The 42,817-nt window shown below is 65.5% G+C and carries 34 protein-coding genes; 13 read left to right on the top strand and 21 right to left on the bottom strand.

What is annotated here, in order from left to right; translation table 11 throughout:
- Positions 1-393 precede the first annotated feature (393 nt).
- From trpD to G3446_RS15660, 6 genes are all read right to left on the bottom strand, one after another.
- Positions 394-1,422 carry an anthranilate phosphoribosyltransferase gene (gene trpD / locus G3446_RS15635; RefSeq protein WP_164453765.1) on the bottom strand — a complete coding sequence of 343 codons (1,029 nt, stop codon included), beginning with the start codon at positions 1,420-1,422 and terminating at the stop codon, positions 394-396.
- A gap of 1 nt (position 1,423) precedes the next feature.
- Positions 1,424-2,005, bottom strand: coding sequence for an anthranilate synthase component II (locus tag G3446_RS15640; RefSeq protein WP_164453766.1), 582 nt, complete (start codon positions 2,003-2,005; stop codon positions 1,424-1,426).
- Between the two features lie 2 nt (positions 2,006-2,007).
- Positions 2,008-3,507, bottom strand: a complete 1,500-nt coding sequence (gene trpE / locus G3446_RS15645; protein ID WP_164453767.1) for an anthranilate synthase component I — start codon at positions 3,505-3,507, stop codon at positions 2,008-2,010.
- A gap of 142 nt (positions 3,508-3,649) precedes the next feature.
- A complete protein-coding gene (locus G3446_RS15650) occupies positions 3,650-4,324 on the bottom strand; it encodes a phosphoglycolate phosphatase (RefSeq protein ID WP_164453768.1) in 675 nt (224 codons plus the stop codon).
- 29 nt (positions 4,325-4,353) lie between these two features.
- On the bottom strand, positions 4,354-5,046 hold the full coding sequence (rpe, locus tag G3446_RS15655; RefSeq protein WP_164453769.1) for a ribulose-phosphate 3-epimerase: 693 nt from the start codon (positions 5,044-5,046) through the stop codon (positions 4,354-4,356).
- Between the two features lie 203 nt (positions 5,047-5,249).
- On the bottom strand, positions 5,250-5,915 hold the full coding sequence (locus tag G3446_RS15660; RefSeq protein WP_164453770.1) for an energy-coupling factor ABC transporter permease: 666 nt from the start codon (positions 5,913-5,915) through the stop codon (positions 5,250-5,252).
- Between the two features lie 196 nt (positions 5,916-6,111).
- Here G3446_RS15660 and G3446_RS15665 point away from each other — a divergent pair, with 196 nt between their 5' ends.
- Positions 6,112-7,152, top strand: a complete 1,041-nt coding sequence (locus tag G3446_RS15665; protein WP_164453771.1) for an NADP(H)-dependent aldo-keto reductase — start codon at positions 6,112-6,114, stop codon at positions 7,150-7,152.
- A 79-nt stretch (positions 7,153-7,231) separates the two neighbouring features.
- On the opposite strand, the gene G3446_RS15670 is transcribed toward G3446_RS15665, so the two are convergent.
- Both G3446_RS15670 and G3446_RS15675 read right to left on the bottom strand, forming a co-directional pair.
- Entirely contained in the window at positions 7,232-8,170 is a 939-nt protein-coding gene (locus G3446_RS15670; RefSeq protein ID WP_209262456.1) for a PfkB family carbohydrate kinase, read from the bottom strand.
- Positions 8,154-9,584: a formylglycine-generating enzyme family protein gene (locus G3446_RS15675; RefSeq protein WP_164453772.1), complete on the bottom strand. Its 1,431-nt coding sequence runs from the start codon at positions 9,582-9,584 to the stop codon at positions 8,154-8,156. The genes G3446_RS15670 and G3446_RS15675 overlap by 17 nt, the downstream gene beginning before the upstream one ends.
- Before the next feature lie 511 nt (positions 9,585-10,095).
- Here G3446_RS15675 and G3446_RS15680 point away from each other — a divergent pair.
- Positions 10,096-11,394, top strand: a complete 1,299-nt coding sequence (locus G3446_RS15680) for a DUF3422 family protein (RefSeq protein ID WP_164453773.1) — start codon at positions 10,096-10,098, stop codon at positions 11,392-11,394.
- A 72-nt stretch (positions 11,395-11,466) separates the two neighbouring features.
- Here G3446_RS15680 and G3446_RS15685 read toward each other — a convergent pair whose 3' ends face one another.
- The 3 genes from G3446_RS15685 to G3446_RS15695 form a co-directional block, all read right to left on the bottom strand.
- Positions 11,467-11,973, bottom strand: coding sequence for a retropepsin-like aspartic protease family protein (locus G3446_RS15685; protein WP_164453774.1), 507 nt, complete (start codon positions 11,971-11,973; stop codon positions 11,467-11,469).
- A gap of 153 nt (positions 11,974-12,126) precedes the next feature.
- The gene (locus G3446_RS15690) at positions 12,127-12,681 is read right to left on the bottom strand and encodes a retropepsin-like aspartic protease family protein (RefSeq protein ID WP_164453775.1); all 555 of its coding nucleotides are present in this window, start codon (positions 12,679-12,681) and stop codon (positions 12,127-12,129) included.
- A gap of 141 nt (positions 12,682-12,822) precedes the next feature.
- Positions 12,823-13,491, bottom strand: a complete 669-nt coding sequence (locus tag G3446_RS15695; RefSeq protein WP_164453776.1) for an MlaC/ttg2D family ABC transporter substrate-binding protein — start codon at positions 13,489-13,491, stop codon at positions 12,823-12,825.
- Positions 13,492-13,575: 84 nt separating this feature from the next.
- Here G3446_RS15695 and G3446_RS15700 point away from each other — a divergent pair, with 84 nt between their 5' ends.
- Positions 13,576-13,845, top strand: coding sequence for a hypothetical protein (locus tag G3446_RS15700; RefSeq protein ID WP_164453777.1), 270 nt, complete (start codon positions 13,576-13,578; stop codon positions 13,843-13,845).
- A 738-nt stretch (positions 13,846-14,583) separates the two neighbouring features.
- Here the strand turns inward: G3446_RS15700 and G3446_RS15705 are convergent.
- From G3446_RS15705 to G3446_RS15720, 4 genes are all read right to left on the bottom strand, one after another.
- Positions 14,584-19,149, bottom strand: coding sequence for an EAL domain-containing protein (locus G3446_RS15705; protein WP_164453778.1), 4,566 nt, complete (start codon positions 19,147-19,149; stop codon positions 14,584-14,586).
- Positions 19,150-19,277: 128 nt separating this feature from the next.
- Positions 19,278-21,680: an ATP-binding protein gene (locus tag G3446_RS15710; protein ID WP_164453779.1), complete on the bottom strand. Its 2,403-nt coding sequence runs from the start codon at positions 21,678-21,680 to the stop codon at positions 19,278-19,280.
- Positions 21,681-21,686: 6 nt separating this feature from the next.
- Entirely contained in the window at positions 21,687-22,223 is a 537-nt protein-coding gene (locus G3446_RS15715; RefSeq protein ID WP_164453780.1) for a YfiR family protein, read from the bottom strand.
- Positions 22,224-22,544: 321 nt separating this feature from the next.
- On the bottom strand, positions 22,545-24,551 hold the full coding sequence (locus G3446_RS15720) for a TOL_0244 family TonB-dependent receptor (RefSeq protein WP_164453781.1): 2,007 nt from the start codon (positions 24,549-24,551) through the stop codon (positions 22,545-22,547).
- A 385-nt stretch (positions 24,552-24,936) separates the two neighbouring features.
- Between G3446_RS15720 and G3446_RS15725 the strand changes: the two genes are divergently transcribed.
- A complete protein-coding gene (locus G3446_RS15725) occupies positions 24,937-25,551 on the top strand; it encodes a GNAT family N-acetyltransferase (protein ID WP_164453782.1) in 615 nt (204 codons plus the stop codon).
- A 116-nt stretch (positions 25,552-25,667) separates the two neighbouring features.
- Positions 25,668-26,039, top strand: a complete 372-nt coding sequence (locus G3446_RS27650) for a hypothetical protein (RefSeq protein WP_209262457.1) — start codon at positions 25,668-25,670, stop codon at positions 26,037-26,039.
- A gap of 109 nt (positions 26,040-26,148) precedes the next feature.
- On the opposite strand, the gene G3446_RS15735 is transcribed toward G3446_RS27650, so the two are convergent.
- Positions 26,149-27,678, bottom strand: a complete 1,530-nt coding sequence (locus G3446_RS15735; protein ID WP_164453783.1) for a helicase HerA-like domain-containing protein — start codon at positions 27,676-27,678, stop codon at positions 26,149-26,151.
- Positions 27,679-27,824: 146 nt separating this feature from the next.
- Here G3446_RS15735 and G3446_RS15740 point away from each other — a divergent pair, with 146 nt between their 5' ends.
- The 4 genes from G3446_RS15740 (at position 27,825) to G3446_RS15755 (ending at position 30,035) form a co-directional block, all read left to right on the top strand.
- Positions 27,825-28,271: a rhodanese-like domain-containing protein gene (locus tag G3446_RS15740; protein ID WP_164453784.1), complete on the top strand. Its 447-nt coding sequence runs from the start codon at positions 27,825-27,827 to the stop codon at positions 28,269-28,271.
- A 21-nt stretch (positions 28,272-28,292) separates the two neighbouring features.
- A complete protein-coding gene (locus tag G3446_RS15745) occupies positions 28,293-28,907 on the top strand; it encodes a hypothetical protein (RefSeq protein WP_164453785.1) in 615 nt (204 codons plus the stop codon).
- 107 nt (positions 28,908-29,014) lie between these two features.
- Positions 29,015-29,578 carry a peptidylprolyl isomerase gene (locus G3446_RS15750; protein ID WP_164453786.1) on the top strand — a complete coding sequence of 188 codons (564 nt, stop codon included), beginning with the start codon at positions 29,015-29,017 and terminating at the stop codon, positions 29,576-29,578.
- A 253-nt stretch (positions 29,579-29,831) separates the two neighbouring features.
- On the top strand, positions 29,832-30,035 hold the full coding sequence (locus G3446_RS15755) for a hypothetical protein (protein ID WP_164453787.1): 204 nt from the start codon (positions 29,832-29,834) through the stop codon (positions 30,033-30,035).
- A 150-nt stretch (positions 30,036-30,185) separates the two neighbouring features.
- Here the strand turns inward: G3446_RS15755 and G3446_RS15760 are convergent, their stop codons facing one another.
- Both G3446_RS15760 and G3446_RS15765 read right to left on the bottom strand, forming a co-directional pair.
- Complete coding sequence (locus tag G3446_RS15760; protein ID WP_342450133.1) at positions 30,186-31,148, bottom strand: DNA ligase; 963 nt, start codon at positions 31,146-31,148, stop codon at positions 30,186-30,188.
- A gap of 283 nt (positions 31,149-31,431) precedes the next feature.
- Positions 31,432-33,675, bottom strand: a complete 2,244-nt coding sequence (locus tag G3446_RS15765) for a 2OG-Fe(II) oxygenase (protein WP_209262458.1) — start codon at positions 33,673-33,675, stop codon at positions 31,432-31,434.
- A gap of 994 nt (positions 33,676-34,669) precedes the next feature.
- Between G3446_RS15765 and G3446_RS15770 the strand changes: the two genes are divergently transcribed.
- The 4 genes from G3446_RS15770 (at position 34,670) to G3446_RS15785 (ending at position 38,950) form a co-directional block, all read left to right on the top strand.
- Positions 34,670-34,915, top strand: a complete 246-nt coding sequence (locus G3446_RS15770; protein WP_164453789.1) for an OadG family protein — start codon at positions 34,670-34,672, stop codon at positions 34,913-34,915.
- A 93-nt stretch (positions 34,916-35,008) separates the two neighbouring features.
- Entirely contained in the window at positions 35,009-36,805 is a 1,797-nt protein-coding gene (gene oadA, locus G3446_RS15775; protein ID WP_164453790.1) for a sodium-extruding oxaloacetate decarboxylase subunit alpha, read from the top strand.
- Positions 36,806-36,809: 4 nt separating this feature from the next.
- On the top strand, positions 36,810-37,943 hold the full coding sequence (locus G3446_RS15780) for a sodium ion-translocating decarboxylase subunit beta (protein WP_164453791.1): 1,134 nt from the start codon (positions 36,810-36,812) through the stop codon (positions 37,941-37,943).
- Positions 37,944-38,158: 215 nt separating this feature from the next.
- Entirely contained in the window at positions 38,159-38,950 is a 792-nt protein-coding gene (locus G3446_RS15785) for a CAP domain-containing protein (RefSeq protein ID WP_164453792.1), read from the top strand.
- A 913-nt stretch (positions 38,951-39,863) separates the two neighbouring features.
- Here G3446_RS15785 and G3446_RS15790 read toward each other — a convergent pair.
- The 3 genes from G3446_RS15790 to G3446_RS15800 all read right to left on the bottom strand — a co-directional run.
- Positions 39,864-41,588, bottom strand: coding sequence for a DUF2326 domain-containing protein (locus G3446_RS15790; protein ID WP_164453793.1), 1,725 nt, complete (start codon positions 41,586-41,588; stop codon positions 39,864-39,866).
- Complete coding sequence (locus G3446_RS15795) at positions 41,570-41,824, bottom strand: ABC-three component system middle component 6 (protein WP_164453794.1); 255 nt, start codon at positions 41,822-41,824, stop codon at positions 41,570-41,572. The genes G3446_RS15790 and G3446_RS15795 overlap by 19 nt, the downstream gene beginning before the upstream one ends.
- Position 41,825: 1 nt before the next feature.
- On the bottom strand, positions 41,826-42,817 hold a 992-nt coding region (locus G3446_RS15800), incomplete at its 5' end, for an ABC-three component system protein (protein WP_209262459.1).

Consider the following 42,817-nt stretch of genomic DNA (forward strand, 5'->3'; position numbering starts at 1 on the left):
CGCAGCTACATGTCTCATCAGCAGTTCACATGGCAGCCACCTCGCAGGCTGCTAGACTGGCCAGGTTTCTCCTGGCACACCAAAGGCGCGAAGGACACGAAGAAAAACAGAGGCTTGCATTGCCGCGTCGCTTCACCCTCTGGGTGAGCATGGCTTCGCAGACAAGATGTTGAAACCCTTTGCGCTCTTTGCGCCCTTTGCGGTTCAACTGCTCTTTTTGGGATGAAATCATGCCCTAGGTTGAGGGGGTGGGAGTCGTGATGCACACCGGACCCACAAGCGAAAACCGGGGAGCTCGCGCCGCGAAGCGACGGCGCAGGGGGCGTCAAGAAACATCAGCCGTCACTCGGGGCAGCCACAGCAGGAGTCGCGCCCCCGCAAAGTCTCGGATCCTCAGGATGACGGAAAGCTGGCGGTCAAGGCCACCAGGCTCTCCAAGCGCACCAGCGCCTCGCCATTGGCGATCGCCTGCTCCGCAAGCACAATGCCATCCGCAAGTGACTCGGCGCGGCCCGCCGCGTAAATGGCGGCGCCCGCGTTGAGCTGCACGATGTCCCGCGCCGGACCGGACCGCCCCTCCAGCACGCCGCGCAGCATCGCCAGACTCTCGGACGGGTCCTTGACGCGGATCTTATCCAGAGCGTCACGCTTCAGACCGAAATCCTCCGGCTGAATGCTGTAGCGGCGGATCTCGCCATCCTTGAGCTCAGCGACATCTGTCGTGTCCGCAATGCTGATCTCGTCCAAGCCATCGCGCGAGTGGACGACCAGGACATGCCGGCTGCCCAGACGCTGCAGCACCTCGGCCAGAGGCTCAAGCAGCTCGGCGCCGAAGACGCCCAGGAGCTGATTCGGGACACCCGCGGGATTGGTCAGCGGCCCCAAGACGTTGAAGACCGTTCGCACACCCAGCTCCCGGCGCGGGCCGATGGCGTGCTTCATCGCGCTGTGATGCCCGGGCGCGAACATGAAGCCGACACCGACCTCGCGCACGCACTGAGCGACCTGCTCTGCCGATAGATCCAGCCGCACGCCGGCCGCCTCCAGCACGTCGGCAGCACCGGACTTGCTGGAGACCGAGCGATTGCCATGCTTGGCGACGTGACAGCCCGCGGCGGCCGCGACGAACATGCTGGTGGTCGAGACATTGAAGGTGCCGGAGGCGTCTCCGCCCGTGCCCACGATGTCGACCGCCTGGTCCAGCCCGGAAATATCGACCCCGGTCGCCAGCTCGCGCATCACGGATGCCGCCGCGGCGATCTCGGCGACCGTCTCGCCCTTCATCCGCAGCGCGACCAGAAACCCCGCGATCTGCGCGGGCGTGGCGCCGCCGGTCATGATGGTCCGCATGACCGCGGTCATCTCCTCGCCGGTCAGGTGCTGGCCCTGGATACAGCGCGCAATGGCGTCTTTCATCTCCATGTCAGCGATCCTCCAGGAAGTTCTTCAGCAGGTCGTGTCCATGCTGCGTCAGGATGGACTCGGGGTGGAATTGCACGCCCTGGATCGGCATCTCGCGATGCCGCACGCCCATGATGGCCTCGCGCTCACCATCCGGCGTCTGCGTCCAGGCGGTGACCTCCAGACAGTCCGGCAGGCTCTCTTGAGAGATCACCAAGGAGTGGTAGCGCGTCGCCTCGAAGGGGTTGCTCAACCCCGAAAAGACACCTTGATCCAGATGGTAGACGGGCGATGTCTTGCCGTGCATGACCTCGGGCGCCTTGACGATCTCACCGCCGAAGGCCTGCCCGATGGATTGATGGCCGAGACAGACGCCGAGGATCGGCACCTGGCCCGCCAGCTCACGGATCAGCGGGACCGAGATGCCCGCCTCGGTGGGCGTGCAGGGTCCGGGCGAGATGACGACCCGATCCGCGCCGAGCGCCGCGGCTTGCTCCACGCTCAGCCCGTCGTTGCGAACGACCCTGACATCCGCGCCCAGCTCGCCGAAATACTGGACCAGGTTGTAGGTGAAGGAATCATAGTTGTCGATCATGAGCAGCATGGTCAGACCCCCTTCAGCCCACAGCCATAGCGATCGATGCCGACTTCCGCCGCGGTCACGGCCCGGAAGATGGCCCGGCCCTTGTTCATGGTCTCCTTCCATTCCAGATCGGGCTGCGAGTCGGCGACGATCCCGGCACCCGCCTGGATATGCAGGGTGCCGTCCTGGATGACCGCCGTGCGGATGGCGATCGCGGTATCCATGTTGCCGTTCCAGGAGAGGTAGCCGACGGCACCCGAGTAGATACCCCGCTTGACCGGCTCGAGCTCGTCGATAATCTCCATGGCGCGGATCTTGGGCGCCCCGGAGACGGTGCCGGCCGGAAAGGTCGCGCGCAGCACGTCGATGGCACTCATCCCCTCCTTGAGCCGGCCCACGACGTTGGAGACGATGTGCATGACATGCGAGTAGCGCTCGACGATCATGCGGTCCGTGAGCCGCACGCTGCCGATCTCGGCAACCCGGCCGGCATCGTTGCGCCCCAGGTCGATCAGCATCAGGTGCTCGGCAAGCTCCTTCGGATCCGCCAGCAGCTCCGCCTCCAGGGCGCGGTCCTCCTCCTCCGTGTAGCCGCGTCGCCGCGTGCCCGCAATGGGCCGAACCGTGACGACTCCGTCCTCCAGACGCGTGAGGATCTCGGGCGAGGAGCCGACGATCTGGAAATCGTCCAGATCCAGGAAGTACATGTAGGGCGACGGATTCAGACCACGCAAGGCGCGGTAGAGGTCCAGCGGCGACGCCTGGAAGGGAATCGACAGCCGCTGCGAGAGCACCACCTGCATGCAGTCGCCGTCGAGGATGTACTCCTTGATGCGCTCGACCGCCGATTTGTAGCCGTCCTCGGTGAAGCCCGAGACGAAATCGGCCTCGCTGACCTCGCGCTGCGAGCCATTGCTGCCGTTCGGCGTGCCATGCCGCATACGCTCGTTGAGCTCGGCGATGCGCGCCTCGCCGGCCTCCAGCGTGTCACCCGCGGTCGGATCCAGGTGCAGGATGATGTACATGCGCCCGCTAAGGTTGTCGAAGACGACGACCTCGTCGGATTCCATCAGCAGGATGTCGGGCGTCCCCAAGAGGTCCGGATTCGGGCACTGCGCCAGCTTGGGCTCGATATAGCGAATGGTGTCATAGCCGAAGTAGCCGACCAGCCCGCCCGTGAAGCGCGGCAGATCGCCCAGCTCGGCGACGCGGAAGCGCGCCTGATAGGACTCGATCCAAGCGAGCGGATCGGCGCTCTCGATCTCCTCGACCACGCGACCGTCGCGCTCGACACGGACCTGCTGCCCAGTGATCTTGATAAGCGTCCGGCACGGCAGGCCGATGATGGAGTAGCGCCCCCATTTCTCGCCGCCGTGGACGGACTCGAAGAGGTAGGAATAAGGTCCCTTCGCCAGCTTGAGATAGACGCTGAGCGGCGTCTCGAGGTCGGCCAGCACCTCGCAAGCGACAGGGATGCGGTTATAGCCCTGGTCTGCCAGGGCACGGAAGGTCTTGGGAGTCATGAGGATCTCCGAGCAGAAATCGGTAACAAGGGTTTCAACGGGCGCGCGCTAGCGTCGCCATCGCCACCCTCTGATTGCTCGCATGCTGATTGCTCGCATGGGATGCCTCTGCATCTCGGCGCGTCCTCAACTCGTCCCTAGACTAGGCTTGCGGGGCCAGCAGGCTCGGCAGCTCGGCCAGTGAATCGACGACCGCATCGGGCTGCGAGTCGCGGATGTCCTGCCCGTGGTTATAGCCGTAGGTCGTACAGATGATCTTGAAGCCGGCCGCCCGCGCGGCCGAGACATCGCTCACCGAGTCGCCGATCATGAGCGCATCCTCGGGCGCCACACCAAAATGCCCGGCCGCGTGCATCAAGGGCAAGGGATCCGGCTTCTTGCGCGGCAGCGTATCGCCACTCACCACGATGCCGAAGTCATCGCGCAGCCCGACATGCTCGAGCAGCGGCTCCGTGAAGCGCGCGGCCTTATTGGTGATGCAACCGAGCCCGTAGCCGGCCGACTTCATGAAGTCGACCCCTTCGCGAACCCCGGGATAGACCACCGAGCGGTTGTAGGTATTGGCCGAGTAGAGCTCGAGGAAGATCGGATAGGCGCGCTGATAGAGCACCTCATCCGGCTCGCCGTCCAACTGACCGATCAGGGCGCGCCGCACCAGACGCTCGACGCCGTTGCCGACCCAGTTGCGCACCGCCGCCTCGCTGCGCACAGGGAGACCGAGCCGCGCCATCATGGCGTCGACGCAGTAGGCGAGGTCCGGGACGCTATCCACGAGCGTCCCATCCAGGTCACAGAGGATCATCTTCGGTCGAAACATCTGGGACTGCTCCTTAGGGATCCGCGCGCTCAGCGGCTGACGCTGCCGAGGGCCTCGCGCATCTGACCGATGATGCTGTCGTAGCAATGGGGATCCGAGTCCTTGCCCTTGCCGAAGATGCCCGAGCCGGAAACGAAGGTGTCCGCGCCAGCGGCCTTGATCTCGGCGATGTTGTCGACCTTGACGCCGCCGTCGATCTCGAGGCGGATATCGAGACCAGAGTCGTCGATCATCTTGCGCACCGCGCGCAGCTTGTCCAGCGCGCCTGGGATGAAGCTCTGCCCGCCGAAGCCAGGGTTCACCGACATCAGCAGGATCATGTCCACCTTGTCCAGCACATAGTCCAGGTGACTCAGGGGCGTGGCCGGGTTGAAGACCAGTCCGGACTTGCAGCCCTCGCCGCGGATGAGCTGCAGGGTGCGGTCGATGTGCTCGCTCGCCTCCGGGTGGAAGGTGATATAGGTCGCGCCGGCCTTGGCGAAGTCCGGAATGATGCGGTCCACCGGCTTCACCATGAGGTGAACGTCGATGGGCGCGGTCACGCCATGCTTGCGCAGCGCCTCGCAGACCAGCGGCCCGATCGTCAGGTTGGGCACATAATGGTTGTCCATGACGTCGAAATGGACGATGTCGGCGCCGGCGGCCAGAACATTGTCGACCTCTTGCCCGAGCTTGGCAAAATCGGCCGAGAGTATCGAGGGAGCGATGAGATCAACCGCCATGAGTCTGTCCTCCGCAGGCCAGGTCACGCATCAAGCCGCGCCCAAGGCCGGGGTTTAATTGGAATTGGGTAGGTCAAAGGCCGCAACTCTACCCCAAGCGGGCGAACTTTTCACTCTACGCCTGGCGGCGCTCCAGGACCCGACCAGAGGCACCTCGGCTTCGGGAGGAGGCCAGGTCGATGCACGCAGCGCCGCTGCCGGCCTCACTTCCCTTTCAGATACTGCTCGTCACTGAAGGAGTAGACCCACTGGGGCTTGAAGGCGACCAGCACGACCATGGCCCAGCCGTTGAGAAAGGCCTCCGGCATGAACATCAAGGGGAAGAAGGGGATCACCTGCTCGCCCATCTCGGCATAGCTGTAGGCGCCGCTCATGACGAGCAAGGCGATGGCGACATAGGCGGCAAAGGCAGCTGCCAGACCCGCGGTGACGAAGCCGTTGATCAGCACGTAGACGAAGAATTGCTTGGGCAGGTACCACCGGATGAGGATGAGCGCGACCTGCGTCAGGCTGATCGGCACAATGGCGGTCACGAAGACATTCACGCCGAAGCCGCTCCAACTCCCCCCGGTATTCAAGGTCACCCCCACCAAGGCAAGCGCCGCGGCGATGACCGCGAACGACCAGCCGAACATGAGGGTGATCGCCGTCACGCCGAGCAGGTGATAGTCGAGGCCCGGCTGGACCTGGGTATCCAGATGCCAAAGCAGCAGCAGGGCCACCGTCGCCCCGAAAAAGACGTTGGCCTGCTCCTGATCCCAGAGCTTTCGCCAAGGCGCCAAGCGCAGTGCCAGCAGGAGCGACAGCACGGACAGCAGGATGACGACCCAGCGCAACAGCGGAGAGAGGAGGTCGGGATCGATCGTCATTCTTAGCCCCTGGCTGAGCGTGATGGATTCCGGCTGGAGCGAGCCGCAGCACTCAACCGCACCGATCGAGCCCGCGGGGCGGCTCCACAGGCTCTCAATGCGGCCGAGTCTGCCGTTATCATCCCTCTGACCACAGGCAGGCCGAGCGCTTGCCCGGATCGAGCCCAATCGACGAGACCGACTCGGGAGAACCTGCATGCACTACCGACAGCTAGGCCGCACCGGCATTCAAGTCAGCGCCCTGTGCCTGGGCACCATGACCTTTGGCGAGCAGAACACCGAGACGGAGGCGCACGCGCAGCTCGATCGCGCGCTCGACGCCGGCATCAACTTCATCGACACGGCCGAGATGTATCCGGTTCCGCCACTGGCGGAGACGCAGGGACGCACCGAGCGTTATATCGGCACCTGGCTCAGGGCGCGCGGCTGCCGCGACAAGGTCGTGCTCGCCACCAAGGTCGCCGGTCCGGCCGATTGGCTGCCCCACATCCGCGGTGTCGAGGCCAGGCTCGACCGCAAGAATATCCAGGCGGCCGTCGACGACAGCCTGCGCCGGCTGCAGACGGACTGGATCGACCTCTACCAACTGCATTGGCCGGACCGCGAGACCAATTTCTTCGGCAAGCTCGGCTTCACGCCGAGCGAGCAAGACGAGAGCGTGCCACTGCTCGAGACGCTCCAGGTCCTGGATGATCTGGTGAAGGCCGGCAAGATCCGGCACGTCGGCGTCTCGAACGAGACACCCTGGGGACTGATGCGTTTCCTGAGCCTCGCCGAAGCCCAGGAGCTGCCCAGAATGGTGAGCATCCAGAACCCTTATAGCCTGCTCAATCGCACCCTCGAGATCGGACTTGCCGAGATCGCGCTGCGCGAGGACTGCGGACTCCTCGCCTACTCGCCGCTCGCCTTCGGCGTTCTCTCCGGGAAGTACCTGAACGGCCAGCGGCCGGCGGGCGCGCGCATCACGCTGTTCGACCGGTTCAGCCGCTATTCCAGCCCCGAGGCCGAGAGGGCGACCGCGGACTACGTCGACCTCGCGCGGCGTCATGGGCTAGACCCGGCGCAGATGGCGCTCGCCTGGGTGACCAGCCGCCCCTTCACCACCTCCAACATCATCGGGGCGACCACCATGGAGCAGCTGGAAAGCAATCTCGCAAGCATCGACCTGACGCTGGAGCAGGAGGTGATCGACGCGCTCGAGGCCATCCACACCAAACAGCCAAACCCCGCCCCTTGATGCGATCGTCCGTGGGAAGTCCTGAAGCGCCACGGCCGACGACGCGGCGCCTGGATCTCCCATGCCCGACACGACCGGCTCAGGACCAGCCGGCGCGCCTCGCCTCGGCGATCAGGCCATCGAGCCCGCTGAAACCGCACTTCAAGCCCGCGAGATGAACCGCACGGCTCACGGCCTCTCGGGGCGCCAGACCACGCATCAGCCCGTCGATCACGCCGGCATTGAGGCAGTCGCCCGCACCCAAGGTATCGACGACCCGGCCGGGCGCATGCGCCTCGGCATGCTCGACCCGCCCTCCTCGCACGAGCCAGTAGGCGCCCTCGGCACCCCAGCCGAGAACGCAGAGGCCGGCGGTCGTGCCTTGCGCCAAGTCGCGAAGAAAGGCGGCGGGATCCTCGAAGCCCTGCGCCTGAGCATAGGCCCGACCAGCGAGGATCAGGTGCGGCCCAGCCAGCAGCGCTGCGATGCCGGGGCGCGGCTTCTCCAGCTCGAGGGAGACGACGGCATGCGGCGCGCGGCGGCGGGCGCTGCCGATCATGGACGCCGTCTCGGCGGGATTGCGGCCCTCGAAGTGAATCCAGTGCAGGCCTGCGAGCGATAGGGCGGCGAAGGCCTTCGAATCCAGCTCCGGCAGGTCGCGAAAGTGGACGATGGTTCGGCTGCCAGTCGCCCGGCTGAGCGCGATGTAGGACGTGGGCGTCGTCGCCCCGGGAACGCGGACCGCGGTGGTCGCATCGATTCCATGCCGCTCGAGATCCAGCAGCACCTGCTGGCTGGCGGCGTCATCCGCAAGGGTACCGGCCCAAGCGCATCCATGGCCGAGCTGAGCCAAGATCGAGAGACTGTTGGTGACATTGCCGCCGCGGACCCGGCGCTGGGCAAGGGCGCGTACCTCGACGTCTTCTGAAGGGTAGCACTCGACCTCGTTGACCAGGTCCAGTGTAGCGATGCCGACGCCGAGGACGCGGCAAGCGGAAGAGGGACGAAAAGCGGACGGGAGATCAGGAATCCCTGGCAACACGGAACCCCAGCATGTTCAGCTGTGTTTGTGGGGCGAAGCGCGCGCGCATGTAGGAGCGCATCGAGGACGAGGGCTTGTTGAAGGCACCGCCGCGGGCGACGCGGGTCATGCACTCCCCGGCGATCCGTGCGGAGCCATCTGCCGGCGCCCCCTCGTACCCGGCGACATAGCAATCGGCAGCCCATTCCATGACGTTCCCAGCCGTATCGTAGAGCCCGAAGGGATTCGGCGCGAAACGCTTCACGGGGGCCGTGGAGCGATTGTCCCACTGGCTGCCGCAATCGAAGCAGACCGCACGATCAGGCTCCAGAGCGTAGCCCCACCAGAAGGAGCTTTGGGTGCCGGCCCGCGCGGCGTACTCCCACTCGGCCTCGGTCGGAAGCCGGTAGCGACGTCCCGTCTGTTGCGAGAGCCAAGCGGTGTAGGCGCGCGCGTCGTCCCAGCTGACACCGACGACAGGTCGCGTGCCACGTCCCCAGCCGTAGTCGTCCGGCGGCGCCCTCCCGGTGGCGCGCGCGAATCGGTCGTACTCCTGAAAGGTCACTTCGTGGAGGCCGATCATGAAGGGCAGCAGCCGAACCTCGTGGGCCGGGCTGAAGTCCTGACCGGCAAGGCTGTTGTATCCCATCTGGAAGACGCCGCCATCCAAGGCGACCAGCGCCGGCCCAGTGCCGCCGCTGCCGAGCCGATCCTGATGCAACCGCGGCGGCGCAGCCGGCACGCGCCGCGCCTGGTCCAGGGGCACCTCGACGATCTCCTCGCCCGCCGCGATCGCCGACGGCTCGGGCACCGTCGGCAAGCCGGGATCGGGCGTCAGCTCGGCGCGCGGCTGCAGGTCCGGCAGGGGGATCTCGAGCTTGCCCCACAGCGAATAGAGCAGCGTCACCATCGCCAAGGAGAGCAGCAGGAAGACGACGACGGCCCCCGCGATCACCAGGTGCCTCGGCGTCTTGGGCTTCTCCGAGAGGGCTGGAGCAGGCTCCACGGGTGCGGTAGTGGGCTGCTCTTGCTGGACGCGCTTCGCCTCGACCAGCTCGAGCCTCAGGCGCTCGACCTCGGCGAGGGCATCCTTCAGCGCCTTGTCCTTGCGCTCGACCTCCTGCTTGAGGCTATCGTAGGCGATATTCTGATCCTCCAGCTCGTCCTCGAGCCGGCGGCATTCCTCGGTGATGTGATCGAGCGCCTGCTCCTTGGCTTCGAGGGTCTGCTGCAGCATCGTCATTTCTTGCTGCATCGCAAGCCGCTCGGTCGCCGTCGCGATCGAGCTGTCCGGGGCATAATCCCGCTCGGCGAGCCTGTCGTTCAGGCGCATTACCTCTTCTTCCGCCTCCTTACGCATCTGGTCCAGCGTCTTGCGCAAAGACTCGGACTCGTCGTCGAATTGTGCTTGCGAGTCGATTTTTTCGGCCATGCTTCGGCATCACTTTATTGATTTGGACGGCGACTCGAACGCCCGGGCTGCAAAACACCGCCCGCGCCTCGACCGTGGAGCAGCGCACAATCCCGCGAGCACCAATAGATCGTCGGCCGTCTTGGTCTCCGGAGTTGGAAATACCCGGCTCCGTCCCAGGCTAGCCCACCGCCTCGGGCAGGTCCTTAGCGCACCAGTGCCTATTTACACGAATTTCCGAGATCACAACGAGACACCCTCCGCAAAGAGCAGTGGGCCGAGACACCACGCGGCCACATCCATCGATGGCTGGGCGCACGCCAACGCGCGAGAACGCGCGAGAACGCGCGAGAACGCGCCAATTAAACACGCAGCGCAGACCCCGTCCATAGCAGCAAGCTCGCGCGGCCAAGAGCCGGGCGCGCCAAGCCCCCTGGGAGGCCGCGCACGATCGTCTTTCGAGGGTCACGGTTTGGGGCTAACCTTAGCAGCTTGCCCCGTCCTGGCTTCCCGCATCGAGGAGTATCGCCGAATGCCATTGCCCTTCAAGGAGCACCCGCTACGCCACCAGACGATCGCCGAGCTGCACGCCCGCACCTACGAGCCGTTGCGTGCACCCGAGCGCATCTCGCACATCACGACGGTCTGCGGCGAGCGCGGCACGGGGCGCAACCTACGCTATCTGCTCAAGCTGCTCGAGCATTACGGCCTGCCGCTCCCCGACTCCGTGGACCAGCACTACCGGGCCGAGCTCGGCGACATCCGTATGCTGTGGGAGCGTCACACCGAATTCGTGACCTATACCTTCATCAAGCACGGCAGCTTCGATCACCCCTTCGCCTCCCCCGTGCTCAACGAGCTCCCGGCAGAATGGCTCAAGCACCTTCCGGGCGAAGTGGTGGCCGCGGTCTCGCTGGCATTGGAGCCGCAAGACGCGCCCGAGCTGAGCACAGAGGAGCTCAGCCAGCTCTTCGCCGACAATGTGGTGATCGGCTCACAGGTGGTTGGTGGCGCAGCGCGCGCCTGGTCGGACCTACGCATCCATGGCGATGGGCTCTCGCGCATCCTCCTGCGCGATCAAGGCCTGTCCAAGAACCAGGCCGGCCGGCTGGCCAAACGCATCCTGGAAGTCAGCTCCTATCGCGCCATGGCGCTGCTCGGCCTGCCTCCGGCGCGCGAGGCCAATCGGCTCCTCAGCAAGGCAGACGGCCGCTTGGTCCAGGTCGCGACCCGAATGTCCAGCGACGAGCGCGCCGAGACCGGCTCGCAGAAGGCCCTGTTGGCCGAGCTCACGGCGCTCGCCGTCGATATCGAGACCATCGCCGCCAAGACCAGCTATCGCTTCGAGGCGTCCAAGGCCTACTATGGCGTCGTGGCGCAGCGGCTCGAGCAGCTGCGTCAGCGCCGCATCGAGGGTCTACAGACCTTCACCGAGTTCCTCGATGCCCGTCTGGCACCCGCCATTGCGACCTGTGATTCGACATCGCAACGGCAGCACGACCTTGCCGAGCGCGCGGCCCGCCTGACCAGCCTGCTACGCGCCCGGGTCGAGGTCGAGCTGCAGCGCCAGAACCGCACGCTCTTAGAGTCCATGGACAGGCGCGCTCAGGTCCAGCTCCGCCTCCAAGAGACCGTGGAAGGTCTCTCGGTGATCGCGATCGGCTACTACGGCGTCGGCCTAGTTGGCTATCTGCTGAAGGGGCTGGAGGGGCACGGCTTTGCGATCGATGCCAGCTATTTGACCGGCCTTTCGGCGCCGGTCGTCGTCCTGCTCGCCTGGCTCGGCATTCGCCGCATGAAGGCGCGGCTACTGAAATCCGCCGACGCCTGATAAACAAAGCCGCGCCCTCTCGGCCATGGCCCGGCGCTGCGCCCGCGGGCTCCGAACGGCCGGATCCAGCCCTCAAGAGGAGGGCACGGGGCGCAGGGTCAGCCGGCCGTCGGAGAGAACGACCTCCATGAGTCTGAGGTAGGACATGCCCAAGAGCACCTGATCGCCGTGCATGTTCGGCAGCACCGTCGCCTTGACCCGCTCGGCGACGAGACCGCCGACATCGACCCTGTCCAGCCAAGCCGACCAGCTGCGGACATTGCCGTTCCCCGTCTTGCTGATCCCGCCCGGCGTCAGTTTCAGGTCGAGGGCCTGCGCAACGCGGTAGGGCATGGCGACATCCACGGAGCCCGTGTCGACCAGCATCTCCACCCGCGCCCCATTGATGCGGCCAGTCGTCACATATTGATTGACCTGATTCTCCTCGAGCACGACTTCCGGAGTCCCGGCAGGCCCTAGGTAGGCGACCGGGTGCGGATTCGGATTGCCGCGCGTGCCGGTCTGAGCCAGCGCCCAAGCCACGCCCAGCCCGACGACAGTCAGCACCAGGAGACCTCGGTACTGACCCAGCCATAGCATCTTCAAAGCTCGATTCCTCGATTATCGATTGCTCCCCCCGCGATCACGCGGATTCCGGGTGCAGAGTAGCGCGAAACCGCGAGACTGACGAGGTTGCGCCAAGCGCGCCAAGCAGGCCACCGGCGCAGGGTCGATGCGCCCAGTCCCTTGAGGTCAGTCGCCCAAGTGGGGACGAAGAATCAGCCGATCCCCGCGCTGAATCATCTCCAGATGACGCAGGTAGCTCATGCCGAGCAGGACGTCATCGCCCGGCATGCTCGGCAGCACACTGGCACGGACGTTTTCGGCCACCAGCCCACCCAGCTCGACACGGTCCAGCCGCGTCAGCCAGGTCCGCACGGTCCCGTTGGCTGTCACCGACATGCCACCGGGACGCATCTGCAGATCCAGGCGGCGCGCGAGCGGCAGTGGCAGCGCCACGTCCGTCGCACCCGTGTCGACGAGGAAACGGACCGGCATGCCATTGATGGCACCACTGGCCACGAAGTGCCCCGCACGGTTGCGCTCGAGCACGACTTGCGGCGCTCCCTCGACGCTCCGCGTCAGGACCGGGCTCGGATTGGGGTTCTCCTGGCGCTCGAAGAGCTGATTGAAGAGCATGAAGAGGAGCGCCAGCCCGGCGATCCAAGCGCCGAAGAGCATGGCGCGCCCGACGCGTGAGGGGAAATCGTCGCGAGACGGACCGTCGCCAGGCGGAAGGGGGTCCATCAGCCGCGCTCCGGAGCCGGGAAGCGACGGCTCACTGCCGCCCTAAGCGGCCTGCTGCGGGCAGGCGGGCGAGCGGCTCGGGATCGGCAATGCGTCCGCGCGGCAGGCCGCGGATGGGGCCTGCTGCGCGGAGGAGCCAAGTCAGCGTGGCACATAGCCCAGCTGCTGACGCGCCGTGCGCTGGAACCGAACACGATAGTAGGATGCCGCGCTCTGCCCGTTCGCGACGACGTCATAGACCTTCCAGCCGTCATCCGACTCCGACATCCGGAACTCCAGGCGCGACGGGTAGCCACCGGCCTGCATGATGGCCACGTTGACGCTCACGGATCCGCGCGCCCCCCGCCTCGGGCGCAGCATGCGCACCTTCTGCCCGTCGTAGCCGATTAGATTGCGCGCCAGGGTCGAGAGGAAATCAGATTCGATCTGGGCCGCAAGCGCCTTCTTCTCCTCCGGCGCCATCCCCTGATAGGCCGGGCCAGCGACCCATTGCGCCATGTAGTCGAAGTCGAAATAAGGCGCGATCTCGCGGTCCAGGAAGGCGGCGACCTGCAAATTGTTCGGAGCCGTCCCCTTCGCGAGGAAATCGAGCAGCTTATCCATCCCCTCCTTGAGCGCGGCGACGGCCTGCATCTCGGAGCTTGCGGCCATGGACTTGGCGCCACCGCGCACGGGCATTCCCGAATAGGGAGCGGGCGCACGCGCCGAATAGCCGGGCGCTGCCGAGAGGCCATAGCCCTGAGGCTGGGCCGCCAGCGGGGCCGAGGCGAGGACGAGCAGGGCAGCAGAGCAGAGCACACGAGACTTCATCGGTTTCCTCCTGACTTATTGTATTGACTGATCGAATCGTCTTGACCGATCGAAGCATTGACCGATCGAAACGGTGTGGCGAGGTTGCCAACCACCCCCAAGAAAAGCAAGCACGAAGCACCACCGGCCCTGCCCGCCACCGCCCCGGACCAAACATTGATCCAGACACTCGGGGAGCCGTGCGAGCACCCGGCACCCGGCACCCGGCACCCGGCACCCGAGGGGGCGACCGCCTTCATGGCCGAGCTGCACTTGGGCTCGCCGCCAAGCCTCGACAGCTGCCGCTCCTGGGAGGGCGTCCTCGACGAAGAGCCCGACTTCCGTAACCTGGCTCGAGCACTCGAGGTCATTTGAGCCTGAGCGCGAGCGGCCTGAATCTGAGAGACCTCGGGCGGCAGGCTGGCGACAGCCAGGGCCAAGGTGGCGTTGGACGGGCCATGTGGAGGCAAGGGAGAGCGTCGGCGCCTGATCGCGGCGAAGGCGCCGGGACCAGGCGGTCATTGCCGAATGATGCGGAACCAGGGCTCGAGCGCGTGGGCGCTGAGGTAATCCTAATCGGAGCAGTCAGCCGCCAGCGGAGGAACATCATGCAGTTGCCGAATTCTCTGGCCGGCCAGCCGCTCACCCGTTGGGTGACGCGGAGAAGACCTGAAAGCAGCTCCAAGACAAAGCTCGGCGTCGGTCATCGATTGGCCCGGCGTCCCGCAGTCGGGTGGACAGGCGCAGCGCAGTCCACCAACGCCGGCGCGGGATTCGGCGGACTTCGCTCTCGAGACTGTGAGAGTCATCCAAGCGCACCGCGAAGAGCGCAGATTGGTGTAGGTTGGGCCGACGCAGGGGGGCCAACAATCAAAGCGTTAGGCTCGCCGCCATGTTGGGCTTCGTACCTCAGCCCAACCTACGCAGAATCTCTTCACAGTCTCTCTCGCTCGTCCACCCGACCTGTCCAACTGACGATCAAGGCCCAAAGCTCTAAGCTGGCTGCTGGCGGCTCTTTCTAGGATGGTGGACCCGAAATCGGCAACTCGAGCCGCAGCGGCGTAAAGGGGCGAAGACGGCGCTCGCCCCGAGACCCCGCAGCTCCCGGCCGAGCTACCCGAGCGCGCGCAGACGGCTTCTATCCAGCTCCGCCGCTTCGGCGGGCATGGCGAAGAAAAACCCTTGCGCCGCGTCACAGCCCGCGCGGCGCAGGAAATCCAGCTGCGCCTGTGTTTCGACACCTTGGGCCACCACGCGCATCCCCAGGCCACGGCCGAGGTCGATGATGGTGCTGACGAGGAGATCGCTCGCCTCCTCGCAGCCGATCTCCTCGACGAAGGTTCGGTCCAGCTTCAAGGTGTCGATCGGCAGGTGCTTCAGTAGACCCAGGGAGGAATAGCCGGTACCGAAGTGATCGATGGCGACACCCAGCCCATGTCGCCTCAGGGTGTTGAGCGTGTCGATCAAACGCGGATCGCGAGCGAGCAGCAGGCTCTCCGTGATCTCCAGCTCGACGCTGCGTGGCGGCAGGGCGGCAGCCAGGTCTCGCAAGCGCTCGACGAGGCCGTGGTCGCTGAATTGACAATCGGCGAGGTTCAAGGACACGGACGGCGTCCAGCCCTCGGCCGACCAGAGGGCGATCTGGCGCTCGAGCGCTTCGATCACCCAGGTGCCGATCGGCAAGATGAGTCCGGATTCCTCGGCCACCGGAATGAAGGCGGCGGGCTCGAGCAGTCCGCGCTCGGGGTGCTCCCAGCGCAACAGGGCCTCGAGCGACTGAGCCGCGCCGGACGCGATATCCACGATCGGCTGGAAATGGAGCCTGAGCTCGTCGCGCTCCAGCGCCTGGCGCAGACCCGCCTCGATGTCCAGGCGGCGCGAGGCGAGCTCGCCCATCGACGCGGTGAAGAAGCAGAAGGTGTTGCGGCCCGCGAGCTTGGCCGCATAGAGGGCGGTGTCGGCATGCTTGAGCAAGGCCTCCGGCACATCGCCGTCCTGAGGACTGAGCGCGATCCCGATCGAGACCGTGCACACGATGATGCGCTCCGAGCAATGGAAGGGCGCGCGGAAGCGCTCGACGATATGCTCGGCGACCCGCTCCGCCAGCCGCTCCGCGCCCCGTCCCTTGAGGATCACGGTCAGCTCGTCGCCGCCCAGGCGCGCCACGGTATTCGCAATCGTACCGCCGCGCCCATTGGAGCCAGAGGTCGCATCATCCACCGCCAGCTGCAGCCGTCGCGCGGCCTGGCGCAGCAGCTCGTCGCCCACGCCGTGCCCCAGGGAGTCGTTGATGCGCTTGAACTGATCGAGATCCAGATAGAGCAGCGCGACCCTGTCCTCGCGGCGCCGAGCCGTCTTCAGGGCTGCGGCAAGGTCCTGATTGAATTGCTGGCGATTCGCCAGTCCGGTGAGACTGTCCTGATAGGCCAGCTGATGGATGACGCGCTGCCGGCGTCGGCGCTCGGTCATGTCGCGCAGCAGCAGGATCACCTGCTCGGCATCGACGGCGATCAGCCTTGCGTCGAACGTCAGCGGCTCGCCCTGAGCGTCCGACAGCTCAAGCTCGAGCTCGCGCACGCCGTGCTCTGACACCGTGGTCTCGAGCTCGCGCTGGATGAGCGAGCAAATCGCCTCGGGCAGCAGATCGCAGAGCTTCCCGACCTGGGCGTCGGCCCGCACGCCCAGCTTCTCGAGGGCGCCGCCGAGCTTGTGCTGCAGCACCTTGCCCTCGGCGTCCAGCCGCATCAGCGCATCCGGGATGGCGGCAATTAGGGCACTGTTGCGCGCCTCGCTGCGGTGCAGTGCATCGAGCGTCGCATGTCCCCGCAGCATATAGCGAATCCGATGGGTCAAGAGGCCCCAATTGACGGGCTTGGCGTAGAAGTCGGTGGCACCCGACGCATAGGCGCACTCGATGGCCGTGGTGTCCTCCAGGCCGGTCATCATCAAGATCGGCGTCAGCTCCAGGCCGGGGAGCCTACGCAGGCGGCGGCAGGTCTCATAGCCGTTCATGTCGGGCATCATGACGTCGAGCAGCACCAGGTCTGGGCGCTGAAAACGCGATGTTTCGATGGCGCCGTGGCCGTCACGCGCGCCCGCGAAGCGCAGCCCGGCCCGCTCGAGCGCGGCCTGCGCCACCGAGAGGATGGTCGGATTGTCGTCGACGACCAGGATCAAGGGACGCTGGCGCGCATCGCCACCGCTGTCCGCCTCGCCGCTCAGGGCGAGGCCGGCGCTCAGGGCATTGGCGCCCCCCTGCTCGACGGCCGCGGCGATTGGCCGGCCTTCCGCCCCATCCGCGCGCTCCGCCTCGTCGAGCAGCGCCTGCACGGCCCGGCGCGTCTCGCCGTCGATCGCGTCCAGGCGATCGACGACATGGCTCGGCGGAAAATAGGTGCAGCCTGCGCTCGAGAACTGCTCGAGGCGCCCGCACAGCGTGCTCAGACGTGCCGCGCCCAGGATGCGGGCGGCGGAGCGGAGCGAATGCGCGGATTCGGTAACGCCTTGCGGCCGCCCCTCTTCCAGACCCTCGCGGATCTTGGCGACCAAGCCGGCCGAGGAATCGAGGAAACTGCGGGCCAGGCGCGCGATGAGCGCATCCTCGCCCGAGGGATTGAGGTCCCTCACCTCATTCAAGGCGGAGGGCTCGAGCACGGCGAAGCTGTCCAGATCATCGAGCCTCAGCGTCTCGACCGGGGGCGGCCTGCCCAGATCGGACAAGCGGTCCAGCTCGGCCTCGACGGGCGTGGTCATGCGTGCCAGATGCCCCAGCGCGCGCTCCCGGGACCAGCGCAGCAAGGTGGCCCGCAGCGCGGTCAAGGAGACCGGCTTCGTCAGATAGTCGTCCATACCCGCGGCCTGGCAGCGCTCCCGGTCGCCCTCCATGGCATGCGCCGTCAGGGCGATGATGGGCAGTGGCCGCCGCGACCTGCCGGACTCATTCAGCCGGATTCGGCGCGTCGCCTCGTAGCCATCCATCACGGGCATCTTGCAATCCATGAGGATCAGGTCGAATGACTCCGCGGCCAAGGCCTCGGTCGCGGCCTGGCCGTCGTAGACCGCCCGGGATTTACAGCCCAAGACCTCAAGCATGGCGCCGACCGTGTCCTGGTTCGCGGCGTTGTCGTCGGCCACCAGCACGCACAGCCCCAGGGCCTGCCGATCCTCGTCCCCGGCCGGCATTCCGGATTCCGCGTCGAGCGCATCCGGCACCTGCCGGCCGCTCAGCCGCAGCAGAGCGGCGAGGAGCTGCGCCTGACGCACCGGCTTGGTCAGCGAGACGTCGACACCGAGCGCGGCGACTTCTTCCATCGCCCAGCCGGGCCGCGCGGGCGCGAGGTAGAGAAGCGATGGTCGCTGGGTCTTCGAGCCCATCGCCGAGCTCACCGACTGGATGCCAGGGAGCTCCGAATCCAGGATGACGGCGTCCAGAACGGACCCATCGCCGCCAGGGGCTTCCATGGTCGCGAGCACAGCATCCGCGTCAGCACAGACGGCGACTTGCGCGCCGGCGCGGCCGAGACGATCCGCCATGATCTGGCTGGAAAGCGGCTGCGGCGCCGCCAGCAGCACCCGCAGCCCCGCGAGCGAGCGCTTTCCCTCCCCCGAGGGCGGAGGCCACTGGGAGACTGCGACGGGGAGCGATACCCAAAGGCTCATGCCGCGCTCTCCGCGCATGTCGAGCCCGGCCTCCCCTCCCATCAGGCCAACAATCGCCTTGGCGATTCCCAGCCCGGGCGCCGTACCGTCCGCGAGCGGCTCCGCCGCCTCGGGCTTGCGCGCAAAGCACTCGAGCGCTTCGTCGCGAATCGCCGCCAGCACGTCGACTTGGGTCGCGAGGGTCTCCAGGCGGATCCGCGCGCGCTCGCCCTCGCGCGACTGCGCCACAGCGCGCACCACCAGCTCACCGCCTTGGACCCGCTGCAGCATGGCCCCGAGCAGACTGGCCAGCGCATGGCCAAGCCGTGCGCGATCGACGCGCACGCGCACCGGGAGATCCGAGGCCAAGTCCGCGGTCAAGGCGACGCCCTTGGCATGGGCACGCCGCGCGAAGAGATCCAGGACCTCCTCGATACGCTCGCGCAGGTCGATCTCGGAGTCCTCGAGCTGCAAGTCGCCGGAATCCATACGCGCCATATCGAGCATTTCGCTCAGCACCGTCTGCAGCGCGTGTCCGGAGCGCTCCAAGGTGTCGACGAAGCGGCGCTGCTCGGCGGTCAGCTCCGAGCCCAGCAGCACCTCGCTCGTGCCCAGCATGCTATTGAGCTGCGTATGGATCTCATGGCTGAAATCGGCGAGGAGGCTCACCTGAGTGGAGTGCGTCTGACGCCCTGACGGCGCGGATGCCGCAGCGCCTCCTTCATGCCCCGGCGCATCGCCTTCAGGCGTCTCGGCAGGCGGGGCAGGTGCGTCGGGCGCGGCGGCAGGCGCATCGCCGGCCTCGACCGCTTGCCGCACGCGCTCGACGAGGCGCCGCTGCAGAACCCTGGCAAGCAGCCAGCCGGAGCCGACGGCGAGCAGCAGCGCGCCGAGCCCAAGCATCGAGCGGAGGAGCGGCGTCAGACCGGGCAGAAAGACCATAATCAGTGACGACGCAGCGACCAGAAGCGTCGCCAGTGCGCTCAAGCGTCTGATTCGACTCAGCTCAGCGTCGACGATGGCAGGTGAAAAGCTTTTCATCTTGAGCGGCACCAAGGATTTTCCCTAATTCCATCGGGTGATCCCACCCGATCTCATGCCGGACGCACGCCTCCGGTCGGGAAGCCGCACCGACCCCCATCCGCGGACCTGGGCAAACCGGGGCAGACTCATGAGTCCAAGCCCCGCTGGAAGACAGGCGGAGCAGTGAGCTGACGGGAGCCATCCCCTGCAGCGGCACGCGGCGCCCAACGCCGCAGGGCATCGACCAGCTCCACCAGCTTGAGCGGCTTGCTGAGGTAGTCGTCCATGCCCGCGGCCAGGGCGCGCTCCCGATCTCCCCGCATGGCATGCGCGGTCAAGGCGATGATGGGGAGATGGCCGCCCTCGCGGCGCTCCCGCGCACGCACCTGCCGAGTGGTCTCATAGCCATCCATCGCGGGCATCTGACAATCCATGAGAATCACGTCCGGCGTCCGTGTCTCCAGGATGTCCAGCAAGGCCGTGCCGTCAGCACACAGGACCGCACGACACCCGAGCGCGGTCAGCATGCTCTCGACCACCTCTTGGTTGACCGCGTTGTCTTCGGCAACAAAGACATCCAGCCCCAAACGGGGGAGCTGATGGGGCTGAGCGCCCGCCTCCCCCATGGCCGTGCCGGACACTCTTCGACGGCTTTCGGAGATCATAGCACCCAGGCAGCCTGACAGCTCGCGCGACCCGATGGGCGTCCTCAGCACGCGAAGATGACCCCAAGCCTGATCCACCCCGTTGCCGCCATCCTGTGGCCCCAGGACGAGCGCCACCCAGGATTCCGCGATGAGGTCGGCGAGCACTCGGCCCGCAGGCCCTTCGAGCGGAGGCAGCTGCGCCGCGTCCACGATGATGATCTCGAAGCCCTGCCCCGCCGAGCCCCGCGTCAAGGCAACCGTCAAGGCGTCGCGCAGGTCGCGCTCGCAGACGACATCGGCCCCCCAGGCCCCGAGCGAGCGTCTCAGATCCTCCCGCGCCCGGTCGTCGTCCGTGATCGCAAGCGCCCTGAGATCCGCCAGATAGAGATCGGGCTCGAGCACCGACTCGGCCTGCTTGTCGAGCAGGAGCTCGAAGCGGAACACCGAGCCCTGGCCAAGCGTGCTCTCGACCTCGATGCTCCCGCCCATCAGCTCGACCAGCTGCCGGCAGATACTCAGCCCGAGACCGGTTCCTCCGTAGCGCCGCGAGGTCGAGGAATCCGCTTGGTTGAAGCGATCGAAGATGCGGTCGCGAGCTTCGGGCGTGAGCCCAATGCCTGTGTCCGCAACCTCGATCCGCGCCCGCATGGTGGTCGCGGTCTCGGCAAGCCAGGAGAGACGTAGCTGAACGCTGCCGCGCTCGGTGAACTTGACGGCGTTCGAGAGGAGGTTGGTCAGCACTTGCTGGAGCCGGCCTGGGTCCCCGCGCACGCGACTCGGGAAGCCAGCCGGAATCAGCGTCCGAAAGCTCAGCCGTTTCGCGCGCGCACTCTCCGCAAGCAAGTCCATGGTCCGCTCGACCACCTCGCAGAGATCGAAATCCAGCTGCTCGAGCTCCAGACGCCCCGCCTCGATCTTGGAGAAATCCAAGATGTCGTTGATGATCGCGAGCAGAGACTCGGCCGACACCTGAATGGTCTGGGTGAAGTGTCGCTGCCGATCGTCGAGATGGGTGCCTTGCAGCAGCTCGGCCATGCCGAGGATGCCATTCATCGGGGTCCGAATCTCATGACTCATGGACGCGAGGAATTGCGACTTGGCTTGGCTACCCGCCTCCGCGGCATCGCGCGCCTTGCGCAGCTCCACGTCCCGCAGCTCGACCTGCTCGAGCATGGTGTCGAACGCGCACATCAAGGCGCCGAGCTCGTCGCGCTGCCGCGCGTCGAGACGAAACGAGAAATCCTGCTGCGCGGCGGTGCGCTCCATCACCTCGGCGATGTCGCGGATCGGCCCTGAAATGAGGCGATGCAGACGCGCGGCGAGGAGCAGCGCGATGCCCGCGCCGACGATGAAGACCAGCACGGCGAGGAGTACCTGGTAGAGGACGCGCCGGCCGAGCTCCGTGGTGTCGTACTGGATGTCGAGGTAGCCGAGCCTCTTGTCGTCGACGACGACGCTCATGGCGAGATCCAGATAGCCGTCCCTGAAGGTCAGCCTGCCGGAGCGCTCCGCCAGCTCGCCGCTCAGCAAGTCCTCCCACTCGGCGCGCTCGTCATCGGCGACGCGCGCGATCCAGGGGCGGTGCTGGGGGCGAGGACTTTCGTAGTCGGCGAACAAGACCCTTTCCGACGTGCGCAGCTGAATACTGATCACGTCCTCCTCACTGCCCAGCGCCGCCAGGATCTCCTCGGCCGCCTCGGGATCCTTGAAGGCCAGAGGCGCCGCGACATTGATGCTGGCAACCCTGGAGAGGGCGCCCACACGCTCGACCAGCGCGGCATGCATGGCGCGGATGTCGAGGAAGGCCACCAGCGCAACAGAAATACCCAGGACGACGCCGGTCACCAGCATCACTACGCCGATGACCTTCCAGCGGATCGACAGATCCCGAAAATGCGGCATCGACCTCTACCGTCCCGAGCCGCTAGAGACCAGAATCGCGAGCCGCAGCAGCTTCGAGCTGATGCAGATTCCCTCGCGCTCCGCCATCGCGCGGTTGATGACCGCGCGCAGCTTCCCACCCTTGCGTACGAGCGCGATCATGCCGCCAGCTCTCGCAAAGGCCTCGGAGTCACCGATCGTCAGCACCGGCGCCCCCTTGACCGCACTCAGGACCTGATGGCCTTTGTAAGCAAAGGAGCCGTCCAGGTAGAGGATGTGACAGCGGCGCCAAGCGGCGGGATCGTCGGCGGCGACCAGACGCGGCCGACGCTGGTCCACGGTCTCGTCAGCAAGCACGTCCGCTAGACTATCGCTCAGCACCTGGCTTCCCACCACGCAGTAGCGGAACTGGCTCGAAACGGACTCGAACGCCTCATCAGGCCACTTGATGAACATGGGAAAATTGAGGAGGAAAACGGCACGCAGGTCGGCCTCGGAATAGGTCTGGGCGCAGACAGCGCACAATGGATGGAAAACGGCGAAAAGCAACAGACCGACGAGCATCGAGCGCCGCCGACCGACGCCCCCCCTGAGCCAGGCGCAGGGCAGGAGCGCGGCTTCCCGCCGGCAAAGGCTTGGTAGAATCGACCTCATCATCCTGAAGAGACCCGCTCGCTCCCTGTCTCCCACCATGGCCGCCCACCGGACCGCGCTCCCGATTGATCCAAAGCGCCGACACACGGCTGCCGGTGCGCCGCTCGCCAGCAGGCTCGAAAGACCAGGCCCCCGGCCCTAGCCGGAATCGGCCATCAGCGCGTCACGCAGTCCGGCTCGACCAGGGGAGTCGATCTCCCCGAGCGCCTCTGCCCGCGAGCGCCAGCGGCCTCAAAACTCCCATTTTGCCTGAACCATGAGGCTACGCTCGACCTGCGTATAGACCAGCCCTTCCGGCTCCGAATTGCCACCGAACTTGGAGAATTCCGGATGGGCGTCGTCGAGCAAATTCTTGCCGACCAAGCTGAGCTCGAAATCCGGCCGCACCTGCCAGCCGAGTCTGATGTCGAGCCGCAGGTAGGCTGGCGTATTGAAGTTCACCAGCTCATCGACGTAATAGAGATTGGCGTCCAGCTCCAAGTCTGGGCGCAGATCCAGCCAAGAGCGCAAGCTCGCTTGATGACGCGGGGCTGAGTCATCGCTGGCCAAACTGAGAATCGAAGTTCCTGAAACAGGGTCATCCGTGCCCAGCTCCATACGCAGCCAGCTGTAGGCGAGCTTCAACCGCCAGATCGAGGTCACATGCCAATTGCTGGCGAGCTCGGCCCCATAGCCTTCGCCATGGCCCACGTTTGCCGAGACGGTCAACCGACCATTCTGACTCGTCTCATAGCCCTGGAGCTGATCATAGTCGTTGAAGAAGAGGGTGAGATCGAACGAGAAGCGCTCGGTCGGGCGCATCCGCAGCCCGACTTCGTAGGCGGTCAGCCGCTCCGATTCGAGATCCGGATTGCCGGAGACCAGGATCACGCCGGCATCGATGTAGGAATCGCTGTTGAATCGCGAGGTAATGCGCACCGCACGCGAGACGCCCGCCCAGAGCGTCGTGCTCGGCGTGGCATTCCAAAGCATCCGGATGTTCGGCTGCACCTCCCAGCCCGTATAGTCGTTGTGCTCGACCTTGGCCCCGAGGATGAGGTGAAAGTCGTCCCCCAGCGGGCTGAAATCGTCTTGGATGAAGGCGCTCCAGGTGGAATCGTCGCGGCTCCGGGGGTCGAATTCCAGCGCGGAGCCGGAGGTGACGGAGAGATCGTCCCGCGTCAGGCGATAGCCGGCGCCCCAGACCAGGAGATGTTTCTCGGCAAAAGGGAAATACTGCTGAAAATCCACATCGAAGATGTCACGCACTTCGGTCAAGGTCCAATTGGCACGGTGCGTCTGGTCGTAATAGACCTTGAGCTCCGTGGCCGCGTCCAGGCCCTGCTGGCGGATCCACCGCGCGAGCAGGCTCCCGCCCGAGCTATCGGTCTCCGTTTCGGTCGTGGCTCCGCGGCGGCTGACGGTGGCGCCGGCATTGCCCCAATAGCCATTGCCCTGCAGGGTGAGACCGTCCCTCGCCGTGAGCTCGAGGTCGGCACGAAAGCCCAGGCGTCCGTCGCGCCAGTCGTCCGCGGCGTCCTCGCCGGTCATGGTCAGGCTAGAGTCGCGATCGAAGCCCTTGGCATAGAGTCGCAAGGACTTGCCCTCGCCCAGACTGCGACCATAGCGCACAGCGCCCAGGATCCGCTCTTCCGTGCCAACGACCAGCTTGGCCAGACCGCCCTCGGTCTCATGGGACGAGCGAGTAATGATGTTGACGACGCCATTGACCGCGTTGGAGCCCCAGAGCGTCGCGCCTGACCCGCGGATGACCTCGATACGCTCGATGTCATCCAGCACCGTGTCCTGAGCATCCCAATAGACGCCCGAATAGAGCGGCGTATAGAGCGTTCGCCCGTCCATTTGCACCAGCAGCTTGGAGGCATGGCGCCCGTTGAAGCCGCGCGCCGAGATCGCCCACTTATTGGCATCGAGCTGAGCCACCTGCAGGCCAGGCACCATGCGCAGCAGCTCGGGAATCTTGGTCGCGCCAGAGCGACGGATGTCCTCGCGGGAGATCACGAACAGGGCCGCAGCGGCATCGGCATATTTCTCAGGCCGGCGCGCCGCGGAGGTCACGGGCACCTCCATGAGCTCCTGAATGCTCATCTCCTTGAGGTCCGACACCGCTGGAGCGGACGACCCGGCCTCGGCCCAATTCGAGGCGCAGGGAAACAACGCGGCCAGCACGAGCGCATTGGCTCGAGCGCGCGAGGCAGGGGCCACATGGACGTCAAGACGTCCCAGGCGTCCGATCACCACAGCCGCCTCCTCAAAGCGGCGCACGCGCGAGCCCCGTCATTCGTTGTCATTCGCCAGGACTGGATGCAATCGACATTCGCAGTCCAGGCATCCGTTGCAGCCAGAGCCGCACGGCACGAAGCTAGATCGAAGGAGGGTATCGCTCTCTGCATCTAGTCTCTCCCGGGTAGCCTTCTGACAATTAAAACACCGCTCGATATCGGGTTAAATTACGCCGGCAAGGTGAATAAGTCGAACACCACTGGCGGAAGACGCTGTTGGGCGGATAGCATGGCGGCTCGCGGAGACGACTGCTGTGGCAATGTCGCCGGGCACGAGGCTCGGACGTGCCGCCAGCCATCCAAGGCTTCATGCGCAGACAAGGCTTTGGAGGAGCCCACAGATGACGGATACCTGCATTCGGCGTTTGACCGGGCGTGCCATGACCCCCTTCCTGGAGGACCTGGCACGGCTCCGCATCGCCGTGTTCCGCGAGTGGCCCTATCTCTACGACGGGGACATGGATTACGAGAAGACCTACCTCGAGACCTATAGCCGGTCCCCGGATAGCCTCTTCGTCCTGGCCTTCGGCGGCGACCGCGTCATCGGGGCCTCCACAGGCGTGCCCATGGTCGACGAGACGGACGACTTCAAGAGACCCTTCGAGAAGCAAGGCTACGACCCCCAACGGATCTTCTATTTCGGCGAGTCCGTTCTGCTGCCCGAGTACCGCGGATGCGGGCTCGGGGTCCGCTTCTTCGCGGAGCGCGAGACCTTTGCGCGCGCCCTCGACCGCTTCGACTGGACCTGCTTCTGCGCCGTCGAGCGGCCCGCGAATCATCCGCGCCGCCCGCCGGAATACGTCCCGCTCGACAGCTTCTGGAGACGGCGCGGATATGAGAAGCACCCCGAGCTGACAACCACCTACACTTGGAAGGACCTCGACGAGGCCGACCAGAGCCCGAAGCCGATGACCTTCTGGCTCAAGGCTCTGGCCACGGCGGACGCCAAGACCTGAGCCCAGGCTCGCGTCGGGGAGACGGATCACCCCGCGACCAGACCGGCCCCAAGAAGCCAGCGCGCAGGCCGCGCCCCCTGCCCTTACAGCCCCTGACCAACACGGAGAGAAGCGCCATGCACCATCACGAATCCCGCACGCTCGAGCATTGGACGGCCGTCGCCCTGAGCGGCCTACTCGCCATCGCACTCGCGGGCTGCGGCGAGGACCAGCCACCCAGCCCGGAGCAGACGGAAGGACCGGCCGAGCGGATGGGTAAACAGCTCGATGCGGCGATGGAGAAGGCCGGCGAGCAAGCCGAGGCCGCGATGAGCCAGGCGAGCGAGCGGATCGATGCCTCGATGCAGCAGGCCGGCGAGAACATCGACACGACCCTGCAGGACGCCAAGGCAGGACTCGCAACAGCCGCCGACGAGGCCGCGCGGCGCCTGGAGGCGACGAGTCAAAGCCTGGAAGAGACGACCGAGGAGCAGCCGGCGGGAGATTGACGGCATCGCCTGGGGGCGCCGCCCCCAGGGATCGAGCGCCTGAGCCGAGCTGCAAGCGCAGCGGGCAGCCCGCGAAATCCAGCGACTTCAGACCCCTGACCGCATCCACTCAGCGCCGCCGCGTCCCGCCTCCCAGGAGCGACCCCATGATGCCACGCACGAGCTGGCGCCCGATCTGGGTCCCGAGCGAGCGCATGGCGCTGGTCGCGAAGGCCTCGATGGGGCTCTGGCGGCTGCTGGAGCGCCCCCTGCTCTGGCGCCGCGGCTTGGGCTGAGGCGGCGAGCTGTTGGGGCCGCCCAGGTCATCGGAGATGTCAGGAATCTCGGGCGCGGCGCTGGCCGCTGCCGCCTGCTTGGCGCGCTCTTCCAGGATCTCGTAAGCGGAGACACGGTCCACCGCGTCATCATAGACACCGCTGACGAGCGACTGCTGCATGACCGCCGCGCGCTCCGCGGCTGTGATGGGGCCGAGGCGGCTTCCGGGCGGGGCGACCAGGACGCGCTGGACCATGCCCGGGATGCCGTCCTCGTCCAGGGTCGAGACCAGCGCCTCGCCAACCCCCAAGGCCGTAATCACCGTCTCGGTGTCGAGCCCCGGATTCTGCCGGAAGGTCTCGGCCGCCACGCGCACCGCCTTTTGGTCTCTTGGCGTATAGGCCCTGAGCGCGTGCTGAACGCGGTTCCCGAGCTGCCCCAGCACCTCCTCCGGAACATCGAGCGGGTTTTGGGTAACGAAGTAGACGCCGACGCCCTTGGAGCGGATGAGGCGCACCACCTTTTCGATCTTGTCGAGCAAGACCTTGGGCGCGTCGTCGAACAGCAGATGGGCCTCGTCGAAGAAGAGCACCATCTTGGGCTTGTCCGGGTCGCCGACCTCGGGCAGCTCCTCGAACAGCTCGGAGAGCAGCCAAAGTAGGAAGGTGGAATAGAGCGCCGGGGTGTGGATCAGCTTGTCGGCGGCCAGCACATTGATGTAGCCGTGCCCCCGCTCGTCCGTCTGCATCATGTCTTGCAGCGCCAGCGCGGGCTCGCCGAAGAGACGCTCGCCGCCCTGCTGCTCCAGCGCCAGCAGCCGGCGCAGGATGGCGCCGACGCTCGCCCTGGAGACATTGCCGTAACGGGTCTGCAGACTGCTGGCGTTGTCGGCGACGTACGAGAGCAAGGCCCGCAGATCCTTGAGATCCAGCAGCAGCCAGCCATTTTCGTCCGCCACGTGGAAGACGATGTTGATGACCCCCTCTTGCACCTCGTTGAGATTCAGCAGGCGCGACAGCAACATGGGACCTAGCTCGCTCAAGGTGGTGCGCACCGGATGGCCCTGCTCGGCGAGGATGTCCCAGAACATGACGGGACTGGCCGCGTAGCCGAAGCCTTCCGCCTGCTCGAGCCCCATCTGGGCGGCGCGCTCGGCGACGCGCGCATTGCCGCCGCCGGGCTGGCTGATGCCCGAGAGGTCGCCCTTGATGTCGGCGAGAAAGACGGGCACGCCCATGCGGCTGAATTGCTCGGTCAGACGCTGCAGGGTCACCGTTTTGCCCGTCCCGGTCGCCCCGGCGACCAGGCCATGACGGTTGGCCATGCGCCCGAGGATGGAGACGGCCAGGTCAGCCTGCTTGCCGACGAGGATGGAAGTTGTCATTGACAGCACTCCGTGTAGATCTGGTAACTCGTATCCGGCCGCGAGTATACCCGTCGCCCTTCGCACTCGGCCCGTGAAGCGCGCGCCGGTTCGCGCGGCGCTAACCGAGTCCCCTATTCCGATTCCAAACACCAAGAGAGACGACGATGCTGTACAAGAGATTTCCTTGGCTGACACTCCTGCTCGCTGCAGTCCTGCTCTCCATTGGCTGCTCCGAGGCGGCCGGTCCGAACCTGACACCTGAGGAGGCCTTGACCAAGGCGCAGGCGGGCGAGATCACCCTGATCGACATCCGCACGCCCGGCGAGTGGCGCCAGACCGGCGTCGCGTCCCTGGCCAAACGGGTGGACATGGCCGATCCCAAGGGCCCTTCGGCCTTCCTGACCAAATTGCTCGAGGAGATGGGCGGCGATAAGTCGGCCCCCATCGCGCTGATCTGCCGAACCGGCAACCGCAGCACCTATCTGCAGGAGCAGCTACAATCCATCGGCTTCACCGACGTCTACAACGTGCCCGAGGGCATGGCCGGCAGCAAATCGGGACCGGGCTGGATCCGACGCGGCTTGCCGATCGAATCCTGCTCCAACTGCTGATCCAAAGGACGACCTGAATCCATGCTGATCCACGTCGACGAGGCGACGCGCAAGGCGGCCAAGACGCCGCATGAGCTGGCGATGATCAACCTCATCGTCTTCAATCTGTTGGTCGGCGCGGCCTTGCTGGCCGGCTCCATGGCGCAGCCGGATTCAGTGATCGGACGTTTCAAGTGGGCGGCGGTGGCAGCCCCTTTGCTACTGTCCCTTCTGGTCATCGGCCTGACCTGGCTGCGTGCGTCACGCCCGGGCCAGCGGCCCTGGTTCGTCGCCGCTCATTGGCGGCTCTCCGCGGCGCGCTACAGGCTGCTGCTCGCTGCCTATGTCCTGTCCGGCGCCTTGCTGAGCCTCGGCTGGCTGGGCGGAGCAAGCGAGGCAGAGATCGCGGCACAGGTCCGCGATCTGTCCCCGGCGATGCAAGAGATGCAGCGGCACAAGCTGGAGTCGCAGCACCTCGGCGAGGCGGTTTGGGCGCGCATCGGCGTGGTCCCGCTGCTGATCGCCGTCATGGTGAGCATCATGCTGGAGTCGGGCGCCATCTACCAGGCGGGCCGGGGCGAGATCCCGGACGCCCTAGCCCGGCGCTTCCCTCCGCCGTCCGACCTCGAGCCCATTGAGGAGACCGCGCCTTACTAGCCCAGCTTCAAGCGTCGCGACGGACCGCCTGCACCCAGCTCGCCCAGGCGGCTGATCGCCCCGCTGTTCCCACACCCCAAACAAAACCAACCTGAAGAGGAGTCACCATGTCAAAGCTATCCGCCATGACCGCCGCACTCGTGCTTGCGACGAGCGCAGCTCCGGCCTTCGCCGAGAACCCCAAGGTCGCCATGGACGTCAGTATCGCCGGCGAGCCCGCAGGCACCATCACGCTCGAGCTCTTCGCGGATGTCACGCCCAAGACCGCAGACAACTTCCGGGCGCTCTGCACAGGCGAGAAGGGGGAGGATCTGAGCTATGCCGGCAGCCCCTTCCACCGCATCATCCCAGGCTTCATGATCCAGGGCGGCGACTTCACCAACGGCAATGGCACCGGCGGCAAGTCCATCTATGGCGAGAAATTCGCGGACGAGAACTTCGAGCTCGGGTTCACCGGCCCAGGTCAGCTGGCGATGGCCAACGCGGGCCCCAACACCAACGGCTCGCAGTTCTTCATCACCGTCGCCAAGACCCCTTGGCTGAGCGGCAAGCACGTCGTCTTCGGCAAGGTGGTGGACGGCATGGATGTGGTGAAGACCATGGAGCAGCAGGGCTCGCGGTCCGGCCGCACCCGTTCTGATGTCGTCCTCGAGTCCTGTCGCCAGCTCTAAGCCAGCAGGCTCGCCCGGTGACCGTCGCATGCACCTCGAGCGTGCATGCGGCGCACCGAGAGCGGGCGGCTCGCCGGCTGGCCTGGGCTCACCTGCAAGTTGGGAAGTGGTCCGCAGACGGCATGGGCGATGGGAGCGATGATTCAGTCTGGACACGACCCCTGGCGCGCGCCGCCGGGTCTTGAATTGGCCAACTCCCGGCATGACGTTTGCTGCAACGAGCATGCGTTTCGCCAAAACGAGGACCTCAATCATGCCCTATCGTGACCAAGACCCGACGCAACGCCGCATCGAGCAGCAGACCGCCGGCGCTGACTGGGCCTGCGAGCAGACCGAGCTGCAGCTCCAGCCCTGGGCCGAGCCGAGCCAAGGCGCACATGTCGCCAACCGGTTTGGAAAGTTCGAGCGGCAGATCGAGGCCGACGTGCTGAGAAACCTCAATCCCTTTCTCGGCTGAAGCAATCTCGCACATCCAGCGCGCGCCGGCCTCGAGCGTCGGCGCCCTCTCCAAGCCTGTCGCATCTCCGCGACAGCCGAGCACCCATCTTCCGTCACCGACTCGACCGCGTGACGCGCGGGCAAGACCGCTTACAGCGCAGCGGCCGAGCTAATCAGCCGACTTGACCCGCAAAAAGCGGGCAAAGCGCGGGATGCCGCGCCCGGTACGCCCTTGATAGCGGAAGGTGATCCAGCTACCGAGCGCTGGCGGCGAGCGCCGCTCGGCGTCGCTGAAGCCTGTCCCGATGCGGAAACGAAACCCTTGCTCGTCTTCCACGATCAGCGACCCCAGCATGCCTTGCAACCGGCCCCGACCAGGCACATGACCGACGACGCGCGCCTCGGCATCCAGGTACGACTTGACCTTGAGGAGGTGCGCCGAGCGGCCCGGGCGATAGCTCGCGTCGCCCAGGTGGAGCATGAGCCCCTCTCCCCCGACCTGCTCGATCTCCCGCAGCCGCCTCATGAGGCCGGCATGATCGCGAGCGACCTGCTGCTCGACGGCCGCGAGATAGGCGCTATCGGAGACGGCAATGACACCTTGGAGGGCGGCAAGCCGCGCGGTGAAAGGCGCCCCGAGCACCGGCAGATCGAACACCATGAAGCGGACCTCCCGCCAGTCCTCGGGATCCGGCTCCGAGCGCCTCGCCACACCCGAGACCCGCTCGAAGGACCCTCGGCCCATCCAAAGCTCGCCATCCAGGGGGATGCTAGGGAAACCCGCCGTGAACCAGGCCGGCGCCTGAATGACCTTGCCTCCTCGACTGATGAGGCGCCTGCCGTCCCAGTAGGCGCGCACCCCGTCCAGCTTCTCGCTCATCCAGTAGCCCCTGAGGTCCATCCCCTGCTGATAGACCTCGGCCAGCATGAGGTCAGGCGGCCGAAGGGAATCGCCAGCCCCACTCGTGCTGCCGGAAAGGCTGACGGTCGGGCCGGTCGAGCCCGCCTGCTCGGGACCAGAGGAAACCGCGTCCGCGCCCCCATCCGGCTGGCCATGGGCAAAAGCGCAGGGGCCAGAGAGTGAAGCCAGGACCGCAAGCCAGGAGCACGAAGAGGTTGAGAGGAGTCGCACGCATCGCCTCCGTTCGGTGCATTCGCCAATGCGAAGCCTAGCGGCTGCCACCCAGACCGGCAACCTCGCGTGTACTACCGGATCGGCGCCTGCGGATTCCTTGCGCGCATGCGGCAACCAAGGTCCCGGCGAGCAGCTTGCAGCGAATTGCGCAGATCGGGCCACGGCCCTTGCCTGCCAAGCTGAGAGCCCGCTAAGGCGAATCCTAATCGCCCCTTGATGACAGAGATCCAGATCTGATCCGCACGCCGAGGGCATCGCCCACCTTTGGCCTACCTCTCAATCAGCGCAACGCCTCCCGGTGGGCGAGATCCTCCTCGCGCTGACGCGCCCGCCGCTTGTAGCTCGCCCGGTTCTTGGTACAGACCAGACTGTAGGGCCGCCCGCGCTTGTCCGTCGCAAGATCGAGATCGCAGTCACTCCGACGCACCGTGTGGGCCAGGTGATCGCGCTGCGCCTGGGCCGCCTTGAGCCGCCAGACGGACTCGGTCGGCGACGCGAGAAAGGTGTTGACCATCTGGCAATGCGAGCAGCCGCAGGAGATGTCGGCGGCGCGTCGCCAATCGGCCGGCGGCTCCAAGGGCTCGGCGATGCGGCGCTCCAGATGGCCGAGCACGCGTTGGCGCAGCGCGGCAAAGACGGCGGGCTCCTCGCCCGAGACCGCAGCACGCAGGAGGAGCGCCGCCGGCAGGAGCAAGTCGTCGACGGGATAGACCTGGGGATGCGCGAGCATCTTCGTCAGGGCCTCGCCAGCCAAGGCCGCATCAATGCGCTGGAGCGCCGTCAGCGCATAGACCACCAGCTCAGGCTTAGGCGAATCGACCCGAACGCCATCGACGCGCCAGGCCGCCGGAGGCTCCTTGGGCAAGGCCTCGATCAGCGCCTTCCCCGTGGGCGGGAGCCTGGCGCCGGGCGCTTCCATCTGCTCGCTGCAGCGGGCGAGCAGCTCGGCGCAAGCGGTCGGCCAAAGCGGCCCGTTGTGTCGGACCAGCGCCTCCAGCAGTTGGTCCGCCTCATCGGCCGGCAGCCGGGTGAGGGCCTCGGCAATGGCCGGATTGTCTGCAGGACCATAGGCGCCCCGAGCGCATCGCTCCGCGATGAAGGTTGCGCTGCCGCGAGCATCGCCAAGGCGCCTCAGGGCACCGAGCAGCCCGGCACCCTGGCCGGCGTCGCTGGCATGCCGACGCGTCCAGGCATCGCTCGGCCAGAGGTCGCGAATGCCGACGGCGAGATCCAGCGCCTCGGCGCGGCGCGGGTCATCCGGCGCACTGCCGGCCGCCTCCCACTCCGCAACCAGCCGCTCCAGCATCGGCAAACTCAGGTCGAGTCCGCCCTCGGCCAGCACCCGTCCGCGCCGAGCCCGCGGCCAGAGGACGAGCGCGGCGCGCTGATAGAAGCGCTCGAAGGAGGCGCCCTCGTTGCCGGTCGCTTCCTGGAACTCCGGATCGACATCGTCGAGATCCGCGAAAGCCTCCGGAGGGCTGACCTCCGCCTCGTCGAAGGGTAGCGACCCCATGTCGCTCGCTACCCCGTCAGGCGAGCGCCAGTCGTGAATCACCCGGCGCTCCTCAGTGACCTCGCCGATCTCATAGGCCTCATTGCCCCAGCCTCCGCCCACGTACTCCGCCCAGCCGCTCTCCTCGATGCTGACCAGGGCGAGGTGGAGATCGCAGTCCGCCTCCCGGGCCGCGTCTAGCAGAACAGCGGCCACGGCGGCGTCGGCACCCTTGAGACGCGCAAAGCCGAGCTCGGCCTGGGTATAGGCATGCTCGAGGGGATAGACGAGCTTGGCCGCCCCCTGCGAATCCTGCCCCCAAGCGGCGAGCGTGGTCGCCAGCCGCCGCTGCTCGGGAGCATAGTCCGGCGGCTCCGGCAAAGCGCCGGAGCCAAGACGCACCAGGTTATAGGTCAGCGCTAGGCGGTAGCCGGAGGCGACCGGGAGCACTTCGTGGCGACAATCGGCGTAGAAGGCGGCATAGGCCACCTCGGAGGGCTCGTCGCGCTGCAGATCGAGCCGGACCTCGGCGTCGCGATGGCGCACCATCAGCTCGCCGCCGCTGAAGTCGCAGGGCAGCACCACGACCAGGGTCGCGAACATTCCCGGCGCCTTCTCAGTATCGCGATGGGTGATGAAGAAGCTGCCGGTATCGTAGACCAGCAGCTTGTAGAGCTGGGCCTCGACGGCACCAGCGACGCCGAGGTCACGCGTCACGCGCGTGACGATCTCGCGCAGAGCCTGTTCCCAGCGCCGTCCACCGATGCTCACGCGCGCGGCATCCAGCTGCCAGGTCCGACGGACCGAGGTATCGAGCAGCGTCTCACTGCCCCGGCCGTAGGGCGCCGGGTCGGCCAGCGCGATGAGCTGCTCGGCCTGCACCGGCAGCAGGGGCAGGGCGATCCGGCCGACCCCCGCGACCTCCAGCCGAGGCAGGTGAATGTCTAGTGTCCCCGTCGCATAGAAGGCTCCGGGACGGTGGACGCTCGCGAGCACATCCGCAATGGTCGTTGTCACTGTAGTCACGGTCATGATGAAGGCAGCTCCGAAGACAGGGCCGAGAGAGCGCGATAAGTCGAGTGGAAGGGTGAGCTGAGTAGCGAGACGAGTCGAGTGGCGCGATGAGTCGGTCGGCTCGGACATCGAGAGCGCACACCATTGCAAGCCGCGCCTCAACCGAGGCGACGTCCGAGCGACCCTCTGAGAGACTTGCGGCCAGTTTTGGCCGCACTGAGCTTGCTCAAGTCCCGCCGGAGCGCCAAAGCATTAGTTTAATTGATAGTTAGCCGACTCATTTATCAATGCAGCTAAGACTCGCAACGTGATCGCCGGGGCGCGCAGACGATGGCTCGGGAGAGCGCCGAATGGATGAAGGCAGCAATGACGCATTCGCACTTACCCCCGTAACAGGCTCATTTTAAAATCAAAAACTGGGAGTCCCGTGCAGACCGCTCGAGATCTCCGCGATGCCTGCCGCTTCGAGATCCAGCACGACCCTCACCACAGGGAGCGGCCGTTTCGTGTGCGACGACCTCAGCCTGCGATCGCAACATTGGCGCCTCAGTCCGTTCGAGCTTGCCGAAATCTTGCCCAACCAAGTCATCGCGGTTACGCTCCTCGCCCTAAATCGTCTCAAGCACTTACCCTCGATTGCGCTTGAGACGCTGGAGCTGCAGCGACTGGCATCGCAAATCGCCAGCGCTCGACAGCACCCCTCGGACAAGAGACGTCGCCCCTTCGGGACCAAGCCGCATATGGCGCCGGCCGGTCGGAAGCGGCTCTTGGCCGAAGGCGGCCTGAGCTACTCAAGAGCACGTTGTCGCCCGTCCGGCTGGAGTCAATTCACGCCGGAGGGAGCGCGCTGCGCGAGCCAAGGAGCGCATTGAGACCAGGCAGCCGAGCTAGGGAGCCCAGAGACTGCCCATGTCGTCCCGACCCAGCGGTTGGGGATCCCTACTCCGGGCGGGAAGGATACCGGGCTTAGCCCTCTTCCCGAAGACATTGAGATGGTGGAGTCAAATATTCAATGACCGAAACCGAGCTGTTGCTTGAGAGCCTGAGCCTCATGGCGATTGGCATGGGGATCGTATTCGGCTTCCTACTGATGCTGGTTGGGATCTTGCGCGGCATGTCCGCCTTCGCCCTCAAGATCGCCCCGGCCGAGCCACATCCCGCAGCGGCGCCGGCCGCACTTCACACAGCCGGATCGGAGCCCGACGACCTGGTCGCGGTGATCACGGCGGCCGTCGCGCGCTATCGCCGACACCACTGAGGCCGACAGCTCCACCAGGCCCCGAATTCCATCGACAACGCCCGGCGCCCGCCTTTCGCGGGCACGCCTGGCGTGCTAACGCAAGAATCTGCCATGAATCAGAACACTCCTCTCGGTATCACCGAAGTCGTCCTGCGCGATGCTCACCAATCTATCTTGGCGACGCGCATGCGCATCGAAGACATGCTCCCGATCGCGGAGAAGCTGGATCAAGTCGGCTACTGGTCCATGGAGTCCTGGGGCGGCGCCACCTTCGACGCCTGCATCCGCTTCCTGGGCGAGGATCCCTGGGAGCGCCTGCGCCAGCTCAAGGCAGCCATGCCAAACACGCCGCAGCAAATGCTGCTGCGCGGCCAGAACCTGCTGGGCTATCGTCACTACGCGGACGACGTGGTGGAGAAGTTCGTCGAGCGTGCGGCCGTCAACGGCATCGGCGTCTTCCGCATCTTCGACGCCATGAACGACCTGCGCAATCTCGAGCAAGCCGTCCATGCGGCGCTCGCCACCGACGCCCATGCGCAGGGCACCATGTCCTACACCGTCAGCCCGGTCCACGACGTCCAATACTGGGTGGACATGGGCAAGCGCCTGGAGGACATGGGCTGCCATTCCATCTGCATCAAGGACATGGCGGGTCTGCTCCGCCCCTATGTCGCCGAGGAGCTGGTCACCAAGCTCAAATCCTCATGCTCGATCCCGATCGCCATGCACTGCCACGCCACCACAGGCTTGAGCACGGCGACCGTCGTCAAGGCGGCCGAGGCCGGTGTCGACATGGTGGACACCGCCATCTCGTCCATGAGCATGACCTACGGCCACTCCCCATCCGAGTCGGTCGTCGCCATCATGCAGGGCACGCCGCGCGATACCGGGCTCAACCTGCTGCTGCTCGAAGAGATCGCGGCCTATTTCCGCGAGGTCCGCAAGAAGTACGCACGCTTCGAGGGCTCGCTCAAGGGCGTCGATTCCCGCATCCTGGTCGCGCAAGTCCCGGGCGGCATGCTGACCAACATGGAGAATCAGCTGCGCGAGCAAGGGGCCGAGGACCGGCTCGACGAGGTGCTCGCAGAGATCCCCAAGGTGCGTGAAGAGCTTGGCTTCTTGCCGCTCGTCACGCCAACCTCGCAGATCGTCGGCAGCCAAGCGGTTCTGAACGTCCTCATGGGCGAGCGCTACAAGAGCATCACCAATGAGACGGCCGGCGTGCTCAAGGGCGCCTATGGCGCAACGCCAGCGCCCGTGGATACCGAGCTGCAGTCCCGCGTCCTGCGGCCGGGCGAGGAGCCCATCACCTGCCGCCCGGCGGACGACATCAACCCAGAGATGGACCGCCTGATCGAGGAGCTCGAAGGCATCGCCCGCGAGCGCAAGCTCGAGCTGGGCGACAACGCTATCGACGACGCGCTCATCTACGCCATGTTCCCGCAGGTCGGGCTCAAGTTCCTAGAGAACCGCGGCAGCCCGGACGCCTTCGAGAAGGCCCCTTGGCTGATCGAAGACAAACCAGCCCCCGCCCCGGCCGCGCCCACCGCCGCGCCTGCCGGCGGCCCCGAGCGCTACCACATCGAGGTCAACGGCAAGGGCTACGACGTGATCGTCTCGCCTCAGGGTGCCGTGCAGTCCATCGCGCCTGCCGCGACGGCCGCGCCCGCGGCGGTGCCGGCGGCCCCTGTCCAGGCCACCCTGGTCGAGGCACCGCTCGCCGGCAATATCGTCAAGGTCAACGTCAGCGTCGGTCAGCAGGTCGCCGCGGGCGACGTGGTGGTGGTGCTGGAAGCCATGAAGATGGAGACCGAGGTCCGCGCGCCGTCAGCCGGCAGTGTCACCGAGATCCGGGTCAAGGAAGGCGACGCGGTCACGCTCGGATCGCCGCTGATCGGGCTGGGCTGAGAACATGGATCAGTTCGAGAAGCTCTGGCTATCCATGGGGATCGCCAACCTGGAGTGGGGCCAGGGGCTGATGATGCTCGTTGGCTGCGGGCTCATCTATCTGGCGATCGCCAAGAAGTTCGAGCCGCTCCTCCTGGTTCCCATCGGCTTCGGCGCGCTGCTGAGCAACATCCCGATCGCAGGGATCGGCGGGCCGGACGGCATGATCGGGATGATCTACCATGTCGGCGTCGAGACCGGCATCTTCCCGCTGCTCATCTTCATGGGCGTGGGCGCCCTGACCGACTTTGGCGCCCTGATCGCGCGACCTTCCACGCTCCTGCTCGGTGCTGCCGCCCAATTCGGCATCTTTGCAACCCTGATCGGTGCGGTTGCGCTCAACTTCCTGCCCGGATTCAACTTCACGCTGCAAGACGCCTCCGCCATCGCCATCATCGGCGGCGCGGACGGCCCGACGGCCATCTTCCTCGCGTCCCGACTGGCGCCCGACCTGCTCGGCGCCATCGCCGTCGCCGCCTACTCCTACATGGCGCTGGTGCCCATCATTCAGCCGCCGATCATGCGGGCGCTGACGACCAAGGAAGAGCGCGCCGTCGTCATGCAGCAGCTGCGGCCGGTGTCGCGGCTCGAGCGTATCCTCTTCCCCCTCGTGGTGCTCATCCTCTGCGCCCTGCTGCTGCCGTCCGCGGCGCCGCTGATCGGCATGCTGATGTTCGGCAACCTGCTGCGCGAGGCCGGTGTGGTCGAGCGCCTGAGCCGTGCCGCACAGAACGAGATCATCAACATCGTGACCATCATGCTTGGGCTGGCCGTCGGCTCCAAGCTGTCGGCGGACAAGTTTTTGGCAATGGAGACCCTGGGCATCCTGCTCCTCGGCGCGCTGGCCTTCTGCATCGGCACGGCCACGGGCGTCATCATGGGCAAGATCATGCACCGTGCGACAGGCGGCAAGATCAACCCGCTCATCGGCGCGGCCGGCGTCTCCGCCGTGCCAATGGCCGCGCGCGTTGTCAACAAGGTCGGGCTCGAGGAAGACCACCACAACTTCCTGCTGATGCACGCCATGGGACCAAATGTCGCCGGCGTCCTGGGCTCCGCCGTCGCGGCGGGTATCCTGCTCGCGCTCGTCGGCAACTAGCCCCGCCAGGCTCGCGGCGCGCCAGCTTCCGCATGCTGGCACGCCGCCCCGCCGCCCCGCCGCCTGACGTCGCGAGCAAACCATCGCCAGTCAGGCGTCGACTGGCTCGCCGTCCCTCCATCCGTCGCCTTGATCCGCGAAGGCCGTCAAAGTACCCATTGCCCGATCGGCCGCAAAATGTCCCCTGGACGCATCAGTGGGGAGCGCCAAGCCGAATGCGCAAACGAGACTTCGAGCTCCTGGGCCTGCTCGCAGCCCTGACACTGGGCTGCATCTCATGTGCCCAGCCGTCACGACCCAGCCCATTCTCGGTGGAGCGCTTGGAAGCCGAGGAGCATGAGGCGGCACAAACCCCTTACCCAGTGCAGGAAACGACCCGCGAGATCCTCGAGCGCACGAATGCGCTTCGTCACCTGCAGGGACTGCAATCGCTGACGAGGGACACCAGGCTCATGGCAGCTGCGGCAGACTTCGCCGCTTTCATGGCCCGGACGGACCAATATGGGCACGAAGCCGACGGAAGGACGCCAGCGGAACGTGCCAAGCGCGAGGGATACGACTACTGCCTCCTCGCCGAGAACATCGCCTACTCTGGGTCGGCATCGGCCCCTCCCCCAAGTCAGGCCGCCCAGCGGCTCGTGGATGGCTGGCGCAGCTCGCCCGGTCATCGCAAGAACATGCTCGACCCGGACCTCACGGATGTCGGGATTGGCGTGGCGAGAAGCCCTGAGAGCGGCCGCCTCTATGCCGTACAGGTCTTCGGACAGCCCAAGTCGAGACGCCGCCTGTTGCGGATCACAAACGCCTCGGACGCGCCGGTCGAATACGCGCTCGGCGAACGACGCTACCCGCTTCCAGCCGGCTATACCCGGACCCACCAGATCTGCCGCGCTCGCCCCTTGCGCCTGGACGGCAAGCAAGGCGGACTGAACTTGCATCGCGACGGCGGCGGCCGTTTTATCGTCTCCGCAGCGAGCGTGGAGGCACCCACGCTCGTCGCGCGATGAGGCTTGAAAGCGCTGTCAGCGGCCAGCTCAACGCTCTGGGCATCAGCCAATGGGCGAGCGGCCGGTCGAGCAGAAGCTCAGGTGAAAATCCGATTTTCCTCACCCATCGGGTGAAGACCCTGCATCGGCCAACCGCCCGCCATTCCGTGCGTGCTTTGCGCCCGTGCGGCCCCAATTCCCTTCGTTGTCGCTCAGATTATTCCGCAAGACCTTCTGGGACTCTAGCCTGCCGATTCTGCCACGGCCGCTCCTGAGACTCGGGAGCCCTGAAGCCCTCGGCGTTACACAAGAGCGGTGGAAGTGTGCCAAGCAAGATTGGTCGCCGGACGTTTACCTGCGTCCTTAGTGAAACCCTGACGTCTGGATCACGCGGAAAGCGGTCAAATGGCCTTGATCGTCAGTTGGACCGGTAGGGTGGACGAGCGCGAGAGACTGTGAAGAAATTCTGCGATCTTCGCGGTGCGCTTGGATTACTCTCACAGTCTCGAGAGCGAAGTCCACCGAATCCCGCGCCGGCGTCGTGGGCTGCGCTGCGCTTGCTCAACCTCTGCGGGAGGCCGGGCCAATCGATGATCGACATCGGTCAAATCAGCCTGAGGCTCTGGTGTCTGGAGAGCGCGGTTTGGGATCGCTTTTGCCCGCTAATTAGGCATTCAGTTCTTCGTCATTACGAGAAACCGTGGTCCCCAGTTTCGCAGTCCGCAGTTTCGTCCCCGGTTTCGTTCTTTACATCTCGGCACACGGAATGCGGTCGAGAGAGCGGGGAAAGGAGCCCGGATCTAAAGTCGCCTCGCCGTCGCTCGTACCCCTTAGCGACGACCGCAGGCTGAGATCGCCTTTGGCCTCCGTCGTACCGCTCATTCAAGCCATGATCGAGCCTCTGAGGCAATCCGACAGGCATCTCGCTCCGCCATCAATAATGCATATCGACCTGCACACCCAACAGTTTCTCCTCCGCTGCGCGATCCCCAAGGGCAAGCACTGTGTTCGCTGTGATCATTGCCCGCTCTTCCTCCGTGAGGTAGTCCGCCATTCCCTCGATCTGGTCTTCATTGAGGGTGGCGATATACTGGCAGCCGCGGCGAGCGGTGATATCACGAGCGATGCGGAAGGCCTCTGCCCGTTGGCGCGGATCCATGTCGCTGAAGAGGCGACTGTCGTGAAAGACGAGGTTGATGTGGTGGTTACGACCTGCGGTGAGCAGGGTTAGGTCGTAGCAGAAAATGCGGGCCTCGTTGATGCCGTCCGAGGCGTCGTTCTCGATACGGACCTCGAAGTTGAAGCGAACCTGGTTCTCTCCGTCGTTGTTGCGCAGTGTCAGACCTGCGGGGGAATCCGGATAGAGCCGACGACTCAGGCCCTTGAAGACACCATTGACCTCATCCAGCCGCGGGTGGATCTGGGCAAGGTACGCGTTAGTCCGCAGAACCTCTTGCTGCATCGCACCCTTGGTCGTCGCCAGTTCGTCGCTCCAGCGCCGACCTAAGGCCCGATAATCGTCGAGCTTCTGGGCCTTGGCCTTAAGGCTAGCGATCTCGTTTCCTATCGCGACGAAGTAATCCAGTGCGCGGCTGCGACCGAGAAAGGCAGTCTTCTCGTTCAGCGCATCGTTGAGCGCGCGAATCGATTGCTCCTTGTTGGCGAACTCGCGCTCCAAGCGCCGGCGCTCCTGGGACAGCCGAGTGACCCGATTGTCGACCAGGTGGCGGTGGAACTCCTGGACCTCCTCCAAACGTCGCAGGGTTTCCGGGCGAAACGCCGACCCGAGTTCTCGGTAGGCGGTCTCGATGCGATCCGGGGTGATGTCTGGACGGACCTTCAGACTCTTGTCGATGTTGTCTATTGCATTCCGCAGGATGACGGCGCGATTCCTTAGCGCTTGCAGCTCGATGCCAAGGTCGTTTGCCTCTTTCTCTACCTGGTAGTAGTCGTCGGCTACCTCGAAGGAACGCTGGTTTGCTTCCAACTGCGTAATGCGCTCTTGGAGGAACGAAAGCTCGATCTCCACGTCCTTGTTAGCCGTGTAGAATTCCCTGAGCACGGGATCATTCTTGAGACTCTTATTCGAATCCTGAATACGCTTCAGCCGCTGATTGAGGCGAGCCTTTTCGGCAACGAGGTCAACATCGAGCCCGAGCAGAAAGATGTTCCGAATCAGTTTCTCATACGGCGAGTGATCGCTGCTCGTATGCTCTGCTTCGACATAGTCCGCCTTGCCGCGGCGCAGAAACTTGTAGAGCAGAGGACGAAAGCTCAATCCGTCTACGCCCGAGGGCAGGTCGAAGGCAAGGCAAGCAAGGTGTTCACGAAGATCCTTGAGCTTCATCTCCTGCCCATCGAAAACTACGATGTTCTGACGGCTCGTGTTACGCGAGATGCGGTGGTTGTTGCCTCTGTTCTCGAACCTGAGGCTGAACTCCCAATCGGGGATGGCCTCCTGGAAGGCATTGACCTTGTTGGAGCCGAGGCAAAAGTGGATCAGCGCGATTGCGAGCGATTTGCCGACCCCGTTGTAGGTCTTGTCGCTGTCCCCGTCCTCCTTTTGCGATCTCCCGCCGACGATCAGACTCAGTCCGTCAGGATTGAATCGCACCGGCCGAAAGGATGCACGATCCGCTGTTAGTTCGATAAGGCGCATCGTTCCAGTCGTCCATCGCGATTCAGGGCGACGGCCCCGACGGCGAACAGGATATCCACGGAAAGCACGAGGTTGTCGAATGTGTGCGTGGCTGGAAATGCGCCACCTTGCATCTTGGAATGCACCTCCTTCCAGAGTGTATCGATACTTTTTGGGGCATCGAGTGTCTCTAGAACGAGGGCGCCCAGCCCGAGCAGGGACTCGGCGAAGCGTATGTGTTTATCCGGCAGGACCATCTCAGGTCTCGGGATCCTCGAAGATGTCACATGACTCGAAGAAAACTGCCATGATTGCCAGGGCAGCCTCTTGGAGCTCCTTTCGCTTCCTGCGGTTCTGCGTCTGCGGTGTGATTCTGGCGAGAATTTCCAGGAAGCGCTGATCCGGAATCGTCACCTCGTCGATCTTGCCGCCCCCGGAAAGCTCGACCTCCAGAACGTCAAGATAGTGCCCGTTGAGGGTATCGCGAACGGCCTGACGAGCGAATTCGCTGTTGGCGGCGAAATACTCCTCGACGGCCCCGGAATGGTAGGACGCAGCATTCAGCAGACCGCCGGCAGCATCCAAGCCGTTGAACCGTATCTTTTCGCTGAAATCCGGTGCATGGAGTTTGCCCGCTCGAACGAGGTCGAGCGGATTCTCCAGCACATGCCGGATGACCTCTCCAAGCACCGAATAATCGAGCAAGGGATCGGATTCCGGGTCTGGAATGAAGCCGATAATCGATACGATTGCATCATCGCTCAGCGAGAAGAACTCCTCTTCCAGGTGTCTTGTGAGGAACGGCTCACAGCACTCAAGGCCATATTGCTGGCGGATTCGCTCCATCGCTTCGTGGATGCTCGGAAACACCGCCCCCGACAGGCGATCATTGAGCACGAAGTAGAACTCTCGGATACCGCTGGGAAAGATCCCTGCCCAGTGATGATGAAGTCCCTCGAAATCCTGCTCCAGTTTGTCGAGCGCATCCTGCTCTCGCCTACGCAGGTCTTCCGGCGCGTAGACTTGATAATACCGGCCAGCAAGAGGCTCGAATCCATCATTCTTGCGGTCACCAAGTCTCCCCTGGGGTTTGACCTGTCGGAATCCAGATCGCGAAGCCAACATGATTTCCGTGAAAAGCTGCTCGAATTCGCTGCCGGATGCCTTCAGAATCGGGTGCAACCTGCCGAGCGCGCCCGATCTGCGTACACGAAGTTGTGATCTTTGACCTGGGTGAGTTGGCAGGAGAG

This window comes from Thiorhodococcus minor, from assembly GCF_010820565.1.
GTDB classification, from domain to species: Bacteria; Pseudomonadota; Gammaproteobacteria; order Chromatiales; family Chromatiaceae; genus Thiorhodococcus; species Thiorhodococcus minor.

Coding starts and splice junctions, on each gene's coding strand:
- G3446_RS15675 (WP_164453772.1), bottom strand. CDS start 9,584: ATGGCCGAAAAAATCGACTCGCAAGCACAATTCGACGACGAGTCCGAG.
- G3446_RS15715 (WP_164453780.1), bottom strand. CDS start 22,223: ATGCTCGTCGGTCTGTTGCTTTTCGCCGTTTTCCATCCATTGTGCGCT.
- G3446_RS15745 (WP_164453785.1), top strand. CDS start 28,293: ATGCTGATCCACGTCGACGAGGCGACGCGCAAGGCGGCCAAGACGCCG.
- trpE (WP_164453767.1), bottom strand. CDS start 3,507: ATGACTCCCAAGACCTTCCGTGCCCTGGCAGACCAGGGCTATAACCGC.
- trpD (WP_164453765.1), bottom strand. CDS start 1,422: ATGGAGATGAAAGACGCCATTGCGCGCTGTATCCAGGGCCAGCACCTG.
- G3446_RS15640 (WP_164453766.1), bottom strand. CDS start 2,005: ATGCTGCTCATGATCGACAACTATGATTCCTTCACCTACAACCTGGTC.
- rpe (WP_164453769.1), bottom strand. CDS start 5,046: ATGGCGGTTGATCTCATCGCTCCCTCGATACTCTCGGCCGATTTTGCC.
- G3446_RS15665 (WP_164453771.1), top strand. CDS start 6,112: ATGCACTACCGACAGCTAGGCCGCACCGGCATTCAAGTCAGCGCCCTG.
- G3446_RS15735 (WP_164453783.1), bottom strand. CDS start 27,678: ATGACAACTTCCATCCTCGTCGGCAAGCAGGCTGACCTGGCCGTCTCC.
- G3446_RS15740 (WP_164453784.1), top strand. CDS start 27,825: ATGCTGTACAAGAGATTTCCTTGGCTGACACTCCTGCTCGCTGCAGTC.
- G3446_RS15790 (WP_164453793.1), bottom strand. CDS start 41,588: ATGCGCCTTATCGAACTAACAGCGGATCGTGCATCCTTTCGGCCGGTG.
- G3446_RS15755 (WP_164453787.1), top strand. CDS start 29,832: ATGCCCTATCGTGACCAAGACCCGACGCAACGCCGCATCGAGCAGCAG.
- G3446_RS15795 (WP_164453794.1), bottom strand. CDS start 41,824: ATGGTCCTGCCGGATAAACACATACGCTTCGCCGAGTCCCTGCTCGGG.
- G3446_RS15705 (WP_164453778.1), bottom strand. CDS start 19,149: ATGAAAAGCTTTTCACCTGCCATCGTCGACGCTGAGCTGAGTCGAATC.
- G3446_RS15770 (WP_164453789.1), top strand. CDS start 34,670: ATGACCGAAACCGAGCTGTTGCTTGAGAGCCTGAGCCTCATGGCGATT.
- G3446_RS15710 (WP_164453779.1), bottom strand. CDS start 21,680: ATGCCGCATTTTCGGGATCTGTCGATCCGCTGGAAGGTCATCGGCGTA.
- G3446_RS27650 (WP_209262457.1), top strand. CDS start 25,668: ATGCACCATCACGAATCCCGCACGCTCGAGCATTGGACGGCCGTCGCC.
- G3446_RS15750 (WP_164453786.1), top strand. CDS start 29,015: ATGTCAAAGCTATCCGCCATGACCGCCGCACTCGTGCTTGCGACGAGC.
- G3446_RS15785 (WP_164453792.1), top strand. CDS start 38,159: ATGCGCAAACGAGACTTCGAGCTCCTGGGCCTGCTCGCAGCCCTGACA.
- G3446_RS15725 (WP_164453782.1), top strand. CDS start 24,937: ATGACGGATACCTGCATTCGGCGTTTGACCGGGCGTGCCATGACCCCC.
- G3446_RS15650 (WP_164453768.1), bottom strand. CDS start 4,324: ATGTTTCGACCGAAGATGATCCTCTGTGACCTGGATGGGACGCTCGTG.
- G3446_RS15695 (WP_164453776.1), bottom strand. CDS start 13,491: ATGAAGTCTCGTGTGCTCTGCTCTGCTGCCCTGCTCGTCCTCGCCTCG.
- oadA (WP_164453790.1), top strand. CDS start 35,009: ATGAATCAGAACACTCCTCTCGGTATCACCGAAGTCGTCCTGCGCGAT.
- G3446_RS15685 (WP_164453774.1), bottom strand. CDS start 11,973: ATGCTATGGCTGGGTCAGTACCGAGGTCTCCTGGTGCTGACTGTCGTC.
- G3446_RS15660 (WP_164453770.1), bottom strand. CDS start 5,915: ATGACGATCGATCCCGACCTCCTCTCTCCGCTGTTGCGCTGGGTCGTC.
- G3446_RS15680 (WP_164453773.1), top strand. CDS start 10,096: ATGCCATTGCCCTTCAAGGAGCACCCGCTACGCCACCAGACGATCGCC.
- G3446_RS15780 (WP_164453791.1), top strand. CDS start 36,810: ATGGATCAGTTCGAGAAGCTCTGGCTATCCATGGGGATCGCCAACCTG.
- G3446_RS15765 (WP_209262458.1), bottom strand. CDS start 33,675: ATGACCGTGACTACAGTGACAACGACCATTGCGGATGTGCTCGCGAGC.
- G3446_RS15690 (WP_164453775.1), bottom strand. CDS start 12,681: ATGGACCCCCTTCCGCCTGGCGACGGTCCGTCTCGCGACGATTTCCCC.